A 57671-nucleotide genomic window follows, 5' to 3' on the forward strand; every position below is an offset into this window, starting at 1 on the left:
CGTCGCTGCCGCAGTCCCACCTGCTCTGACACTGACATCGCAGTTCCCGAGGACTAGCACTTCGCGACTTCTTCATCGCCCACATGCCCAGCGGCTGGCGTCGGTGATCATGGTCCGACGCATCGTCCTGGAGTACACCTGCTCGATCGGACAGGTCAGGACGCCATAGCGGGGAGTGCGGGGGCGCGAGTGAGCACCCCTGCTTTGCTTACCGCACGTCACGGCTCCGTTAATTCTACGGAGGCGACGCAACCGCTGGCGACGCTTTGTGGCCTGCATAACACGACTGCGCAACGTGGAAGTCCCGGCGAAGTCCCGGTTGGCGGACCGGCGCCGCCCCGCCCCGAAGTCGCCGCGAACGGCTCTCCTCCGGGTGCGGCGGCTTCGGCTGTTCCGTTGACACTCCTTGACGCACTGCGTGCATTTGACGCTTATTGACACACTGTGTGCATTCACGCATCCGCAGGGTATCGGCGACCGCGTCGAGAGAACGACGCCAGGTCGACACATAGCGACTAAGCCAGGTCTACACATAGCGACTAAAATGTAGAAATGGGGTATGCGCACATGACATAGGGCGGGTATTCGGGAAGCAGAGGTGATCTCAGTGGTCGATCTCTGGACCAGGAACGAGGACCCTCCGACTCGAGTCCGTGAGCGGTTCGACTCGGGCGAGCCTGTCGAGGGCAGTGTCAGGACGCCGATTCTGCGGTCCTGGCAGCGTTGCAAGGACCTCGGACTGCGACCGGACCGGTTCGACCTTCCCTATGTGGACGACCTCGATCTGGGGTCGCGTCTCTTCCGCGCGGCCGTGCCCGTGCTCGGGCGCCTGGAGTCGATGCTGGTGGACACCCGGCTGAGCATTCTCCTCACGGATGGGGAAGGGAGAGTGCTCTACCGGCGCGCTGGGGAACGGGCCCTCGACAGACACCTCGACGCGGTGCAGCTCGCCCCTGGCTTCACGTACTCGGAACGGCTCGCGGGCACCAACGGCATGGGCACCGCGCTTGCCGAAGGAAAACCCCGCAACGTCCATGGGCAGGAGCACTTCGCCGAGCGTCTGCAGCCGTTCGCATGCTTCGCCGCTCCTGTCCACGACCCGCTCAGCGGGCGCGTCGAAGGCGTCGTCGATCTCTCGTGCTGGTCGTCCGATGCGCATCCGACGATGGAGGCCATCGTTCGCGAAGCGGGTGCCGCCGTCGAACAAGGCATCCTGGACATGGGGTCACAGCGCGAACATGCCTTGTTCGAGACGTACATGCGGGCACGGCACAGGTCGCGGGGGGCCGTGGTGGCCATGGGCTCGTCTCTCGCCGACCCGGACCGGCCGGTCGGAAGCGGACTGCCCTGGCGTGATCAGGAGCGCCTGCGGGAGGCGGCCGCCGAGCTGGTCTCCCAGGGCGTCCTCGCCATCCGCGAGGTTCCTCTTTCCACTGGTCAGGTGGCCACTCTGCTCTGCCGGCCGGTCACCACACCGTCAGGGGTCAGCGGTGCCGCTGTGGAGGCGTACCTCCCGCACCCGCTGGGCCCCCGTGTCACCGCGCCGGCCGCCACCGTCCGGGAAACGCCCCGTTCCCTGCCGGCGATCGGAGCGCATGAGCTCCGGGAGAGCCGGCGTCCGGAAAGCCCCGCCGTCGCCGACGAAACACCCGGCAGGGCGGAACGGCTGGTCCTCCTCGGCGAACCCACGGTGGGGAAGATCGCCATCCGGACGCGGCGGCGCCTGCAGCTGCTGTGCGAGGCCGGCGTGCGCATCGGGACCACGTTGGATGTGTCACGGACCGCTGAGGAGCTGGCCGAGGTGGCCGTGCCGCAGCTTGCCGACTTCGCCACGGTGGATCTGCTCAAGTCGGTCCTGCGTTGGGAGGAGCACGGCGACACGAGCGGGGAGCTCCGCCGCCTGGCCATCGGCAGCATCCGGCCGGACTGCCCCTTCGCGCCGGTGGGGACGGAATTCCGCTTCGTCGGCTCCACTCCCCAGGCTCGCTCCCTGGCGACCGAAGAGTCGATCCTCGAACCGGATCTCACCGCGGTGCCCGGTTGGCTGGCACAGGACCCGGGACGCGGGGAGAAGCTTCTCCGGGAACAGGGCATCCATTCGCTGATCACGGTCCCCCTCCGTGCGTCCGGCACTGTCCTGGGCCAAGTCACGTTCTACCGCTCGGAGAGGCCCGACCCGTTCGAGAGCGGCGACCTCGCTCTGGCGGAGGAACTGGTCGCCCACGCCGCCGTATGTATCGACAACGCCCGCCGCTACACCCGCGAACACACGATGGCAGTGGCCCTGCAGCGCAGTCTTCTCCCGCACGGTCTGCCCGAGCAGGAGGCCGTCGAGGCCGCCTACCGCTATCTCCCCTCGCACGCCGGAGTCGGGGGCGACTGGTTCGACGTCATCCCCCTGTCCGGGGCCCGCGTCGCACTCGTCGTCGGCGACGTCGTCGGCCACGGCATCCAGGCCGCGGCCACGATGGGGCGCCTGCGCACCGCGATCCACAACTTCTCCGCCCTGGACCTGCCCCCCGACGAACTCCTCGCCCAACTCGACGACCTGGTCATACGGCTGGACGCGGACGCCGACACACCGTCAGGAGACGGCGGCCAGGACATCACCGGTACCAGCTGCCTGTACTCCGTCTACGATCCGAGCTCGGGCGTGTGCACCCTGGCCCGCGCCGGCCACCTGCCGCCCGCCCTCGTCACCCCCGACGGCGAGGTGTCCTTCCCCGAACTTCCCCCAGGCCCCCCGCTCGGCCTCGGCGGGATGCCCTTCGAAACGGCCGAGCTGCACCTGCCCTCGGACAGTCAGCTGGTGTTCTTCACCGACGGACTGCTGGAGAACCACGGCGACGACATCGGCATCGGGCTCGACCGGCTGCACCACGCGCTGGCCTCCCCCGGACGCCCGGCGGAGGAAACCTGCGACGTGGTCCTGAACTCCCTGTTGCCCGCGCGGTCGAAGGATGACATCACCCTGCTCGTCGCCCGCACCCGAACGCTCGGCCCGGAACGCGTCGCGTCCTGGGACGTGCCCTCCGACCCGGCCGTCGTATCCACCATGCGAGCCGCCATCACCCGGCAACTGAGCGACTGGCACCTGGATGAACTCGCCTTCGCCACCGAGCTGATGCTCAGCGAGCTGATTACCAACGCCATTCGTCACGCCACCGGCCCCATTCAGCTGCGCATGCTCCGCACCAACAGCCTCATCTGCGAGGTCTCCGACGGCAGCAGCACCTCACCCCACCTGCGCCGCGCGGCCACCACCGAAGAGGGAGGCCGCGGCCTGTTCCTCGTCGCCCAGATCGCCCAACGCTGGGGCACCCGGTACACCGCCAACGGCAAGGTCATCTGGACCGAACAGGACATCCCTTCGCACGGCTGATCGCACCACGCGGCTCGCGGGGCGATGCGGGCCCCGCTCTCAGGCGTGAGTGTGCAGCGGCTTGCCCGCCATGGCCAGCAGGGCCTCGCCCAGGGCTTCGTTCTGGGTGGGGTGGGCGTGGACGAGGGAAGCCAGGTCCGTGGCGGTCGCGCCTGTGCCTAGGATGACCTGAGCCTCGCCGATCAGCTCACCCACGCGCTCGCCGACCATGGTGACGCCAACGATCGCGCCGTTCGGCGCTTTGATCAGCTTGATCCCGCCGGAGGTCTGGAGGATCTGCGACTTGCCGTTGCCGGCCAGGTCGTAGGTGAGGGTCTCCACGGCGCCGTACTTTTCGGTCGCGGCCGTCTCGGTGAGGCCCACCGAGGCGACTTCCGGTCTGCAGTACGTCACACGGGGGATCGTGTCCTCGTCGATCGGGGCAGGGGCGAGGCCGGCGATGTCCTCGGCGACGAAGATGCCGTGCTGGAATCCGCGGTGGGCGAGCTGCGGGCCGGCCACGAGGTCGCCCACCGCGTGGACGTCCGGAAGGTTGGTGCGCAGCCGCTCGTCCGTGACAACGAAGCCGCGGTCGACCGTCACCCCGGCTTCCTGGTAGCCGTGTCCTGCCGAGTGGGGGCCGCGACCGACGGCGACCAGCAGCAGATCGGCCTCCAGGCGGTCACCGTTGTCCAGGATGACCGTCACGCCGTCGGTCACGCCGTCGCCGCCGCGCTCGACCCCCGAGACCCTGGCCTTCGTCCTGACCTTGATGCCGCGCTTGCGGAACGCCCGGGTCAGGCCCTTGGAGGCGAATTCGTCATCGCCCGGCAGCAGCCGCGGCAGCGCCTCGACGATGGTGACCTCCGCACCGAACGAGCGCCATACGCTGGCGAATTCCACGCCGATCACACCGCCTCCCAGGACGATGACCTTGTCCGGTACGACGTCGAGACTCAGTGCCTGGTCGCTGGTGATGACCGGGCCGCCGATCTCGATGCCGGGCAGTGTCTTCGCGTACGAACCGGTGGCCAGCACGACGTGGCGGCCGGTGTACCGCTGTCCGTCGACTTCCACCGTGCCGGGCCCGACCAGCCTGCCCGTGCCGTTCACCAGGGTCACCTTGTTGACGGCGGCAAGTCCCTGAAGTCCCTTGTGGAGCTTGGTGATGACGGAGTCCTTGTAGGCGTTGACCCCGGCGAGGTCGATGCCGGCCACCGAGGACTTCACACCGATGCGGTCGCCCTCGCGGGCCGTGTCGGCGACCTCGGCGGCGTGCAGCAGGGCCTTGGTCGGGATGCATCCCCGGTGCAGGCAGGTGCCGCCGAGCTTGTCCTTCTCCACCAGGATCACGGACAGTCCCAGCTGCGCGGCGCGGAACGCGCAGGCGTAACCGCCGGAGCCGCCGCCGAGGATGACGATGTCAGCGTGGTTCACAGGTACTCCAGTACTTCAGTGACGCGAGTCGTGCGTCATCGGTCTGCGACGCGGATTGCGCCTCAGTCGGCCTTCTTGCGGGATGCGACGGCCTGCGCGTGGAGCCGGCCGGCACGATAGGAGGAGCGGACCAGCGGCCCGGACATGACTCCCGCGAAGCCGACCGCCTCGGCCGTCTCCCGGTGCTGGACGAACTCCTCGGGCCTGACCCACCGGTGCACCGGCAGGTGCCGCGGCGAGGGCCTCAGGTACTGGGTGAGGGTGACGAGTTCGCATCCGGCGTCGTACAGGTCCCGCAGGGCCGGCTCGATCTCCTCCGGTTCCTCGCCCATGCCGAGGATGAGGTTCGACTTGGTCACCAGGCCGGCCTTCCGGGCAGCGGTGAGCACGTCGAGCGAGCGCTCGTAACGGAAGCCGGGGCGGATGCGTTTGAAGATCCGTGGCACGGTCTCCAGGTTGTGCGCCAGCACCTCCGGACGGGCGGAGAAGACCTCGGCGAGCCGGCCGGGGACGGCGCCGAAGTCCGGGATGAGCAGTTCCACCTTCGTACCGGCGCTGACCGTGTGGATCCGACGGACCGTCTCGGCGTACAGCCACGCACCGCCGTCGGGCAGGTCGTCCCTGGCCACGCCGGTCACCGTCGAGTAGCGCAGGCCCATCGAGGCCACCGACTCGGCCACTCGCCGCGGCTCGTCCCGGTCCAGCCCGGCCGGCTTGCCCGTGTCGATCTGACAGAAGTCACAGCGCCGGGTGCACTGGTCCCCGCCGATCAGGAAGGTGGCCTCCCGGTCCTCCCAGCACTCGAAGATGTTCGGGCAGGCTGCTTCCTGGCAGACCGTGTGCAGGTTTTCCCGCTGCACCAAGTTCTGCAGTTCGGTGTACTCCGGCCCCTGCCTGGCCCGCGCTCTGATCCACGGGGGCTTGTCCTCAATGGGCGACTCGCTGTTGCGGGCTTCGATCCGCAGCAGTCTGCGTCCCTCTGGTGCGACGGTCATCTCTCGGGCTCCCTTCGGGCTTCGGCCACCGCGGCGACCGGGCCGTCCGCCGCCGCGTCCGTGGTGAACTCCGCGGCCTCCAGCCGCTGCTTCACCTCGGTGGGACAGCGGGTGGCGTCACCGCGGCTCGGCTTGACGCCGGTGTGTTCCTGGCTGCTGTCCTCGGCCTTCGTTCACTGACGTGGGGAACAGGTACTGAGGGCCGATGCCGGCCTGTTCGATGCGGGCGACCGAAGCGCCCTCGGCGAGCACGTCGCCTACTGCCACCTGCTACTCCGGCTCCCGGCTTCCGGACCGGGCCGCGGCGTCCTTTCGGGCACGATCACTGGCCGGCACGCGTCAAAAATTCCGTCGGGTCGTCCATCGCCGCGCGGCGCAGGCGGCAGATCGCCGGCGCGGTGGAGTGCGGGAGCAGCGCGCTCGGTGCGTCGGGCCGGACCACCTCGACGTCCACCCCGTCGGCGAAGCGGTAGGGGCGGTGCTGCAGCAGGCCCGCCAGCTGCCGGCGCAGCCGGGACACCTCGGCCCGCACCGTGACCGTACGGCTCCCGTCGCCGAACAGATCGTCCGCCAGCTCCGCCGCCGTACGGCCCGAAGGGTGTTCGGCGAGGACGAACAGCAGCTCGGCGTGGCGGGGGCTGAGTCCGTGCGTCCAGGTGCCGCTCGGCCCCTCGACGGTGAGGGACGCCTGCCGCGGGCGCCGTACGTCGAGCACGATCCGGGTCGGTCCCGGGACGTCCTCCTCCCTCACCCGCAGCAGCCAGCCGCCGGGCAGCGGCTCCACGGCGCACCGGCCCAGCGACGGCAGCCATGCCTCGCCGTCGCGCACCGTGCCCGGCAGCAGCAGCCGGTCGATGGGAGCCACCCCGGAGACGGCGGCGACCCAGCCGTGCCGGTCGGTGACCACCGCACGGCCCGCGACCCGCGCCAGCACCGGGGCGGCGACCGCCCGCAGCTTCTCCAGGTCACCGAGGTGCGCGGTACGCAGCTGTGCCTCGGCCAGCTTGCTGACGGCGTCGACCAGCGCCAGCGTGCTGGGGTGCGCGGTCATGGCGGGGCCGCTCACATCGACGACGCCCAGCAGCCGGCCGTCCCTGGGGCCGCGGATGGGCGCCGCCGCGCAGGTCCAGGTGTGGTGGGTACGGACGAAGTGCTCCGCCGAGTGGATCTGCACCGGCCGGCGTGCCACCAGCGCGGTGCCGATGGCGTTGGTGCCGACCGCGCTCTCCGACCAGGAGGCGCCTTCGACAAAACCCAGGGTCTGTGCCTTCGCGAGCACTGCCTTGCTGCCGCCCCGCCACAGCACCCGGCCCTCGCTGTCGGCGATCACCAGGATGTGCCAGGCGGCGTCCGCGATGGACAGCAGGCCACCACGCAACGTCTCCAGCGCGTCGCCCAGGCCGCAGGCCCGGCGGTGTTGCTCGACCTCTTCGGGGCTGAGCGCACCGGCGTCCGATCCGGTGTCCGGGTCCACGCCGGTGCACACCACGCGCTCCCAGGACTGCAGAATCACCGGTCGGGGAGGCATCGGCGGCTGCTCACCGCTCAGCACCGCCTCGTGCGCCCGGGCCAGCATCCGGGCGTATTGCCGGGGGTCGGTGCCCTCGGGCGGCATCGCTGGGTCGAGGTGCACGTTCCGCACGTGTTTCTCCAGTCGTCCCTGACCAGTGCGACGGCTGACTGGGCCGCCGGATGCCTTCATGGTGCGCCGGGGGCGCGGTGAGGTAAACCCCCCGCCGAACAGCCGGTGGGGCGGATGGGGAGTCCGGGAGAGCACGGCACGCATCACCTCACAGGTCGGCTCACAGGTCGACGAGGACCTTCATCTTCGTTCCGGCGTGCAGGGCCGCGAAGCCCTCGTCGTGCAGCTGGTCCAGCGGGATGTGGCCGACCCAGCCCGTGGTGTCGTAGTGGCCCCGGGCCATCAGGTCGATGACCCGGCGGTAGTCGTCGGCCGTGTAGCACAACGATCCCTGGATACGGGATTCGGACAGCACCAGCTTGAGCAGCGAGGTGGTGAGCGGACGCTCGTACACCGCCACCGACACCAGCGGCCGGTGAGCGCCCACGCAGCTCAGCGCCGACTCCACACTCGCCTCGACGCCCGCGGCGTCGTACGCGGCCGCCGCGCCCCGGTCCTTGGTCCGTCGCATGATGTGCCGGGCCGGGTCGACCGCCCGCGGATCGATCACATCGGCCGCCCCGAGGCGCTCGATCGCCTCGCGCCGCGCGGCGGACGGCTCCACCACCGTGATGTCCTCGACGCCTTCGCCGCGCAGCGCGAACCACAGCCCGATGCCGATCGGGCCCGCTCCGAAGACGACCGCGTGGTCGCCGGGACCGACCCCGCCCAGGCGGGCCGCGTGGTAGGCGACGGCCATCGGCTCGACCATGGCTCCCAGCTCCGGGCTCACCTCGTCGGGCAGGCGGTGGAGCATGTACTCGGGCACCACGGTGTACTCCGCCATGCCGCCGTTCGACATCAGCCCGTGGAAGCCGATCTGCCGGCAGACGTTGTAGTGACCCTCCTGGCACGGTGCGCAGCTGCCGCAGCGGTAGATGGGCTCTACCGCTACCCGGTCGCCCGGGGCGACCGCACGGACCCCCTCGCCCGCCTCGACCACCGTCCCGGAGAACTCATGGCCCATGATCAGCGGGAGGGAGGCTCCGGTGAGCGGATGCGGTTCGGTCGGAAAGAAGATCGGTCCCGCGTAGTACTCGTGGAGGTCGGTCCCGCAGATCCCGTTGTGTGCCACCCGGAGCTTGGCGTGCCCCGGCGGGCAGTCCGGCTCCGGCACATCGCCGATCCTGACGTCTCCACGACCTCGGTACACTGCAGCGCGCATCGTCCCGTCCCTGGGTATCGGAGTATTCGGTCTTTTCTGCCGCCCGGCGGTGCGTCACCCGCCCCAGGCGGTGCGGTCACGCCGGCGCGGCGTCCAGCGTGATCCCGGTGCCGGTGAGCGCGGCGGAGACCGGGCACACCTGCTTGGCCTGCTCGGCCAGCCGCGCGAACACCTGCGTGTCGGCCCCGGGCACCGCGGCCCGTACGGTCAGCGCGATGCCGCTGATGGCGAAGCCGTCACCGGCCGGCCCGAAGCTCACCCGCGCACTGGTTTCGATGCGCTCAGGCGGGAAGCCGGCGTCGGTGAGCAGCGCGGAGAACTGCATGGAGTAGCAGGAGGAGTGGGCGGCGGCGATCAGCTCCTCGGGGCTGGTGAGCCCGTTCGCCTCGGCGGCGCGGCTCGGCCAGGAGACCGTGAACCCGCCCGCCTTGGAGGTGTCCAGGGTGACGGTCCCGGTGCCGGTGGCGAGGTCTCCGGTCCAGGTGGTGGTGGCTGTACGGTCGGTCATGGTGGGTCTTCCCTGTCGGGTGCTGCCATCGGTGTGAACTGCGGCGGTGAGTGGGCGGCTTCGGCGTGCGAGACGTGGGCGGCCGCCGCGTACGAAAGGCGGTGGAGCGCCGCGTACGAAGGGGTGACGGACCGCCGTGGAATGAGGGCGTCCAGGGGAAGAGTTGCGCATCCCACGGCGTGTCCGGGGCCGCCGGCGCGGCCGATGCGGGCGCGGACGGCGCGGCTGCGCCGGCGGCGGCTTCACGGGCGTCGCCGGCCTCCTCAGGCGCGGCCCGTGGCCTCTTCGACGGCCGAGACCACGGCGGCGGGCGACTCCATCTGCGGCATGTGTCCCGCGCCGTCCACCACGTGGACGGTCGCGTGCTGCTTCACGGACTCGGCGTTGGACAGGGGAATCACCTGGTCCTGCCGCCCCCATACGGCAACCGTGGGGACGTCCGCCCGGGCCAGCAGCGGTGCCACGTCGATGCCCGGCTTGTCGCCGTCCAGCAGCGTGCCGAGCAGTGTTTCCAGTGCACGGTCCACTCCGTCAAGACGCTTGTACTTCAGCAGGTCGTCGACGAGCTGGCGGTTGACCAGGGAGGAGTCGGCGAACAGCTTGAGCAGCTGCGGCTTGAGCTCGCGCCGCGAGGTGGCGGAGGCGAAGCCCCGCAGGTACTCGGCGTTCAGCTCCGGCCCGTATCCCGCGGGGGCCACCAGGGTCAGCGACCGCACCCGGTCCGGTGCCGCGGCGGCTGCCGCGGTGACCACCGCGCCGCCCATGGAGTGCCCGACCAGATGGGCCTGCCGTACGCCCAGCGCGTCCAGGAATCCGATGACGGTGCCGGCCAGCGTGTCGAGGCTGCCGTTGCCGACGTCCTTGGCGGAGTCACCGTGCCCCGGCAGATCCAGCGCGTGCACCGTACGGCCCTCGGAGAGCGGCTCCTGTACGAACAGCCAGGAGTTCTTGTCGCCGCCGTACCCGTGGACCAGGACGACCACGTCGTCCGCGCCGTCGCCCATGGTCGTGTACGAGATGGCGCGGCCCGCCACCTCCACGGTCTCCTGCCGCGGCCCGTCCTCGTCCTCGACGACGCCCCGGGCCAGCTGCTCCTCGGCCTCCTTCACGACCTCGTCGATCTCGGCGTCCGGTACGTCCTCCGGGGCCACGACCGCGATCGTGCAGCCGACCGGGGCATCCGCTCCCGCCTCGACGATCACCCGCCGCAGCACGCCCTCGTGGTCACTTTCCAGCGTGCCGGCGATCTTGTCGGTGTCGATCTCGGCGAGGTCGTCGCCCTTCTCGACCTCGTCCCCCACCTCCACGACCCACTCCATGATCTTGCCGCTCTTCATGGACAGGCCCCACTTGGGCATCGTCACACGCCCGATACGGTCTTCGTTCGTACGGTCGTCAGCCATGATCAACGCTCCCAGCCCGTCACGGTCTTGACCGCGTTGACCACCCGCTGCGCGTCCGGCACGTACAGGTCCTCCAGGACCGGGCTGAACGGTACGGGCGTATGCGGCGCGGTCACCATCTCGACGGGCGCGCGCAGCGACCCGAACGCCTCCTTGGCGATCAGTGCGGAAACGTCGGCGGCCATGGAGCAACGCGGCGTGGACTCGTCCACCACGACGAGCCGTCCGGTGTTCTCCACGCTCTCGATGATCGTGTCCGCGTCCAGCGGGCTGGTGGTGCGCGGGTCGATGACCTCACACCCGACCCCGGACTTCGCCAGCTCATCGGCGGCCTGTTCGGCGACGGACACCATCCGCCCGAAGGCCACGATCGTCACCTCGTCTCCTTCCCGCACCACATTGGCCTCACCGAACGGGATGGTGTAACTCTCCGCCGGCACCTCACCCGTCGTGTCGTACATCGCCTTGTGCTCGCAGAAGATCACCGGGTCGTCGTCCCGGATCGACTGGATCATCAGGCCCTTGGCCTCGTACGGCGACGACGGGATGACGACCTTCAGCCCCGGAATGTTGGTGAACAGCGGATACAGCGCCTGCGAGTGCTGGGCCGCGGCCCGCAGCCCCGCCCCGTACATCGCGCGGATGACGACCGGCGTGACGGCTTTCCCGCCGAACATGTACCGGAACTTCGCCGCCTGATTGAAGATCTGGTCGAAACACACGCCCATGAAGTCGATGAACATCAGCTCGGCCACCGGACGGAAGCCACGGGTCGCGGCACCGACCGCCGCGCCCACGAATGCCGACTCCGAGATCGGCGTGTCCAGCACCCGCCCCGGGAACTTGCCGTACAGGCCCTTCGTCACACCCAGCACACCGCCCCAGGCGTCCGGCTCCCCGGGCGCACCGGCGCCGCCGGCGTTGTCCTCGCCCATCACGATGACCGAGCTGTCCCGCTCCATCTCCTGCATCAGCGCCTCGTTGAGCGCCTCGCGATAACTGATCGTGCGTGCCACGGTTCTGCCTCCTTTTACGTGTCGGTGACGGAGCGGTCAGTACGAGATGTAGACGTCGGTCTCCAGGTCGGCCCGGGTCGGCTGCGGAGCCGCCTTGGCCTCCGCGACCGCCTCGTCGATCAGCCCGCCGACCTCGGCGTCCACCTGGTCCAGCTGGTCCGCGGTGAGCTGCCCGGACTCCGTCACCCGGCGGCGGAACTGCTTGAGACAGTCCAGCGTCTCCCTGGCCTCGGCCACCTCGGTGGACCGGTAGGTCTGCTGGTCGCCCTCGAAGTGTCCGTAGTAGCGGGTGAGTTTGACCTCGATGAGCGTCGGCCCGCCCCCGTTCCTGGCCCGTTCCACGGCCTGGGCGGCCGCCTCGTGCACGGCGAAGAAGTCGAAGCCGTCAACGATGACACCGGGCATGCCGAAGGCCGCGGCGCGGTTGGCGATGTCGCCGCCGCCGACGGACCAGGCGCTGGAGGTGGCCTCGGCGTAGCCGTTGTTCTCGGCGACGAAAATGGCGGGCAGGTTCCACACCGACGCCAGGTTCAGCGACTCCAGCGTGGTGCCCTGGTTGCTGCCGCCATCGCCGAAGAAGGCGACGCCGACGCCGCCGTCGCCACGCAGCTTGGCGGCGAGCGCGGTGCCGCAGATCAGCGGCGGGCCGCCGCCGACGATGCCGTTGGCGCCGAGCATGCCCTTGCTCAGGTCGGCGATGTGCATCGAGCCGCCCTTGCCGTGACAGGACCCGGAGGTACGGCCGTAGATCTCGGCCATCATCTCCTTCACGTCCACGTTCTTGGCGATGCAGTGGCCGTGCCCGCGGTGGGTGCTGGAGATGGAGTCGCGGTCGTCGTCGAGGTTCATGCACACCCCGGTGGCGGATGCCTCCTCGCCCGCATACAGGTGAACGAATCCGGGGATCTCGCCGGTCGCGAACTCGTCATGCAGCCGCTCTTCGAAGTCGCGGATCGTCCGCATCGTCCGGTAGGCCCTGAGCAGGGCCTTGTCGTCCAGCGCGGGTGCCGGCCGGCTGGTGAGTGTCTCAGTCATGCGGATCTCCTCGGCTGAGAGTGCGGGATGTCGGGTAGACCGGTGCATCGGTCCATCGGTGCGTCGAGGGGCCGTACGGAGGGGTACGGCGAGGTACGGCAGGTACGGCGAACAAGGCGTACGGTGAGCGGGCACGATGAGTCGGTACGGGGAAGAGCGCGCGGGGCGGGTGCGCCCGGCGCGGGACGCCGCTCTCCTGTGTCGGCGGCGTTATCGCGGTGCTACGTGCAGATGACCTCGGTGTGGCCAATCTGCTGGCTGCGGCGAGGGCCGACAAGAGTTGCAAAGAGTTGCGGCCGCAGGCGTAACCCGTGCGCAGCAGTGATGGCCGCTGCATCGCAGCAGGTCAGCGCACCGGCGGACGCCAAACCGATGCCCGCAAGGCGCTCGGCGTCGACGGAGGGACGCCGAGCGCCTGAGCGCCTGGTGGTGGGCGCCCCGCCCTCATTCGAGTGCTGCCGGCGCCGCCGAATGAGACTCGGTTCCCTCATCCGGGGCGGCGGCGTGCCCGGCAAGGAGGAGCCATGCTTGCCGATCATCACGAATACGACGTCGTCATCGCCGCTGTCGCCTCCGTGGGACTTGCCGTCGAGGCGGACGGGCGGGAAGGCTTCATCGGCCAGGTCAAGCACCCATCGTGGCGGGGCAGGACGGCCCCGGTCAGGGTCTGCTCTGTGAACTATCCGCTCCCGGGCCGGACGGTGGCCCTCATTCGGGTGTGTACGGATGGCCGTTGCCGGTGTTGGTGGAGGTGACGTCGATGGTTCGGGTGGTGCCGTTGCTGGAGATTTCGATGATGGGGATGGCTTTGTTCTTGGGGCTGCCGTTGTTCTGCAGCGAGATCCAGCCGCTGGCTCCGGGGACCGCGTTGGTGTCGTTGAGCGTGGTCAGCATCTGCAGGACGGCATCGCGCTTGATCTCTTGGTGGGAGTTCTCCAGGGGCACGGCTTTTCGGATCGTCGTGACGGCGGTGAGGACGGCGTCGTACCCCATGATGGCCTGGCCGTCGTCGAGACTGTCGTCCTTGAATGTGGTGGTGAAGGTGCCGCCCGCCTGGAACGGGACGATGGCGTTCTTGTCGAAGTACTGCGGGGCCTTGGTCCAGGCTCCGGGGTGGGCGAGACCGGTGAAGAGGAGCTTGATGTTCCCGTTCCGCAGCGCCTGCTTGACGTCACTGAAGCCCTCTGCCTGCGCGGCTTGTGACACATCGTCACCGGAGAGGACGGTGATCTGGTCCGACTTGCACTGGCGGTTGGCGAGGGGGGCCAGGAAGTCCGGCAGATCACGGCCTCGGCCCGCGAAGTAGACGATGCCGGGGCGCTTCAGGCAGAGATTGGGCATCTGGTTGCTGAAATAGGTGGCGAGCTGGGACTTGGAGGAGTCGTACTGCATCGGTTCCGAGGCGGCGAGCCGGTCCTTCGGGAGCACGGCGCCGAATCTGGCGGCCAGCGTCCGGGTGTAGAGATCCTGGCCGTTGGCGTCCTGGACGACGAGGACCTTGTCCTTGGCGTACTTCCTGGACTTGAGGAATTGCACGGCGGCCGCCGCCTCATCGGCGTTCGGCGCCGCGGCCCGTACCAGCCCACCGGTCTTCTCCAGCTCATCGGCGGTGATGACGGAGCCGAAGGCCGCGATGTCCAGCTTGCTCAGCTTGGTGATCATCTCATTGGTGCCGGTGAGGCTGGTACCGAGGCCGGCGGCCGCGACGATCCGGTCGGTGCCCCGGCGCGCCTTGATCTGGCTGAGGGTGTAACCGCGTTGCGCCTTCTTGTCCCCGGTGTCGCCGAGCAGCAGCCTGATCCGGGGAGTGTGACCGTGGCCGCGATGGTGGTTCACCTCGTACTGCGCGGTGTACGCGCCCTCCAGCTCATGGCGTATCGATTCGGTGGTGTTGCTGTCCCCTTTACCAGGGGCCATGTCGACCAGGTACACGACGCTGACGTACGGCGTGCCGTCCGGCTCGGCGGCTTCCCTGGTGACCCGCCGGTTCTCCTTCGCGATACTGCGGAACACGTTGCGCAGGTCCTTGGTGAACGGATAGCTGCCGTCGGTGAGACCGACACAGCGCGTTTCGCCGGCCGCCTCGATCTTCTTCACGCCCTTGGCGCAGTCGGTGGACTCGGGCCGCAGGAAGAAGGTGATGCCACCGCCGACCAGGAGCAGGGCGAGGATGCCGGCGGCCACGTACCGCCAGCGTGGCACGGGGGGATTGTCGTCGGGCCGGTCCTGTACGTGTGGCGTCGCCATCGTGCGGTTGCCTCCTGTCGGCCGGGGACGCGGTCTCGAAGCGGTCATGGCCGCGGTTCGTACCTTTCGGCCTCTCTGAAGAGGCCGGTGGCCCCGCTGCGGGACGGCGCGGCAAGTCTGCGGAACATCGCCGCGATCGTGGAGTTGAGCTCGGGCGAGTGCGCCACTCGGTTACGGGGATCGGCCGCCAGCCACAGGGCGGTCACGAGCAGGGTGAGCTCCCAGTGCTCTTCGAAGGCCCCGGGCGCCAGCCGGCGGGCGAGCTCCTGGACCCGGTCGGAGGGCGCCACGTCGTCCTGTTCCTCGCGCTGCCACGGTGCCACCGAGAGTGGCATGGGTGCGGCGGTGATGGCGTACAGCTCGTACAGCCACTGGTCGGTGCCGGAAAGCGCCGTGAACTGTCCGGCGAGATGGGCGACGACCTGGTCGAGGTCGTTGAGGGCGAGGGAGTGGTAAAGGGCATCGATCCGGTGCTGTTGGGTCTGCTGTTCACTGCGGTGCCAGTCCCGCAGGGCCTTGTGGACGGTGATCCAGCCCGAAGGACCTTCCGGCTCGTGCCGGGCCAGGGCCCGGAGCAGCACCAGCCGCAGCCAGGGATGGAGCACACCCATGGGCTTGTTCGCCTCCGGGTCCCGGCAGTGCTCCAGGTAGCCACTGCCCTGGCCGCCTCGTGTGTTGGCGTCCTCGGGGACCGGCGGAACCAGCCACAGACGGGCGTCGATGTCCCTGCGCAGCGTGTCCTTGGTGCTCTGGTCGTACTCCTCCAGCATGCCGGCGTCCACGGCGGACTCGAAGGCGCGCGCGGCAGAGCAGACCACCAACGCGGCCCGCTGGCCTTCGGACAGATCGCGCAGGAGGTACTGGCGAGCAGCCTCGCCCAGAGCCCTGGGGCCTTCCGGAGCCCTGGGACCTCCCGGAGCCGTGGGGTCTCCCGGCACCACGGGATCCTCCGGAGCCATGCGGTCTTCCGGCAGGGCGTGATCGAGGATGTGGCGCAGCTCGGCCGCCCCGCCGCCGCGCTCGACCACGATCGCGTACGTGGCGTCGAGCAGGTCCCGCACGCTCTTGGGGTGCCCGTAGGAGAGGCGGTGGATCAACGGGGTCGCGTGCACCACGGAAGACGGGGCCTTCTCGGCCAGCGTGGCGACCTCGGGTTCGGTGAGATCACGCAGCTGGACCGGGTACCAATGCCATTTGGTGGTGGACGCGGGGCGCGGAATGCTGTCCTGCCAGTCCGCGTACGATGCCTGCTCCGGGGGGCGGATGCGCAGCTCGGCCGGGCAGTCCGGGGCGTAAGGGCCGGGCACACTGCGGGCGTTGGCCGCGGTCGCGACGACGAGCAGCGGACCGTGTCCGCGGCCCTCGGCCGCGTTCACTTCACGGATGCGCACCAGGAGGTCGAGGAACGGACGGCCCTGCGGCGCATCGTTTCTGCCCGGCGTCGGCGCATCGATGTTGTCCAGCAGTACGACGCACTCCCTGTCGCGCGGATGCCGGGCGTAGTGATCGCGCAGATCCTCCAGGAAGGCCCCGCACAGCAGCCGGTCGACCTCCTCGGCGTCCTCCGGCGCATCGCTCCTGGCCTGCACGTTCAACTTCATGAGGGCGTCGACCGGCGGATTCGGTCCGTCCCCGTACCAGGTCAGCCCGGTACGCCACATCAGCCTAACGGGCAGCCTCGGAAGGCCGAACTGGACGAGTTTCAGTACAAGGTTGAGGCCGGGCAACTGCACCACGTTGAGGTCCTGGAGAAGACCGATGCCCTCGATGACCCCATTCGCCGTCTGGGACGCGCTCTCCTTCGCCTTGCGTAACGCCTGCTTGAGCTCGGCCCGTACGCGCGCCGCGTCCGCGCCGTCGAGGTCGATACCGGCGCTCACCGCGAGCAGTCCGAGAGCCAGCCGGGGGAAGTGGATCGCGGGCTGGACGGGCAAGCGGCAGGACAGGCCGAGTGCGAGCCGGGCCGCTACTTCGTGAGGTCTCTTGGGGGCGGCTGCGGAGGCGAAGTCGTAGAAGGCGTTGGGTCTGTTGGACGCCAGATAGCCAAGCCATCTGAGCGTGACGGTCTTGCCACTGCCTCGCCTGCCGAGAAGCGTGACGACCGGCAGCTCCCGGTCCCCCTGCCCGCGCGTCCGGCACTCATCGAACAGCCGGACGATGTCATTGACGCCCTGGGGGCGCTCCTCCCGTACGGCCAATCCGTCGCCCTCCCCCGTCGCCCTGCGCCTGGACCACCTATCAGCCTCGCCGCTCTGTGCCCTACGTCCTTACCCTCCCGCGCCTTGCGTCAATGCGCTCCCATCATGGTGCTGTGAAGTCATGGGCAGCCAGAGGAGGTTGATGCACTTGTGACCATCATCTTCCCGATTCGCCACCTGAGTGACCCACTCCCACGGGCGACACAGCGACAAACCAGGCAACGCGGGAAAAGGTATGCCGAGGGGTGGCGAGCCGAACGGAACCTGCTGCTCCTGCCGCTTGCTCATCTCTCGTTCGAGTGCTGCGTTGTGCCTGTGAGGGGGACGGACCAGTGTCAGCGACGGCCATTTCGGCTCGGGCCCGCTTCGGCAAGGAGGCGCGGCCCGCTGTCGCCCTTCTCCCGCCGGACCACCGCCCCGGCGCTCGCTGCGCCCACGCATGCCAGAGCCGCCCACTGCACAACGTTCAGGTGTTCGTCCAGGACCAGCACTCCCGCAAGGCCCGCGCTCGCGGGTTCCAGGCTGGTCAGCACGCCTACCGTGCGCGTCGGCAGGCGTCTCAGGGCCGCCAGCTCCAGCGAGTACGGGAGCACTGCCGAGAGCACCGCCACCGCGATGCCGGTCACCAGCACCCGAGGGGCGAGCAGCTCCGCCCCTCGGTCCGCTATACCCAGCGGCACCGTGAGCACGGCCGCCCAGGTCACCGCCAGTGCCAGCGGACCGCCTCCCGCGCTTCGGGATCCCGCCTTCCCGCTCAGCACGAGGTACGCGGCCATGGAGGCCCCCGCGGCCAGGGCGAGCAGCACTCCGGCGAGCGGGACGCCGCTGCCGCCCGGGGCGTGGAAGAGCCACACTCCGCATCCGGCCAACGCGGCGCATCCCCCGTCACGGAGGCGGCGCGAGGTGAGCAGTGCGAGGGTGACCGGTCCGAGGAGCTGGAGGGCGCTCGCCAGGCCCAGGGGCAGGAAGAGCAGCGCGGGGTAGATCAGGTTCATCCCCGCGATGGCCGTCCCGAAGCCGAGGACGAGGAGCAGGTCAGTACGGCTGCGCGGCAGCGACGGCCGGTACAGGAGGAGCAGGAGCACCGCGGCCAGGCCGAGGCGCAGCGCCACGGCTCCCGGCGCGCCGACCGCGCCGGCGAGCTGCTTGCCCAGCGCCTGCCCGAACTGAATGCTCAGGACGCTGCCGAGCATCAGAGCGGGGGCGGGAGGCTTCGTCATGGCCCCAGACTCAGCGACCGCGAGCATGCACGTCCAGCAAACATTTCCGCACGTATCCGTTTAGCCTTGCCTACATGATTGACCACCGGCTGCGCGTCCTGCGCGCCCTCGCCGAGCACGGCACGGTGACCGCGACGGCCGCCGCGCTGCACCTCACCCCCTCTGCCGTTTCCCAGCAGTTGCGCCTGCTGGGCCGCGATCTGGGAGTGCAGCTGCTGCGGCCGGAGGGCCGGCGCGTACGGCTGACACCGGCCGCGCTCACCCTGCTTCGGCACGCCGACGTCTTGCAGGCGCAGTGGGAGGTCGCCCAGGCAGAGCTCGCGCAGCAGAGCGAGACCCCCCGCGGCACGCTGCGGTTGTGCGGGGTCTCCTCCGCGCTGGCCGCGCTCGCCGCCCCGGCCCTCGCCCGGCTACGGAACTCACATCCGCAGGTGGAGCCGCGAATCCTCGAGGAGGAGAGCGCGGAATGCTACCGGCTCCTGCTTGCCGGCGATGCGGACGTGGCCCTGGTACTGCCCGGCCCCGACGCGCCGCCTGTCACCGACGCCCGTTTCGAGCAGACACCATTGCTGACCGACCGTCAGGACCTGCTTGTCCCCGAGGGGCACCGGCTCGCCCGGCCCGAGGGTGTCGAACTGGTCGAGGCCGCCGGAGAGTCCTGGATCGTCAAGGAGCGGAACAACGACACCTATCCGCTGGTGACGGCGGCGTGCGCGGCGGCCGGCTTCACCCCTCGCATCGCCCACGAGGTCAAAGAGTGGTACGCCGTCTCAGCCCTCGTCGCCGAGGGGTTCGGCGTCTGCCTCCTGCCCAGGATCGTGCCGCTCCCCGCGCACGCGGTCACGCGGGTCCCCCTGCGGGGTGAACCAGTGCCTGTACGCCGGTACTTGACCGCCATTCGGCGCGGCAGTGGCGAACATCCTCTCGTGGCAGCCGGACTGGACGCGCTGCGCGATGCGGCGTCGGGAGCCGCTGGTGGTCGCCCGGGAACGATCCCGCGCATCGAAGCACGGCTCGACGGACCGGACCGGCCCTAAGGGCCAGTCAGCGGGCGGGGACGAGGTCGGCTTCGATTGGGATTTCCGGCCTGTTGGTATTGGTCACTACGGCGAGTTCGTGGTGGCGGTGGTGGTTTCTCCACTGGCCGCCGACCAGCGGCACATGCGCGACGTTGGCGGTGGGCCCGCTGGTCCAGTCCAGGAGACCGGCGATGGTGGGAAGACGGGTGCGGCCGACCGCTTCGGCCACCGAGCGGGGGACAGTGGGGTCGTCGGCGGTCGTCAGGGCGTGGGCTGCGACCTCCAGCAGGGCGTGGGCGAGGCCGAGTGGTTGGATCCAGGGGTTACCGGTGTGCTGCTGGTAGGCGTGGGCCAGTTGTTCGGCGGTGTTGCCGTCCAGGGAGGACCGGAAGGGGTGCCGGGGTGACCAGTACATCAAGGTGGCCACGCGGGCTTCGTCCAGCTCGGCGGCTGCGTGGCCGCGCGGGTAGGCCAGCCAGCGTGAGCAGGTGATCAACCGGGGGCGTTGCCCGCGCTCGCCGGCCTGGCGGTAGAACAGTGCCAGGTCCTCGACGGTGGACGCGCTGGTGACGATCTCGGCGTTGTGGTCCCGGAAGTGGCCGAGGTGCGCTGTGAAGTCCTGTGCCGGTTCGCGATAGCCGCCCGGCTCGGTCAAGTGATGGCCGCGGGCGGACGCCACGGGTGCGAAGCCGTGTGTGGGATGGCGCAGCAATTGGCCTTGCAGGTCGTCGTTCCACAGGCAGCCGACGTGGTGCCGGGGGCCGAGGCGCTCCCACATCTCGGCGAAGACGGCTGCGATGTCGTCCAGGCCCCAGGCGAAGTGGTAGGTGAAGCGCCGCGGGCCGGTGCCTCGCGTGTGCACGTATGCCTGCCAGGGGAAGGTGGTGGATACGCACGCCACCCCGGCCTTTTCGCAGGCGTCGGCCACGGCGGGGAGCACCTTGGTGCCTGCCATGGTCACAATGATCTGTGCTTGCTCGTGGCGCACCAGTTCGGTCACGGCCTGCCGGGCGTGTGCGGGATCGGAACGGCTGTCGCGCCAGGCGAGCGTCACGGGGTGGCGGCGGGTACCGCGTGTCAGGTGGGACAGGCGCGGTGCCAGGTGGTTCAGGACAAAGGAGAGTGGATCGCCGAGTGCGGACAGCCGTCCGGTGCGGGGCACGACGGCGCCGATGCACAGTCTGTTCGCAGCGTTTTCCGTGGTCGCCATCCCGTCCCTCACTGTTGCGCGCAAGCCTCCTCGGCCGTGTCGGCCACCCGTGATCTTCCGCGCCGGTGACCACGGCCCGGATGCCGACACGCTTGCCGTCTGAGTGAATGCGCCCGTGCTCGGCGGGTGGGGTGCGCCGTGTGATCGCCTCGGCAGGAGCGCTACGGCGCGGTCGCCGTCTCGCGCCGTGTAAGGCCCGGCGAGGGAGACGGCCTTCGAGCAGTGGCTCCACCGCCTCCGGCGCGCACTCGAACGGAGCCCTGACTTCGCGGCCTGCACCATCACGCCGCCGCAAGCGCTCCTCCCCGACACATGGGGTGCTTCTGAAGCGTGGTTTATGAAACGTTTTACCACTCGGGAAACCAGCCGCACCCGGCCAGGCCGTCAAGCAGGATTACCGGGGGTCTTGACGGCCACGACGCCGCGAACTAGCTTTCCTGAAGCGTGGATGAATCGTTTCAGTACATGGCGCCAGCCAGCCGGCCCTCGTTCCGGGGCTTCCCGCACATCCAGAGGTGAACATGCCTGACATCGCTGCCGTGAAGGCCGCACTCGCCAGCCAGCGGATCGAGACGCCCTCGTGGGGCTACGGCAACTCCGGTACCCGATTCAAGGTGTTCGCGCAGGCCGGTGTGCCCCGGACGCCGTGGGAGAAGATCGACGACGCGGCGAAGGTGCACGAGCTCACCGGAGTCGCGCCCAAGGTGTCACTGCACATCCCGTGGGACCGGGTGGACGATTACGCGGACCTGGCGGCGTACGCGAAGGAGCGCGGCCTGGAGCTGGGGGCGATCAACTCCAACACGTTCCAGGACGACGACTACAAGTTGGGCAGCGTCTGCCACCCGGACGCGAAGGTGCGCCGCAAGGCCGTGGACCACCTGCTGGAGTGCGTCGGCATCATGGACGCCACGGGCTCCCGCGATCTGAAACTGTGGTTCGCCGATGGCACCAACTATCCCGGCCAGGACGACGTGGTCGCCCGCCAGGACCGGCTCGCCGAGGCGCTGGCCGAGGTGTACGAGCGGCTCGGCGACGACCAGCGGATGCTGCTGGAGTACAAGTTTTTCGAGCCCGCCTTCTACACCACCGACGTCCCGGACTGGGGCACCGCCTACGCCCACTGCCTGAAGCTGGGCGAGAAGGCGCAGGTGGTGGTGGACACCGGACACCACGCGCCGGGCACCAACATCGAGTTCATCGTCGCGCTGCTGCTGCGGGAGGGAAAGCTCGGCGGCTTCGACTTCAACTCCCGCTTCTACGCGGACGACGACCTGATGGTCGGCTCCGCGGACCCGTTCCAGCTGTTCCGGATCCTGTGCGAGGTCGTCAAGAACGGCGGACTGGAGCCGGCGACCAACGTGGCGTTCATGCTGGATCAGTGCCACAACGTCGAGGCGAAGGTCCCGGCGGTCATCCGCTCGGTCATGAACGTCCAGGAGGCCACCGCCAAGGCCCTGCTGGTCGACCGCGACGCGCTGCGCGACGCTCAGCAGACCGGTGACGTCCTCGCCGCCAACGCGGTGCTGATGGACGCCTACAACACCGACGTGCGCCCCCTGCTGCGCGAGGTCCGCGAGGAGATGGGGCTCACCCCCGACCCCGTCGCCGCCTACCGCGCCGGCGGCCGGCAGGAGCGGATCGCCGCCGAGCGCGTCGGCGGCGATCCGGCCGGCTGGGGGGCGTAACCGCTCGTACGCCTCTTCGCAGGCCAAGTACGCCGGTGCGCCTCGTGGGCCGAGTACGCCTCGCCCGTTCCCGAACATCCCGCACGCCGCAGTCCTCGCCCCGAAGGAAGATCCCATGGCCTCCGCCGCCCGTTCCGACGCCCCCCATCCCGAAGTCGCCGCGCTGCTGGAGCGCTCGCACCGGCTCGGCGCCGACCCGCGCAACACCAACTACGCCGGCGGCAACGCCTCGGCCCAGGGCACCGTCACCGACCCGGTCACCGGTGGCGATGTCGAGCTGATGTGGGTCAAGGGCTCCGGCGGGGACCTGAGCACGCTCACCGAGCAGGGCCTGGCCGTGCTGCGCCTGGACCGGCTGCGTGCCCTGAAGGACGTCTACCCGGGCGTGGACCGCGAGGACGAGATGGTCCCGGCGTTCGACTACTGTCTGCACGGCAAGGGCGGCGCGGCCCCGTCCATCGACACCGCCATGCACGGTCTGGTGGACGCCGCCCATGTCGACCACCTGCATCCGGACTCCGGTATCGCCCTGGCCTGCGCGGCCGATGGCGAGAAGCTGACGAAGGAGTGCTTCGGCGACAGCGTGGTGTGGGTGCCCTGGCGCCGCCCCGGCTTCCAGCTCGGCCTGGACATCGCGGCGGTCAAGGCGGCCAGCCCGCAGGCGATCGGCTGCATCCTGGGCGGCCACGGCATCACCGCCTGGGGCGCCACCTCGGAGGAGTGCGAGGCGAACTCGCTGCACATCATCCGGACCGCCGAGGCGTTCCTGGCCGAGCGGGGCAAGGAGCAGCCGTTCGGGTCGCCGCTGAAGGGGTACGAGGCGCTGCCGGCGGCGGAGCGCCGGGAGCGCGCCGCCGCCCTGGCCCCGGTGATCCGCTCCCTCGCGTCCCAGGACCGGCCGCAGGTGGGCCACTTCACCGACTCCGAGGTGGTGCTGGACTTCCTGGCCCACGACCAGCACCCGCGTCTCGCCGCTCTCGGCACCTCGTGCCCGGACCACTTCCTCCGTACCAAGGTCCGCCCGCTGGTCCTCGACCTGCCCGCGACCGCTCCGCTGGAGGAGGCCGTCACCCGGCTGAAGGAGCTCCACGAGGAGTACCGGGCCGAGTACGCCGCCTACTACCGGCGGCATGCCACCGCCGACTCCCCGGCGATGCGCGGCGCCGACCCCGCGATCGTCCTCATCCCCGGCGTGGGCATGTTCTCCTACGGCAAGGACAAGCAGACGGCGCGCGTGGCCGGTGAGTTCTACGTCAACGCCATCAACGTGATGCGCGGTGCCGAGGCCGTCTCGTCCTACTCCCCCATCGAGGAAGCGGAGAAGTTCCGCATCGAGTACTGGGCACTGGAGGAGGCCAAGCTCCAGCGGATGCCCGAGCCCAAGCCGCTCGCCACCCGCATCGCGCTGGTGACGGGCGCGGGCAGCGGCATCGGCAAGGCCATCGCACACCGGCTGGTGGCCGAGGGCGCGTGCGTGGTCGTCGCCGATCTGAACGCCAAGAACGCGAGCGCCGTCGCCGAGGAACTGGGCGGCCCCGACAAGGCCGTCGCGGCGACCGTGGACGTCACCTCCGAGAACCAGATCGCCGAGGCGTTCAAGGCAGCGGTACTGGCCTTCGGCGGCGTCGACCTCGTGGTCAACAACGCCGGCATCTCCATCTCCAAGCCGCTGCTGGAGACCACCGCCCGCGACTGGGACCTGCAGCACGACATCATGGCCCGCGGCTCCTTCCTCGTCTCCCGCGAGGCCGCCCGCATCATGCGGGCCCAGGGCCTGGGCGGCGACATCGTCTACATCGCCTCCAAGAACGCCGTGTTCGCGGGCCCCCACAACATCGCCTACTCCGCCACCAAGGCCGACCAGGCCCACCAGGTACGCCTCCTGGCCGCCGAGCTCGGCGAGCACGGCATCCGGGTCAACGGCGTCAATCCCGACGGCGTGGTCCGCGGCTCCGGCATCTTCGCCGGCGGCTGGGGCGCCCAGCGCGCGGCCACGTACGGCATCGAGGAGGAAAAGCTCGGCGAGTTCTACGCCCAGCGCACTCTCCTCAAGCGCGAGGTGCTCCCCGAGCACGTGGCCAACGCCGTATTCGCCCTCACCGGCGGCGACCTGACCCACACCACCGGGCTGCACATCCCCGTTGACGCCGGCGTCGCCGCGGCCTTCCTGCGCTGACGCCGTCCCCTCTCCTGCCCCCCCCGGCCCCGGAATCCATCGCGCCACGGGGCAGCAGGCAGGTCACACCCCGTTCCACACCGCCGTTCCGCGCCGCCTTCCCACACCGCCGTTCCACCCTGCCGTTCCGCGCCGCCGACCCCTTGCCGAGGTTCCCCATGACGACCACCGCACCGTCCTCCGCCGACCGTTCCGCGTTCGCCGCGGCGGACCTCGGTGCGACCAGCGGGCGGGTGATCCTCGGCCGGGTCGGGCCGCACCACCTCGACCTGACCGAGCTGCACCGCTTCGCCAATACCCCCGTCCGGCTGCCCGACGGCCTGCACTGGGACATCCTGGCGCTCCACCAAGGCGTCCTGGAAGGTCTGCGGGAGGCCGGGCGAGCGGGCGGCATCGCCTCGCTCGGCATCGACACCTGGGCGGTGGACCACGGGCTCCTGGACGCCGAGGGCCTGCTGCTCGGCAATCCGTACCACTACCGGGACGGTCGCACCGAGGGCGCGGCCGAGCGGGTCTGGAAGGAGATCGGGCCGCAGGAGCTGTACGGCATCACGGGCCTTCAGCACCTTCCCTTCAACACGGTCCACCAGCTCGCGGCCGCCCGGAACACCGCACAGCTGACGGCCGCGCGTACGCTGCTGCTCATTCCCGACCTGCTCACCCACTGGCTCACCGGCAGCATCGGTGCCGAGATCACCAACGCCTCCACCACCGGACTGTACGACGCCCGCGCCGGCGGCTGGTCCGAAGACATTCTGGCCCGCCTCGGCATCGACCGGGGGCTGCTGCCGCCGCTGCGCCGCCCCGGCGACCCGGCCGGCACTCTTCTGCCGTACGTCGCCGAGTGCACCGGGCTGCCCGCCGACACCCCGGTGACCACCGTGGCCTCGCACGACACGGCTTCGGCAGTGGCCGCCGTGCCCGCCACCGAGCGCGGTTTCGCCTACATCTCCTGCGGAACCTGGTCCCTGGCCGGACTGGAGCTGGACGCGCCGGTGCTCACCGAGGCGTCGCGGGCGGCGAACTTCACCAACGAGCGCGGCGTCGACGGCACCGTCCGCTACCTGCGCAACATCATGGGCATGTGGCTGCTGGAGGAGTGCCGGCGGACGTGGGACGGCCGGGGCCTGTCGGCAGACCTCCCCGCCCTGCTCGCCGACGCGACCCGTGCCACGCCGTTCGTCTCGGTCATCGACCCCGACGCGCCCGAGTTCCTGGCGCCCGGCGACATGCCTGCCCGGATCCGGGACTTCTGCGCCCGCACCGGGCAGCCCGTCCCCGGGGACCAGGGCGCCATTGTCCGCTGCATCCTGGAGAGCCTCGCCCTGGCCCACCGCGCCACCCTGCGCCGGGCCGCGGAACTCGCCGGCCGGGAGATCACCCACGTCCACCTGGTGGGCGGCGGCAGCAGGAACGACCTGCTGTGCCAGTTCACCGCCGACGCCACCGGACTGCCGGTGATCGCCGGCCCCACCGAGGCGACCGCGCTCGGCAACATCCTCGTCCAGGCGCGCGCCCATGGGCTCGTGGGAGACCTCGCCGCGATGCGGCGGCTCGTGGCCGAAACCCAGCAGCTGCGGCACTACGTCCCGAGCGGCAACCAGCGGCACTGGGACGCGGCCGCCAACCGCATCGGCCTCGGCCTCAGCTGAACTCCACCGCCGCTCACCTCATCGTCTTCATTCGGCCCCGAAACATACGATGAGCAGGCACTTCGGCGGAGAGGACGGAGAACGCGGAACGCCTGGTCGGCATCAAGGACGTGGCGCGGGAGGCCGGTGTGTCCAGGACGACGTCACCGAAACGGAACGGCCGGTGAAGGTGGCGCAGTTGGTGGCCGGTCGCGCGGTCGGCCACCACTCGCACAGCCGGGTTCAGCGGCTTTTGCAGGCGCAGGTGCGCGCGGTGCCTCCCTCGGCCGCCTTGCCCAGGTGGGTGGCGGCCGCCTGCAGCAGTGCGGCGGCGGCGAGTTGGACGAGGGGATGTCCGAGCGCCTGACGCACCGTCGCGCCTTTCAGTCTCATCGCTCCTGCTCCTTTGACCATGGAGTTTCCTCCCTGCTGGTGGGGCGTCGTCAGTGGGTGTGGGCGCCTGCCGGTTCCTCCTCGTGCGCGGTGTCGCTCTTCACGGGACGCCCATCGCCCGCGTGGACCGTGAAGGCGGCCGTGCGCACCTTGCCCTCGTGCTGGAAGTCCAGGAAGAGGCGGTACACGCCCTTGCTGGGAGCGGTCGCGGTGAACGACACCTCCGGTCCGGGCTTCGTCTTCCCATCGCCCGGCTCGCCGTTGGGGTGGACATGCAGGTACGCCAGATCGCCGGAGCGCAGGGCGACGAGGTGACCGTACGCGCCCAGGTACGGCTGCAGGTCCTTCACCGGCTTGCCGTCCTTGGTCACGTGCAGTGTCAGCTCGCTCGGCCGGCCGGGGGTCAGCTTGCCGTCGAGGTGGACTTCGTAGCCGTCGACGGTGGCCGACGCGGCGGGCCGCGGCAGTTCGGCAGGCGCGTAGGAACCGGTCACCGCGAGGTCCGAGCCGATGGTCAGTCCTTCCTTCTCGCCCTTCGGCGTGAAGTCGGCGAAGACGCGGTAACCGCCGGCCTTGGGGAGTTCGGCGGGCGTTGACCAGGTGCCGTCGGCGGCGCGGGCCGGGTGGAGGTGCCGGTAGACGGTCAGATCGCGCGAGGCGACGATGAGGTGCAGTTCCTTGCCGTGCTCCCGCTGGTACGCGGTCACCTGCCGGCCGGTGCTGTCCTTGATCACGGCGAAGCGCAGCTCGGCGGCGGACTTGGCCTTGATCTCCGGGGTCTTCAACGCGAGCGTGTAGCCCCGCTCGGCGACCTGCAGTCCGCCAGGCGTCGCCGCGGCGGCACCACCATGACCGCTGTGGGCGCCCGCGCCGCTCTCCTTCGCCTTGCTCCCCGCGTGCCCTTCGTGATGCGCGGTACCGGCCTCCGATACGACCGGGTCCGCCGCGCTCCCCACCCCGTACGCGACACCGAATGTCGTGGCCAGCGCGGCCGCGAACACTCCGACCTTCAGACCGGTGTGCATGGCGCACTCCCTTCTCCTGGGCCACCCGGCGGGCGGCCAACACCGGCCACCATACCCCCCGGGGGTACAGCGTCAACCCTGATCCGCCCCTTGCGGCGCATACGGGGAGGGGGTATACATGGAGCCGCACCGCCGATACCCCCTCGGGGTATGCGGCAGAGATCCGTATCCGTCCTCCAGGAGGAAGCCCATGTCGTCCTGCTGCACCCCCGATGGCAGCTGCAACACCAACAGCACCGAGAAGACCGAGGCCACGGCGACCGCGACCGCCACCACGACCCCCGGCGCCAACACCGTGGTCTACAAGGTCAACGGCATCGGCAGCGCGCACTGCCAGGGCATTGTCGCCAAGGCCGTCGGCGGGCTCGACAGCGTCGACAAAGTCGAGGTGGAGATCGGTACCGGTCTGGTCACCGTCACCACCACGGGCGAGCCCGACGACGCCCTCATCGCCTCGACGGTCGACGAGGCCGGCTACGAGTTCACCGGCCGCGCCTGACCGAAGGACGGGCCGGGCGGGGCCGCCCCCGAGGCCCCGCCCGCCTCTCCCTCCGTACATCCGTAAGCTGCGAGGAGCAGACATGACCACCACCAGCCCCGGCGCCGCCGAGGTCGAGCTCGCCATCGGCGGCATGACCTGCGCCTCCTGCGCGGCCCGGATCGAGAAGAAGCTCAACCGCATGGACGGGGTCGAGGCCACCGTCAACTACGCCACCGAGAAGGCGAAGGTCACGTACCAGGGCACGGACGTCTCCGTGCAGGACCTGATCGCCACCGTCGAGGCCACCGGCTACACCGCGCACGAGCCCGCACCGCCACGTACCGACAGTGCTCCCGCGGGGAGTGAACAGGGAGCGGACGAGCCCGACGAGCTGCGGCCGCTGCGTCAGCGCCTGATCACCGCCGCCGCGCTCGCCGTCCCCGTGATCGCGATGGCGATGGTCCCGGCCCTGCAGATCGAGTACTGGCAGTGGCTCTCACTCACCCTGGCGGCACCCGTCGTCACGTACGCCGCCTGGCCCTTCCACCGCGCCGCCTGGACCAACGCCAAGCACGGCGCGGCCACCATGGACACCCTGATCTCGGTCGGCACGACGGCCGCGTTCCTGTGGTCACTGTGGGCGCTGTTCTTCGGCACCGCCGGCACGCCCGGCATGACGCACCCCTTCGAGCTGACCATCGCCCGCACCGACGGCGCCGGCAACATCTACCTGGAGGCCGCCGCGGGCGTCACCGCCTTCATCCTGGCCGGGCGCTACTTCGAGGCCCGCTCCAAGCGCAAGGCCGGCGCCGCCCTCAAGGCCCTGCTGGAACTGGGCGCCAAGGAAGTCACCGTACTGCGCGACGGCCGCGAAGTAACCGTGCCCACCGCCGAGTTGCAGGTCGGCGACCGCTTCCTGGTCCGCCCCGGCGAGAAGATCGCCACGGACGGCACCGTCGTCGAGGGGGCGTCCGCCGTGGACGCCTCGATGCTCACGGGTGAGTCCGTTCCCGTGGAGGTCGCGGTCGGCGACAGCGTCACTGGTGCGACGCTCAATGTCGGTGGACGGCTCGTGGTGGAGGCCACCCGGGTCGGTGCCGACACCCAGCTCGCCCGGATGGCGAAGCTGGTGGAGGACGCGCAGAACGGCAAGGCCGCCGCCCAGCGCCTCGCCGACAAGATCTCCGCCGTCTTCGTGCCCGTCGTCATCGCCCTTGCGCTGGCCACGCTCGGCTTCTGGCTGGGCAACGGCGCCGGCCTGACGGCCGCGTTCACCGCCGCGGTGGCCGTACTGATCATCGCCTGCCCCTGCGCCCTGGGCCTTGCCACCCCGACCGCACTGATGGTCGGCACCGGCCGCGGCGCCCAGCTCGGCATCCTCATCAAGGGCCCGGAAGTGCTGGAGAGCACCCGCAAGGTCGACACGATCGTCCTGGACAAGACCGGCACCGTCACCACCGGGCGCATGACCCTGCTGGCCGTGCACACCGCAGCCGACACCGACGAGTCCGAAGTACTACGGCTGGCCGGCGCGTTGGAGCACTCCTCCGAGCACCCGATCGCCCAGGCCGTCGCCGCCGGAGCGAGCGCCAAGGTCGGCACCCTCCCCACCCCCGAGGACTTCGCCAACATCGCCGGACTCGGCGTCCAGGGCGTCGTCGACGGCCACGCCGTCCTCGTCGGCCGCGAAAAGCTGCTGGCCGAGTGGGCCATCGAACTGCCGGTGGAACTGGCGCGCGCCAAAGCGGATGCCGAGGCGGCCGGGCGTACCGCCATCACCGTGGCCTGGGACGGCGAGGCCCGCGCGGTCCTTGAGGTCGCCGACGCGGTGAAGGAGACCAGCCCGGAAGCCATCCGGCGGCTGCGCGCCCTCGGCCTCACCCCCATCCTCCTCACCGGCGACAACGAGGCCGTGGCCAAGACGGTCGCCGCGGAGGTCGGCATCGACGAGGTGATCGCCGAGGTACTCCCCCAGGACAAGGTGGATGTCGTCAAGCGCCTCCAGGAGGAGGGCAAGTCGGTGGCAATGGTGGGTGACGGCGTCAACGACGCCGCGGCCCTCGCCCAGGCCGACCTCGGCCTGGCCATGGGCACCGGCACGGACGCCGCCATCGAAGCCGGCGACCTGACCCTCGTACGCGGTGACCTGCGTGCCGCGGCCGACGCCATCCGCCTCTCCCGCAAGACGCTCGGCACCATCAAGTCCAACCTCTTCTGGGCCTTCGCCTACAACGTCGCGGCCCTCCCCCTCGCCGCTTCCGGCCTGCTGAACCCGATGATCGCGGGTGCGGCGATGGCCTTCTCCTCGGTCTTCGTCGTCGGCAACAGCCTGCGGCTGCGGGGATTCCAAGCAGCGGACCACTGATACGGAGGCCACGATGCCCGGGTACCAGGAACAAAGGGACGGCGTCATCAGGCGCCTGCGGCTCATCGAAGGTCAAGTGCGCGGCGTGCAGCGGATGGTCGAGGAGGACACCTACTGCATCGACGTCCTCACCCAGATCTCCGCGACCAACGCGGCGCTGCGGTCCGTGGCCCTGGTCATGCTTGACGAGCACCTCAACTGCTGTGTCACCGAGGCCATCGTGGAAGGTGGCGACCAGGCGAAGACCAAGGTCGGGGAAGCGTCGAAGGCCATCGCACGCCTCGTCCGGGCGTGACCGGCACCCTCCATACCCGCTCCGGGTATGGAGGGTGTTGTCGTGCCCGGTGGCTCCGGCAGCGCCATACGATGTGGCACACCTTGAGCATTTTTGAGCAGTCCCGACATCAGTCCATCGCGGCGAAGCCCTGGGAGGGGATGCGGTCATGCGACAGCTGGGCGATCTGGAAGCCGAGATCATGGACCGCCTGTGGCGGTGGGAACGGCCCACTACGGTGCGCGAGGTCGTCGACGACATCAATCGCACCCGGTCCGTGGCCTATACGACGGTGATGACGGTGGCGGAAATCCTCTACCGCAAGGGCTGGCTCCGGCGGCAGAAGGTCGGGCGGGCCTGGGCGTACGAACCAATGCGCGGGCGGGAGGACTACACCGCGGCGCTCATGCGGGACGCGCTGGGCCGCAGCGAGGACCGGCAGGCCGCCCTGCTGCGCTTCGTCGAGGACATGTCCCAGGAGGATTTCGCTGCCTTGGACGCGGCCCTGCGCACCGTCGGCCGCGAAGGTGCGGAAGAGTCCTGCGAGGCCGGTGGTGGTCGTTCATGAACCATCACGTCCTGCCTCCGCTGTTGGTCATCCTGCTCACCGGCGTGGTGTTCCCCGGGCCGGTGGCCCGCTCCCGCTGGGCCCGCGAGGCGCCGAGGACGGCGGTCGCCGGCTGGCTCACGCTCTGCGCGGCGTTCGTCCTGGCGGTCGCCGGCGGCGTGCTCCAGCTGCTGCTGCCGTACGACAGCAGTCACGCACTGGCCGACCGGACGGTGGCCTGCCTGCCGTGGACTGCCGGGAGTTGCCGCTTCTCCGACGTCGTCTCCTTGGACGCTCTCTCGGCCATGGATCATGTGGCGGCGGGGGCGGCGGCCATGGTGATTGCCCTGCCGGCGGCGGCCCTCTGCCATGGGCTGGCACGCGCTCGGCGGAGCCGCGTCCAGCACTCCGAGATCCTGCGTGTGGTGGGCAGCACGGACGCCGCACTGCGCGCGGTCGTCATCGATCACGACACCCCCGCCGTCTACTGTCTGCCCGGCCGTGCCGCCCGGATCGTGGTGAGCTCGGGAGCCCGGAAAACACTCACGGCGGCGCAGTTGTCCGCGGCACTGGAACACGAGCGGGCACACATCTCCGGCCGTCATCACGTACTGGTGTCGGCCGCCGAGACATTCGGCCGGCTATTCCCACGACTGCCACTGGGACGTTGGGTGCGTACCGAAGTACCCCTGCTGTTGGAAATGGCCGCGGACGACCGTGCATTGCGCCGGTGTTCCCGGGATGCACTGGCCACCGCGCTCTACGCCATGGCCACGGGCCGGCAGACGCCTCCGGCGACCTTCGCGGCAGGTGGGCCGTCTGCCGCGCTGCGCATGCGACGCATTCTCACGCCCCACCGCCACGGCCACCCCGCACTACGGGGCCTGCTGGCGGGCGCGCTCGCGGTGGCCGCCGCCACGCCCCTCGTGCTGGCCTGTTGCTCCCAGTTCTGACGGCTCGCATCTACGTATTTACTTCGTAGATTCGTAATTGCGGCTTCTGGGCCCGCAACAGTAATTCACCGCTATTGTTGGGCCGGTTGGGGCAGCTGTTGAGACCCCGGGGAGGGACAGGGCATATGAGCCCGGTGACAGTGCGGCCAGCAACTCCGGCCGACGCGGCCGCGATATCCCAGCTACTGGGTCAGGTGATACGCGACAGCTATTCGGGAATTCTCGACACGTCGGCAGTACAGCAACTGGTGGGAACGCACTGCTCACTCAGCCGTCTCCACGCCGAAATCGGAATTCCCGGCGGCGCCCCCGGGTGGCTCGGCTGGCTGGTGGCCGCGGATGCCTCCGGGCGCGTCGTCGGAGCCGCCGCCGGCGGGGTGCCGATGCCGGGCGAGGGCGAGCTGTACGCGTTGGGTACGGCCCCGGACCAGCGGCACCGGAAGATCGGCGGCACCCTGCTCGCCGAAGTCACCGACCGGATGCGTGACCACGGCGCGCTCCGGCAAGGGTTCTCCTTGCCCTGTGAGCAGGACCCGGCGCTTCCGTTCTTCACCCGGGTCGGGTTCGAGAGGTCGGGGACCCGGCTCACCCGCTTCGTCTGACCCTCCATCGCTCCCCTCGCGGACCGGCTTGGCGCATCCACGCCATAGCGTGGACGCGCAACGGTTTCGGCTGGTCCGGCGGCATCCGGCCAGGTCACGATTTCCTTCGGCGGCGAGGTTCCGGCGGCACGGAGCCCCGCCCGGCAGGCAGGGACCGAGACCGAGCTTCCTGGAGGAGCGATGCACACCCCGTCGAGCATGCAGGTGCCCGCTGCGCCCGGTCCGGTCCTGCCTCCCCGTCATCCCTCGGCGTTCCCGGCACACCTGCCGGGGCTGGAGTCCACCGCGGTCCACGACGAGCAGGACGTCTGGCTCCAGGACGCGCTCTTCGGCCCGTTCAGCGCAGACATCGTCGAGTATCTGCGGATCGCCAGGACGACCGCCGGCCCGGTACTCGACCTGGGCTCCGGAGCCGGGCGGCTGGCCGTCCCCTTCGCGCGCCACGGCTTCCCGGTGGAGGCCGTGGACCGCGACCGCCGCAGCCTGCGCCGACTGCGGTCCTGGGCGGCCAGGATCGGGCCGCACGTGGAACGCCTGGTCACCACGAGCCACGCCGACATGAGCCGGCTCCGGCTGCGCCACCGCTACCAACTCGCCCTGCTGGCGGGCGCCATGATCACTGCCGTACCGCCGCGGGAGCGTCCCGGCATGCTGCGCGAGATCGCCGCGCACCTCGGCACCGGCGGAGCCCTCGCCCTTGACTACACCGAACACGACCCGTCCGGCCTCGCTGCGGCCCCCCACCGCACCTGGTCCTTTCCGGTCCCCCGGGTCGATGGCGTCACGGAATGGGTCGTCGCCCGGCAGGTGTTCGATCTCAACGCGCAACTCGAACACATCACTTACTATTGCGACCGCACCGAAAAGTCGCGTATCCGCAGGTCCGTACTGACGGCGGACAAGTGGATCGTCGACCGGGGACGCTTGGCCGAGGAGCTGGCCGCCGCTGGGCTGTGCATCACGGACCGCCGGCAACAGCAGCTCGACGAGCGGACTCGTAGCGTGCTCCTCGTCTGCCGTTCGAAAAGTGACTAGGATCACACCGGTGTTCGAGGGCGGAGAACCATCGTTACAGCTGTGACAAAGTGTGACGAGTGTGACCGACAGAAGGACATGGGGGGCCTTTAGCGTGGTCAAAGCCGGTGGCAAGGCGCGTACGCAATCCACTGACCTGGCACTCGCTCTCTACCAGGAGCTGCGGTCGCGTGGCGCGTCCAGCTTCGATGCGGTGGTCTCCGATATGGCCCTCGGCCCGGAAGAACGCGAGCGATGTCGCAACGAATTGCTCGACCTCGGCCTGATCGTCCACACAGGAACCGCCCACGACAACCAGCTCGCGCTGGCCTCGGGCAAGCGGGCGGAGTCCGACACCGACGCGGTGGCGGTCATCGATCCCGAGATCGCCTTACTGCGCCTGCTGGAGAAGGAACGGCTCCGCCTGCGTGAGCATCTCCACCAGGCCGACGAGGCGTACAGCACCCTGGAAACCCTCGCCGGCAGCTTCCTCCGCGCCGGCTCCCTCGTCGGTTCCGAAGTCGAGGTCGAGGTCCTCACCGACTACCGGCGCATCCAGCAGGTGCTGGAGGACATCACCGACGTGATCCAGCACGACCTCGCCTCGATGCATCCGAGCGCGCTCCAACGGGAGGTCCCGGAGCGCCCGCTGAGCCGCGACCGGCGTCAGATCGCGAACGGCGTGCGGGTGCGGACGATCTTCAACCAGCGCTTCGCCTCCGTACCCGACATGGCGGAGCACTTCCGGCAGAAGGTGGAGCTGGGCGTCGAACTCCGCCTGTCCCCCGTCGTGCCCATGAACATGATCATCGCGGACCATCAGTTCGCCGTGCTGCCGGTCGATCCCGAGGACAGTTCGGCGGGCGCCATCCTCGCCCGCGGGCCCGCGCTGGTCCGCTCGTACCTCGCGCTGTACGAGCACTGCTGGCACACCGCCGTCCCCTTCGGCGAACAACTCGCGCCCGAACGCGGCGGCGACGGGCTCTCCGAGCAACAGCGCGCCGCGCTGCGCATGTTGGCATCGGGCATGAAGGACGAGAAGATCGCCCGCAGCCTCGGAGTGTCCCTGCGCACCGTGAGCCGGCTGCTGTCCGAGCTGATGCAGGAGCTCGGAGCGTCCAGCCGTTTCGAGGCCGGAGTGCGCGCCACGCGCCTCGGCTGGCTCGACTGAACGAGAACGTCCGGCCGTCACACCGCTCCCTGCGCGCGCCCACCGTCCTCCCGGCCCCCTTCTGGTGGTCCGTCCTGCCCGCACGCCCCAAGCCTTCTGGCGCGGCAAGAGGTACGATGCGAGCAAAGTTTTGGTCTCACCAGATGGCGGAGCGATGGTGCGAGAGACGGCGGCGAGCGAACGGGACGCGGTGATCCAGCGGCTCCGCGACGTCGGCCTGCGCGTGACGGGCCCGCGGCTCGAGGTGCTGCAAGTACTGTCCGACGGCAGCCACCTGGACGTGGAAGCCATCACGGCCGCGGCCCGCGACCGGCTGGGCACACTCACCAGCCAGGCGGTCTACGACATGCTGCGGCATTTCCTGGACACCGGGCTCGTCACGAAGTTCGAACGGCCGGGCTTTCCCGCCGTTTTCGAGATCGCGGAGAAGCGGCACCATCACGCGCTCTGCACCGGCTGCGGCCGGGTGGAGAATGTTGAGTACGAGGATCCGGTTCCGCCGGAAAAGGGTCTGCGTGGTTGGCGGATGAACGACACCGAGATCATCATGAAAGGGCTCTGCCCCGATTGCCGGAAGGCATGAAAAGGCTCCGGCCCGCTCGGGAAGAAGCGGACCGGAGCCTTTCGCGCGATCTGCGCGCCGTTACGCGGCCGGCTGCACGGGCCAGGTGTTGTCGTCCGTGCCGTACACCGAGGCCGACGTGACCGGCTGGACCGGCCAGGTGTTGTCCTCCCCGCCCAGCGAGGCGGCCAGCGTCACGGGCGCGGGCTGCACCGGCCAGGTGTTGTCCTCGCCGCCTGCGGTGATGCGGACAGCCACCTCGCCCAGCGCCGGAACGACCGCCGGCGCGGCGACGGCGGAACACAGCAGGGCCGCCAGGGCGAACTGCCGGAGGGCGGCGCGCAGGCCGGTCGCGGGGACGTGAACTCGGGTGGCAACGGACATGATTCCTCCAGGTGACGAAAATGAATTACGTGGATCTCCCCTCACCCGTGCCGCCGGGTGCCGCGGGGAAGACACTTAGATAATTACCTGTCGCCACCCTGGGAACCAGGGTCCTCGTGCGTCGCATCCGCGCCATGGCAAAAGTGCGTCAGACTTTCTCTCGCGCCTTATTGCCGACTGGCCGAATTCCGTACCGAACGGCCGTCTCTGGGATGCACCATTCTTTTGGTGAGACAAAGAGACCTGCTAGGCTCGAACCGCGGCGCTCCCTCTCCTCCAGGTGGGGAGTGCCCACTGGGGCAGGGGCGTTGCCGCCGCCTCTGCCCCGCCGGTCACCGGTCCGGCTCAGCGCATTCCCGTACGCCTCCAACGTCGCGGCCGGCACCGCTGAGACCGCCGATGACGGGGACGAGAAGCCGGCCGCGCAGCCCTGGGCCAGCGCGCAGCGGCCACCCGCCCTACTTGGCCGGAGAGCCAGTAGTGCGAGTGGCTGAGGTCGTACGGCGGCGTGCCGTCGCGCGCGGCGTCGCGCAGCAAGGCCAGGGAGAACTCCGCCAGGCGTCCCGGCACTCCTCCTTCGGGAGCGGACGCCGCGGCCCCGCTTGCAGGTGCCGCACACGCGAGTACGCGGACCACCGGATGTCCGTGGTCCGCGTACCGTCGTCAGAAACCGAAGACGGATCCCGAAGGCGGGTCCAGGCGCGTGCCGGCCGCCGGGGCGGCGAGCGCGTCCTCGTCCACCGGGCCGCCGGGAGCAATGCGCAGTGCCGCCGCGAGCCGGTCGGCTCCTTCCGGCATCACCGGACGCGCCCACGCGGTCAGCGCCGCGGCGACGCTCAGCTCCGCCACGAGGGGCGCCAGATGCCGCCCGTCACGGTGCGGCCGCCGCCGTTCATGGGCGTTGACGTGCCCGAAGTCGTCCGTGGACCGCACGATCTCATCGAGCATCGCCACGGCCCTGCGCGGATCGAAGGAGTCGAGGCTGTATGCCTCGCGCAGCTCCGCCACTCCCCGGTTCATCCGCCGGACGTGGGTGTCCCATCCGGTTCCCCCGGGCAGTACCTGCGGCACCAGTCCGGAACTCTCCTCCCGGATCGCGGCGAACAGCCGTGAGAGCCAGCCGTTCCAGGTGCCGTCGAGCACCTGCCGGGCCTGTGCGAGGCGGTCGCGGTCGAAGACGGTGTCCCTGCCGACCGGGCGCGCCTCCAGTACGTGGCGGCGCAGCGTGTCGGAGCCGAATTCGGTGAGCAGGTCCAGCGCCCACACCTCGTCGGCGCCGGCCTGGATGCGGAATCCCTCGTTGACGTGGAAGTCCTGCGGCAGTTTCACGCCCTGGGCCAGTAACAGCGCGGGCAGCAGCACGGCGTGGCAGAAGGCGTGGCCGAATCCGCAGAAGTGCACTGTGCGCTCCGGCCAGGGCTCGTCCCTCGACGCGTGGCCGAACAGCTGCATGGCCGCGGATTCGAAGCAGGCGTCGATGCGGTGGTCGGCGAAGTCGTCGACCGGGACCGCGATGCCCCAGTCTCCGGGGTGTCCGACGGACACGTCGGGGAGTCCGTCCTCGATCAGGCTCTCGCACAGTGCGGCGAGCCGCGGAGGCAGGTCCAGGGTGTTCCAGTAGTCGGCGAGCGTCTCCCGGAACGGTTCCAACGGCAGGTACAGCCGCCGGCAGCGGCGGAGCGACGCAGCCGTTCCGCACCGGCCACAGGACGGTTCGAGCAGGTCGCCGCAGTCGTTCGGCCAGGCACACGTGCGGCAGACGCCGCCCGCCCCCGGCACCCCGCAGCGCGGACAGCCTCCCGTGACGCGCGCACCGTACAGCCAGCGGTCGCACGGCTCGCAGTACGGCAGCAGCCGGGCTCGCGGGGCGATGACCCCTTCGGCGTGCAGCCGGCGGAACAGGTCCTGGATCCACCGGACATAACCGCGGTCGCCGAGCGGCTGGACGACGTGGTCGAAGGTGATGCCGGAGCGCCGCCAGTCGGCGGTGATCGCTGCGTGGTAGCCCTCGGCGACCTCCGCCGCCTTGCGGCCGGTACGCAGCGCCCGTTCCTCCACCGACACCGCGTGGTCGGCGGTGCCGGTGGTGAACAGGACCGGGCGGCCGTCGGCGCGCAGGAAGCGGGCGAGGACGTCGGCGGCGACATACGGGCCGGCCAGATGCCCGATGTGGAGTTCGCCGTGCGGGGCGGGTGGGGTCGCCGTGATCCAGAGAGGCGTGGGCACGGATGGACCTCCTTGACGCGTGGTACGCGGAATTGGTGCGGGTGACGTCGGAAATGCGGTGCCGGTCTCAGCGGGGTTCGAAGTGGAACGACCGGATGAAGCAGTCCCTCGGCTGTTCCACCGCGTAGACGATGCATTCGAAGAGGGCCTGCGTGGTGAGTTTCTCGTCCTGCTGCGAGGGGTTCGCGCCGCCCATTCCCTCCCACTCCACGGACTTCGGGTCCGAGGTCGAGAAGTCGGGCGGATAGAGGGAGAAGACCCGTACCCCCGAAGGGCCGAGGCGTCGCGAGAGGATGTCGGCGAATCCGGCCTGCGCGCTCTTGGCCGCGTAAAACGCCTCGTGCGCCGGTGCTGCCGCGTTCCCCGGTCCATAAGCGGCGCTCACCGCCACCATGTTGATGATGTCGGGCCGCTGGGACGCCCGCAGGAGCGGCAGGAAGTGCTTCACCATCAGGACGCTGCCGCCGGCCGTCGACTCGATCGTTTCGACGATCTGGTCGTCGGTGGCCGCTTCGAACTCCATCCCGTCGAGCCAGCGGGCGCCATTGTTGACGAGCAGGTCCACCCGGTCGGTACGCTCCCCGACCTGGCGGGCGAAGTCCCGGATGTCGGCGGGCCTGCTCAAGTCGCAGCCGAATGCGTGGATGCGTTCGCGGGCCGCACCGACCACCTCTGTACGGGTGCGTTCCGCCGCCTCGACGGTCCGGGCCGAGACATATACCTCGGCGCCCAGATGAGCGAATCCGATGGCGAGTGCCCGCCCGAAATGGCGCGAGGCGCCGGTGACCACGACGTGCAGATTCTCGAATGTCATTCTCGTCGGCTCTCCCGGCTGGGGACACAAAGGGATCCGGACTCCCCCGGAATGCGCAGGAATTCGGGGAGTCTCCGGTCACCAGCCTGGCAGAGGATTCAGCACGAAAGGGCCGTGAAGGGCTGCGCGTTCACGCCGTGACGTGGATACGCCACGGCAGCGGCACCCCGCGCTCGACGACGCGGGCACGCTTGCCGTGCACGCTCACGTCACGCAGCCAGGACCCGGCCGTGGCCGCCGAGGTGGCGACGGCCCCGCCCGGGGTCAACAGGCGCATGGGCCGCCGGCCGGAAGCCCCGGGCGCCCCGCCACCCGCCCGCGTCAGCAGCTCCGGCAGCGTCCCCGGGACCGCCGCGGCCGCGGTGACGCACAGGGCACCGGTCAGTGCGAGGCTCGGATGCCATGCGGGCACCGTGACCGCCCGCACGGCCAGTGCCCCCGCACGGTCCACGGCGAGCGCGGCGACCTTCGGCACGGCACCGTCCGGACGATGGCCGAGGGCCGCCGCGGCGGCCGCCCGGACCTCGCGGAGCCGGGCGAGCACGGCGTCATCGGCCGTGAACAGCTCCCGCCCGGACCGCAGACCGAGGTCGGCCGCGTTCACGAGGACGTACGGATTGCCGAACCGTACGAGCGTCACCCGCAGCCCGCAGAGCAGGTCGAGCGGCCTGCCGGTGGGCAGCAGGGCGGCCAGCGGGCCGGGCCGCTCAAGACGCACCGTGTACGTCCCCCCGGGCTCCGGCTCGCACACCACGGTGTCTCCCGTGGTCACCGCGCGTACCCGCACCGGCCCGGTCAGCCCGCGTGCGGCCACGCACGCCAGGAGCGAGTGCCCGCACCCGGTGCGGAAGTCGAAGCCGCCGGGCAGACACTGCACGAAGCGGTAGTCCAGGTCGTACGCCGGGTCGGCGGAGGTTCCGTACAGTCCGAGCTTGCGGATGTGCCCGCGCCCGGACCGCTCCAGCCACGCCCGTACAGCGGCGAGGTCGGACCGGGAGGCGAGCATGCCGGGCGGGAGCCGGTCCCGGTCGAGCACGAGGGTCGGCCCCGGCGCGCCCTCCGCGCGGACGACGTCCGCGATCACGCGGCGCATCCGGCGGGGATCCGCATGCCCTGGACGACCTCCGTCCACAGTTCGTGCACGGCGATGCCCCAGAGGGCGAGCGCGTCGGTGTCGGAGGGGCGGGCCAGCTGCCGGGCCAGCAGCGCCTGCACCCGGTCGGCGCGGACCCTGCCGCCTCGTCGCAGCCGCGCGGGCGAGAGCAGCTCGCAGACGGTGTCCAGCAGGGGGCTCCCGGTGGTGAGCATGGCGGCCACCGGCAGGGTGAACGGCTGCTTGGGGCGGCGCAGGACGGCGGCCGGGAGCAGCCCGCGGCCCGCTTCGTACAGCGCCCGCTTCCCGTTCCGCGCGGACACCGGGAGGCTTCGGGCGTACGCGGTCACCGACGGCTGGCAGAACGGCATGCGGGCCTCGACCGCCCAGGCCATGCTCAGGTGGTCGACGCGGCGCAGGTGGTAGGCCGGCAGTCGGCGCCCCGTCTCGAAGCGGGTGAGCGTGGCGAGCCGGTCCGCGTCTTCTCTCGCGTGCGCGCGCAGCTCGGCGGTGATCCGGTCCGCCGCCGAGCCCCGCTCCGCGAGGTACGCGCGGTAGGCCGGGGTGTAGAGCCGTTCGCGCAGCAGCCGCGGTGCGGCGCCGAGCGCATCGACGTACGGAGAGATCCAGTCGGTGCCTGCCGGGGCGGCCAGCGCGGCGCGCATCCGGTCGTAACCGCCGAAGAGCTCGTCCGCGCCGTCACCGGTGAGCGCCACGGTGAAGCCGGCCTCGCGCACCGCGCGGAACAGGGCGTAGGTGCTCAGTGCGATGGGGTCGGCGTTCGGCTGGCCCATGTGGCGGACCGTACGGGTGAGCAGTGAGCCGAACTCGGCGGGGTCGACGGCGATGTGGTGGTGTTCGGTGCGGGACCGGCGGGCGACGGCCCGGGCGTGTTCGTGTTCGGCGGCCGGCCAGCGTCCCCGGTAGGAGAGGTGGAAGGTGTGCAGCGGTCCGCCGCCGGCTTCCCGCACTTCTTCGGCGGCGAGCGCCGTCACGAGCCCGGAGTCCAGGCCGCCGCTGGTGATGGCACACAGCGGACTCCCGGTCCGTGCCAGCCGCCGCACCTCGTGGCGCAGCACGTCCTGGGCCTCGCCATGGGCGGCCGCCGCATGCGGCGCCCGCTGCCGCAGCCGGAGCGGCTCACCGCTCCGGATCACTGCCGTGGCGCCGGGCGGCAGTACCCGGACGCCTTCCAGCGCGGTGTGCGTCCCGAGCGCGGTACGCGTCGCCAGCACCGTGTCCAGGGCGTCGTCACGGGGCACCGCCGGTACACCGTCGAAGGCGAGCAGCGCCGGTATCTCCGAGGCGAACCGGACGGCACCGCCCTCGGACCAGTGGTAGTGCAGAGGTTTCATGCCCATGTCGTCGACGGCCAGGACGAGTTGGGGCCGCGACCGCAGGTCGAGCACGGCGATGGCGAACATGCCGTCCAGGTGCTCGGCGAACGCCGGCCCGTACTCCGCGTAGAGCGCGGGAAGCAGGCTGCCGTCGCAGGCATCCGGGAAGCGGTGCCCGCGGGCGGTGAGGCGGCGGCGCAGCTCCGCGTGGTTGTAGATCTCACCGTTCAGTACGGCCAGCACTCCGGGCACTGCCGCGAGGCGGTAGGGCTGGGCGCCCCCGGCCGGGTCGGTGATCGCCAGCCGGTCGCAGCCGAGTGACCAGCCCGGCCCGCGCGCCGCACCACGCTGGTCGGGGCCGCCGTGCCGCTGCCGCGCCGAGACCGCCGCGAGTTCGGGCCGGGTGGCCCCGACCGCGAAGGAGCCAAAGATCCTGCACATGCCGGTCGCCTCCGGATGCTCAAGCGGGCCCACGACAGGCCCGGCCGAACCAGCTCTTCTTGCTCAATCAATGATTTGAAGCTACCAATTTTTTGTCTGGCGCGTAAGTGCCATGACGCGAACGCGCCATCGCCCCCGCCTTGTCGGCCACCCGCCCGCTCACCAGGCTGGCCGCATGGGTGATTTCACTACCGACTCCCCCGACCGCTCCGCGCCCGAGAGTCTGCTGGTCGTGGCCGCGCACCCGGACGACATCGAGTTCTGCGTGAGCGGCACCGTGATGCAGTGGATTTCCCACGGCACCCGCGTGACGTACTGCATCGTCACGGACGGCGGCGCGGGAGGATACGACGAGCAGCTGCCGCGCCAGGCCATGGCGCATCTGCGCCGTGCCGAACAGACCCACTCGGCGAAGCTCAGCGGAGTCCACGACATCCGCTTCCTCGGCTACCCGGACGGCTTCGTCGAGCCGAGCGTCGACCTGCGCCGCGACCTGTGCAGGGTGATACGCGAGGTACGGCCGCAGCGGGCCATCATCCCCAGCCCCGAGATCAACTGGCAGCGGGTCGCCGACCTGCACCCCGACCACCGAGCGGTCGGCGATGCGGCGCTCCGCGCGATCTACCCGGAGGCCCGCAACCCCTTCGCGCACCAGGAACTCCTCAAGGAGGAGGGTCTTGAGCCATGGGTCGTCACCGAACTGTGGCTGATGACGGGCCCCTCCCCCAATCAGTACGTCGACGTCACCCCGGTCTTCGACCGCAAGGTCGACGCCCTGCGCATCCACACCTCCCAGACCGCACACTTCGACGACCTGGCCGGCCTGCTGCGTGACTGGCTCTCCGAACACGCACGGGCGGGCGGCCTGCCACCAGGCCGCCTCGCCGAAGCCTTCCAGATCGTCAATACGGAGTGACACGGGGGGAGTGACGAGGGGAGTGACGGTACGGATGACGGTGCGTCAGCGGTAAATGAGCAGCTCCTCTTCGCTGGCGCCGGACAGCTCGTACCGTGTGCCGACGAGCGGCCGGCCCGAGTAGACACGGATCAGGGACGGTGTGTCGCCGTGGAAGGACGCGGCAGGCCGCCCCTCGGTCTCGTTGCCGAGCTCCAGCGGTACGGCCGAGCCGTCGAGGTAGGCATGCAGGCGCGGCGTCTCCCGCCGCCTGCTGGCCATGGCGAGAAGCGGCAGGGCCACCTCGGTCGCGGCCCCGGCGTAGGCCCCCGGAACGCCGAATGCCTCGCGCACGTCTCCCGCGTGCACCCACTCCCCCAACGCCACGGCGTCCAGCGTCCCGTCCTCGTACTTCGCGATCGCCGGACCGGCCTCGGTGAAGCCGCGCTCCAGCTCGTCCAGGATCCGGGCGAGCGGCCAGTCCGCGCGCTCGGCGACATCAGCGGCGTTCGCCTCCGGCAGGAAGACGCCCTCCTCGAGGCGTCCCTCGACGATCCGTACGAGCGCCGCCGCACAGTGCGCGAGGACGTCCCGTACGGTCCATCCGGGGCACGCCGTACGGAGGGCGAACCGGTCCTCCGGCGTTGCGCGCAGCAACGGCATCAGCGCGTCACGTTCGGTGCGCAGCAACCGTCCTGGCAGTTCCGGATCACGCTCGTAACCGGTCATGTCCCTCCTCTCAGTAGCGGTAGTGGTCGGGCTTGTACGGACCCTCGACCTCGACGCCGATGTAGGCGGCCTGCTCGGGACGGAGCTCGGTGAGCTTGACGCCCAGCGAGTCCAGGTGGAGCCGGGCGACCTTCTCGTCCAGGTGCTTGGGCAGCACGTACACATCGGTCGGGTACTGCTCGGGCTTGGTGAACAGCTCGATCTGGGCCAGCGTCTGGTCCGCGAAGGAGTTGGACATCACGAACGAGGGGTGACCGGTGGCGTTGCCCAGGTTCAGCAGACGGCCCTCGGACAGCACGATCAGGACCTTGCCGTCGGGGAAGGTCCAGGTGTGCACCTGCGGCTTGACCTCGTCCTTGACGATGCCCTCGATCGCCGCCAGGCCGGCCATGTCGATCTCGTTGTCGAAGTGGCCGATGTTGCCCACGATCGCCTGGTGCTTCATCTTGGCCATGTCCGAGGCCATGATGATGTCCTTGTTGCCGGTCGTGGTGATGAAGATGTCGGCCGTCTCGACGACCTCGTCCAGCGTGGTGACCTGGTAGCCGTCCATCGCCGCCTGCAGCGCGCAGATCGGGTCGATCTCGGTGACGATCACCCGGGCGCCCTGGCCGCGCAGCGACTCCGCACAGCCCTTGCCCACGTCGCCGTAGCCGCAGACCACGGCGGTCTTGCCACCGATGAGCACGTCGGTGGCGCGGTTGATGCCGTCGATCAGGGAGTGCCGGCAGCCGTACTTGTTGTCGAACTTCGACTTCGTCACGGCGTCGTTGACGTTGATCGCCGGGAAGAGGAGGGTGCCGTCGCGGTGCATCTCGTACAGCCGGTGCACACCGGTCGTGGTCTCCTCGGTGACACCACGGATCTCCGAGGCCAGCTTCGCCCAGTCGATGGAGCTGTTTTCCAACAGGGCGCGTACAACGGCGAGTTCCTCATTGTCGGCCGCGGGCAGCTCGCCCGTCTTCTGGTACTCGACGCCCTTGTGGACCAGGAGGGTGGCGTCACCGCCGTCGTCCAGGATCATGTTGGGGCCGGTCCCGCCGGGCCAGCTGAGCGCCTGCTCCGTACACCACCAGTACTCCTCCAGGGTCTCGCCCTTCCAGGCGAAGACCGGGATGCCGGCCGCGGCCACGGCAGCCGCCGCCTGGTCCTGGGTGGAGAAGATGTTGCAGGACGCCCAGCGGACCTCGGCGCCGAGGGCGACCAGGGTCTCGATGAGGACGGCGGTCTGCACGGTCATGTGCAGCGAGCCGGTGATCCGGGCGCCGGCCAGCGGCTGCGCGGCGGCGTACTCCTTGCGGATCGCCATCAGACCGGGCATCTCGTGCTCGGCGAGGGTGATCTCCTTGCGGCCGAAGGCGGCCAGGGACAGGTCGGCGACCTTGTGGTCAGGCACGGACACGGACACTCCTTGAGGTCAGGATGGCGCGGTGGATGTCGAGGGCCGCGGTGGAGCGGTTGAGGGTGATGTAGTGCAGTCCGGGGGCGCCCTCGGCGAGGAGCCGTTCGGCCATGGCGGTGGCGTATTCGACGCCGATGCGGTGGGCGGTGGCCGGGTCGTCGCGAGCCGCCTCCAGCCGGTGGGCGAGGTCCTCGGGGAAAGCGGCGTTGCTGAGTTCGGCGAAGCGGCGGATCTAGCGGACGTCGGTGGCCGGCATGATCTCGGGAATGATCGGGGTGTCACAGCCCGCCGCCACCACCCGGTCACGCAGCCGCAGATAGTCCTCGACGTCGAAGAACATCTGGGTGATGGCGTAGTCGGCGCCGGCCCGGCACTTGGCGACGAAGTGCCGGATGTCGCTCTCCCAGTCCGGCGAACGCGGGTGTTTCTCGGGGAACGCCGCCACGCCAATGGTGAAATCGCCCAACGAGCGGACCAGTTCGACGAGTTCGTAGGCGTGCGTCAGGCCGTGCGGGTGCGGATGCCATACGCCTCTGGGGTCGCCCGGCGGATCGCCGCGCAGGACCAGCACGTCGCGGATGCCGGCGTCCGCGTACTGGCCGATGACGGCCCGCAGTTCGGCGACCGAGTGCCCGATGGCGGTCAGATGCGCGACCGGGCGGAGGGTCGTCTCGTCCGCGATACGCCGGGTCACCTCGATCGTACGGTCCCGCGACGAGCCGCCGGCGCCGTACGTCACGGACACGAAGTCCGGGCTCAACGCCTCCGCGCGCCGGATCGCCTGCCACAACAACCGCTCGCCCGCCGGCGTCTTCGGCGGGAAGAACTCGAAGGAGAAGGTCGTCACGCGCGGCCTCCGGCGTTGAAGTAGCTCGCCTCGGGGTGGTGGACGACGAGGGCATCGGTGGACTGCTCGGGGTGCAGCTGGAACTCCTCGGAGAGCGTCACGCCGATCCGCTCCGGCCGGAGCAGTTCGGCGATCTTCGCGCGGTCCTCCAGGTCCGGGCAGGCCGGGTAACCGAGCGAGTAGCGGCAGCCCTGGTACTCGGTGCGGAACATGCCGTCCATGGCGGACGGATCGCTGCCGTCGATGCCGAGTTCCGAGCGGACGCGGGCATGCCAGTACTCGGCGAGGGCCTCGGCGAGCTGGACGGAGAGGCCATGCAGCTCCAGGTAGTCACGGTAGGAGTCGGCCGCGAACAGCTTGGCCGTCTCCTCGCCGATCTTCGAGCCGACCGTGACGACCTGCAGCCCGACGACATCGGTCTCGCCGGACTCCTCCGGGCGGAAGAAGTCCGCGAGGCACAGCCGGCGGCCGCGGCGCTGGCGCGGGAAGGTGAAGCGGGTGCGCTCGGCACCGTTCGCGTCGAGGATGATCAGGTCGTCACCCTTGGACACGCACGGGAAGTAGCCGTGGACGACAGCCGCTTCCAGCAGGTTCTCCGTCCGCAGCCGGTCGAGCCACATGCGCAGCCGCGGCCGGCCCTCGCTCTCGACCGTGCCGCCCTTGAGTCCCCACTGGCCCTTGAAGAGGGCGCCCTCGTCCAGCCAGGAGGCGTACTCCTTGAGCTGGATGCCCTTGATGATGCGGGTGCCCCAGAACGGCGGGGCGGGTACGGGGGTGTCCGTGGCGACGTCCGAGCGGCCGGCCTCCTCCGGTTCCGCCGGGGGAAGCTCCCGTAGCGGTACGCGGCGCTGCTTGAGCTCGGGCAGGGTGGCGCCCGGCACGCCGCGCTTGACCGCGATCAGGGCGTCCATCAGGCGCAGACCCTCGAAGGCGTCACGGGCGTAGCGGACCTCGCCCTCGTAGATCTCGTGCAGGTCCTGCTCGACGTAGGCGCGGGTGAGGGCGGCGCCGCCCAAAATCACCGGGAACTGCTCTGAAAGACCTCGGGTGTTGAGCTCCTCCAGGTTCTCCTTCATGATCACCGTGGACTTCACCAGCAGCCCGGACATGCCGATCACATCGGCCTTGTGCTCCTCGGCGGCCTCCAGGATCGCGGAGACCGGCTGCTTGATGCCGAGGTTGACGACGTTGTAGCCGTTGTTGGAGAGAATGATGTCGACGAGGTTCTTGCCGATGTCGTGGACGTCGCCACGGACGGTGGCCAGCACGATGGTGCCCTTGCCCTCGTCGCCCTCCACCTTCTCCATGTGCGGCTCCAGATAGGCCACCGCGGTCTTCATCACCTCGGCCGACTGCAGCACGAACGGCAGCTGCATCTGGCCCGAGCCGAACAGCTCGCCGACCACCTTCATGCCCGCCAGCAGGGTGTCGTTGACGATGTCCAGGGCCGGACGGGTCTCAAGGGCGGTGTCCAGGTCGGCTTCCAGGCCGTTCTTCTCGCCGTCGATGATCCGGCGCTGCAGGCGCTCGTCCAGCGGCAGGGCCGCCAGCTCCTCGGCCGCACCCGCCTTCAGCGACTTGGCGGTGGCGCCCTCGAACAGCTCCATCAGCTTCTGCAGCGGGTCATAGCCCTCTTCGCGGCGGTCGTAGATCAGGTCCAGGGCGACCTTGACCTGCTCCTCGTCCAGCCGCGCGATCGGCAGAATCTTCGACGCGTGCACGATCGCCGAGTCCAGCCCCGCCTTGACACACTCGTCCAGAAACACCGAGTTCAGCACGATGCGCGCGGCCGGGTTCAGACCGAAGGAGATGTTCGACAGGCCCAGCGTGGTCTGCACCTCCGGGTGGCGCCGCTTCAGCTCCCGGATCGCCTCGATCGTGGCGATGCCGTCCTTGCGGGACTCCTCCTGACCGGTGCAGATGGTGAAGGTCAGGGTGTCGATGAGGATGTCCGACTCCCGCACGCCCCAGTGCTCTGTCAGGTCATCGATGAGCCGCTCAGCGATCTCGACCTTCTTCTCCAGTGTCCTGGCCTGGCCCTCCTCATCGATGGTCAGCGCGATCAGCGCCGCGCCGTGCTCGACTGCCAGCTTTGTGACCCGGGCGAAGCGGGACTCCGGGCCGTCCCCGTCCTCGTAGTTCACCGAGTTGATGACCGCGCGGCCGCCCAGCTTCTCCAGGCCGGCCTCGATGACGGGCACCTCGGTGGAGTCCAGCACGATCGGCAGGGTCGAGGCGGTGGCGAACCGCCCGGCCAGCTCCTGCATGTCCGCCACGCCGTCCCGGCCCACGTAGTCCACGCACAGGTCGAGCATGTGCGCGCCCTCGCGGATCTGGTCCCGGGCCATCTCCACACAGTCGTCCCAGCGGCCCTCCAGCATCGCCTCGCGGAACTTCTTCGAGCCGTTGGCATTCGTCCGCTCACCGATCGCCAGGTACGAGGTGTCCTGGCGGAACGGGACATGCGCGTACAAGGACGCCGCTCCCGGTTCCCTACGTGGCACCCGGCTCGCCGGCGCAACGCCACGTACGCGCTCCACCACCTGCCGCAGGTGCTCCGGCGTAGTGCCACAACACCCGCCCACCAACGACACCCCGTACTGCCGGACGAACTCCTCCTGGGCATCGGCCAGTTCTTCCGGGCTCAGCGGGTAGTGCGCACCGTCCTTGCCCAGCACCGGCAGGCCCGCGTTGGGCATGCAGGACAACAGCACTCCCGCATGCCGGGCCAGGTGGCGCAGGTGCTCGCTCATCTCGGCAGGACCGGTGGCGCAGTTCAGGCCGATCACGTCGATGCCCAGCGGCTCCAGGGCCGTGAGCGCCGCGCCGATCTCCGAACCCAGCAGCATCGTGCCGGTGGTCTCCACGGTGACCGAAACGATCAGTGGGAGATCGGCGCCCACCGACTCCAGGGCCCGCCGCGCCCCCAGCACCGCCGCCTTGGCCTGCAGCAGATCCTGCGCCGTCTCCACCAGCAGCGCGTCCGCACCGCCATGGATAAGACCTGCTGCGTTCTGTTCGTACGCGTCGCGCAGCACCTCGTACCGTGCGTGCCCCAGCGTCGGGAGCTTGGTGCCCGGACCCATCGACCCGAGCACCCAGCGGGCCCGCCCGTCCGCTGCGGCGAAGGCGTCCGCGGCCTCGCGGGCGATGCGCGCGCCGGCCTCGGACAGCTCATGGACCCGCTCGGGGATGTCGTACTCCCCCAGCGCCGCGTGGTTCGCGCCGAAGGTGTTGGTCTCCACGCAGTCCACCCCGACCGCGAAGTACTCCTCGTGCACCGCCCGCACGACGTCCGGCCGGGTGAGGTTCAGGATCTCGTTGCAGCCTTCGTGTCCCTGGTAGTCCTCCAGGCTGGGGTCCTGGGCCTGGAGCATGGTGCCCATCGCTCCGTCGGCCACCACGACCCTGGACCGCAGCGCCTGCCGGAGTGCCGCCCCCCGTTCGACTGTCATGTCAGCTCCCCCAGGTGCACGACCAGGTGGGCGATGCAGCCCACGCCGTACGTGTTGCGGATGCGCGCGATGAGGGAGTCCCGGTAGAGGCGGTACTCCTGTGTGCCGACGTAGTCCAGTGCGGTGGCCGCGACGGCGCAGCCGAGCTGGGCGGCGCACTTCTCCGGCACGCCCCACGCCATGCCGGCCAGGAAGCCGGCGCGGAAGGCGTCGCCCACCCCCGTCGGGTCGACGACACCCGCGACCTCCACGGCCGGTACCGCGAGCGGGGGCCGGTCTTCCCGGTGGATGCGGACGCCCGCCGCCCCGTGCGTGGTGACCCAGCAGCCGACGCGGTGCAGGACCTCCGCCTCGGTGAGGCCGGACCGTTCCAGCAGCAGGGCGGCCTCGTACTCGTTGGTGAACAGCCAGCGCGCGCCGTCCACGAGCTCGCGTACCGCCGCCCGGTCCAGCCGGGCCAGCTGCTGGGAGGGGTCGGCCGCGAAGGGGATGCCGAGGGAGCGGCACGCCCGCGTGTGCCGCACCATCGCTTCCGGATCGTCCGGGGAGATCATGACCAGGCCGAGGCGCCCGACCCGTTCGAGGACCGCTCCCAGGTCGATGTGGCGGGCCTCGGTCATCGCGCCGGCGTAGAAGGTCGCGATCTGGTTCTGCATCCGGTCCGTGGTGCAGACGAACCGGGCCGTGTGCAGCTCCTCGCTGACCCGGACGGAGTCCGTGTCCACGCCGTGCTGCTTGAGCCATACGCGGTACGGCTCGAAGTCGGCCCCGACGGCTCCGACCAGCACCGGGCGCAGCCCGAGCAGGCCGAGCCCGAAGGAGATGTTGGCCGCCACGCCGCCCTTGCGGACATCGAGCCGGTCCGCGAGGAAGGAGAGGGAGACCCGGTCGAGCTGGTCGGACAGCAGCTGGTCGGTGAAGTTCCCGGGGAAGGTCATCAAATGGTCGGTGGCGATCGACCCGGTGATCGCGATCCGCATGTCAGGCTCCAGTCCACATGTCAGGTTCCGGTCCGCGTGTCGGGCTCCGGTCCGCGCGTCAGGCGCCCGCGGCCGCGCGCAGGGCCGCCGCACGGTCGGTGCGCTCCCAGGTGAAGCCCGGGAGTTCGCGGCCGAAGTGCCCGTAGGCGGCGGTCTGCGCGTAGACGGGACGGAGCAGGTCCAGGTCGCGGACGATCGCGGCGGGGCGGAGGTCGAAGACCTCCGTGATGGCCTCCTCGATCCGGGCCTGGGAGACGATCGCGGTCCCGAAGGTCTCGACGAAGAGGCCGACCGGCTCGGCCTTGCCGATCGCGTAGGCGACCTGGACCTCACAGCGTGTGGCCAGGCCGGCCGCCACCACGTTCTTCGCGACCCAGCGCATGGCGTACGCCGCGGAGCGGTCGACCTTGGACGGATCCTTGCCGGAGAAGGCGCCGCCGCCGTGCCGGGCCATGCCGCCGTACGTATCGATGATGATCTTCCGGCCGGTCAGGCCCGCGTCACCCATCGGGCCGCCGATCTCGAACCGGCCGGTCGGGTTGACCAGCAGCCGGTAGCCGTCGGTCGCCAGCTTGATGCCGTCGTCGGCGAGCTGCCCGAGTACGTGCTCGACCACGTGCTCGCGGATGTCGGGGGTCAGGAGCGAGTCGAGGTCGATGTCACCGGCGTGCTGCGAGGAGACGACCACGGTGTCCAGCCGCGCGGGGCGGCTGCCCTGGTACTCGATGGTGACCTGGGTCTTGCCGTCGGGCCGCAGGTAGGGGACGGTGCCGTCCTTGCGGACGTCGGTGAGGCGCTTGGCCAGGCGGTGCGCGAGGTGGATCGGGAGCGGCATCAGCTCCGGGGTCTCGTCGCAGGCGTACCCGAACATCAGGCCCTGGTCGCCGGCGCCCTGCTTGTCCAGCTCGTCGCCTGCGGCGGAGCCCTCGACCCGCTTCTCGTACGCGGTGTCCACGCCCTGGGCGATGTCCGGGGACTGCGCGCCGAGGGAGACCGAGACTCCGCAGGAGGCGCCGTCGAAACCCTTGGCGGACGAGTCGTAGCCGATGTCGAGCACCGCTTCACGGACGAGCCGTTCGATGGGCGCGTACGCGGTGGTGGTGACCTCGCCGGCGATGTGCACCTGGCCGGTGGTGATCAGGGTTTCCACCGCGACCCGGGCCGCCGGGTCCTGGGCGAGCAGGGCGTCCAGGACGGTGTCGCTGATCCGGTCAGCGATCTTGTCAGGATGGCCCTCGGTCACGGATTCCGAGGTGAAGAGCCGTCTGCTCATCGTCAGTCCACCTCCGCACAGAAGAAGTTCGTCTCGATGGCGTCGAGCGTGCGGATGGCGTCGACCTCCAGGGTCTCCATCTCGATGGCCTTCCCGCACTGCTGCTCCAGCAGGAAGACGAACTCGACGAAGGAGAGGGAGTCGATGAGGCGGTTCTCGATCAGGTCGAGGTCGCCGGGGATGTCCTCGCGCTCCGGGTGGCGCTTGAGGATCCAGTCCTTGACCTGCTGCAGACCGTCGTTCATGGAGTGCTCCTTACGGTGCCGATGATTCGGTGGAGGGGTGAGTGCGGGATGGGGGCTGGTCGCCGATGATCGGGGCGGCCACGGCCACCGCGTAGTCCACGTCGTGGCTGATGCTCACGGTGATCTCGGTGATGCCGGCCTGTGCGGCGTACTCGGCTGCTCTGCGCCTGAGCCGGACCACCGGCCAGCCGCCGTCCGCACGCCGCACGACGATGTCCCGCCAGGGAAGCAGCACATTGCGGACGCGCAGCGTCTTGAACGCCGCCTCCTTGGCGGCGATGCGGCCGCACAGGCCGAGCAGGTCGAGGCCGGTGGACGTACGGCAGTCGTCCAGCTCACCGGCGTCGAGCATCCGGCCGAAGAATTCCTCGCCGTGTTCGGTGAGAAGCCTGCGGACGCGGGTGACGGACACGATGTCCATGCCGAGATTCGCCCAGCCCAGGCCGCCCGCCGGTGGGGCGGTGGGACGGGCCGGCACCTCAGGTCACCGGCCCGCCGGACAGCGCGGCGACCGGAGCCGCGGCGTTCGCCCGCCGGACCGCCTCGGTCGCCGCCTCCCAGCTGCCGTGGCGGCGGGTGAGAGCGGACAGCCAGCGCTCCAGGCCGAAGGCCACGCAGCTGGTGAAGGCGGGACCGCCGGCGTCGGCGAGGGTGATGTCGCACCGGTCGCCGAAGAAGTTGCGGTGCGTGTTGACCGAGGCGATGGCCAGGTCCTCGTACAGGAACTCGTGCTTGACGGGCGAGAGGCGCTGCATCAGCGCCTTGGTGCTGCCCTTGTCGTAGAAGGGGTCGCAGGCGGCTTCCTTGCGCAGCGGCAGGTCGAGAGCCTCGGCGAAGGCGGCGATGCGCTCGGTGAAGCTGCACAGGTGCGCCTCGGCGTGGTCGCGGCTGCCGATGGCGACGATCTCCCGCATCCGGAAGGCGAGCTGGCGGCGCAGTCCTTCGTAGTACTGCTCCTGCCGGAAACACCAGCCCACGATGGTGACGAGCGAGTCACCGGCCACCTGCTGTCCCTGGTGGTCCAGGAAGACGGCGTAACAGGAGGCGGAGGGCAGGCCGAGTTCCGCGGGCTGGAGCGCCTGGCAGGGGAAACAGCCGGTGTCCGCGCAGAAGGGCGAGGCGTCGCGTCGTGCCAGGTCGAGTGGCGCGGCGACGACGGCCTGCTGCGGGAAGTTGTCGTAGTAGTCGAGCCGGGCGAGATCCGCGGCCGGAAGGAGCGGGGGCATGGTCATCGACCGGGCGCCGGCCGCCACGCCCCAGCTCTCGAAGGTGTCGTCGAGCAGTCGGAGCAGGGCGGTGCCCTCGGGGCCGAGGGACGGCAGGCCCGTCTGCGGCTGGGCAGGTGGTGCTGTGGTCACGGTCCACCTCGCAATGGTGGGTAGGAGGGTGCGCGGGGTCAGATCGCCGGCAGGGTGTCGTCCGAGAAGATGCCGGTCTTGCGGAAGAAGGCGAGCGGCTTGCGGATGGCCTTGCGCTCGTGCTCGCGTCGCGCCTCGTCGGCGATGAGCGCGTTGCGCAGGCCCAGCGGGTCGGCGACGCCCGCGTCGCGGTAGACGTGCGGGTTGTAGAGCGAGTTGACGCTGAAGACGACGTAGCGCTTGAGGTACGCCTCGACCTCGGCCAGCCGCTCCGCGCTGAGGGATTCCCGCATCCGGGTGTACAGCAGCGAGACGAGCTCGCGGCCGAAGGCGATGTGCCGGGATTCGTCCTGGTGGTGGATGCGGTTGACGTGGCGGATGGTGTCGCACAGCGAAGCGTCCTGTGCCATCCGCGAGTTGTAGTGGTCGACCAGCTCCTCGAAGAACAGGATCCGGGCGAAGACGAGGAAGTTCTCGGCCTCGGGCTCCCATGCGGAGTCCGCCCGGAGCGCGGTCGAACCGTAGATCTTGCCGCCGTAGCGGCGGCAGAACTCGGCGAAGAACCACATGTGTTCGTTCTCCTCGCCGATGAAGTGGTGGAAGAAGTCCGAGGGCACCTCGAAGCCGGGCATGTGGATGCGCCCGACGACCTCGATCAGCAGCTCCCGGATGCCGTGCACGTTGAGGCTGTAGAAGTTCACCGATTCCCACTTCGAGAGCCGGCGGATGGTGTCCTCGCCCAGCTCGTCGAAGTACGGAGTGCCGTACGGGGTGAGCAGCTCGGGGCTCATCCACATGCGGTCCTCGTCGAGCCGCTCGGGCCAGTCGAACTGCTGGTACGGGTTGTAGTAGTCCTCGACGGACTTCTCGCTCAGCCTGGCGAGGACTTCCAGGAAGCGGTCGGACGTGGGCAGGGCGGAGCCGGCCATAACGGTTCTCCTTGGTTCGGTGGTGGCAGGACGGTCCGGGCGCTCAGGGCCTGACCTCGTAGACCGCGTTGACCGGCGTCTCCGTCGCGCGCCGCCAGCGGCCGAAGCCGGCCTCGGTGGCGATGGCGCGGAATGCCTGCTCACCGGAGTGGTTTCCGAGGGCGTGCGGGCCGCGCTGGGCGACGGCGACGGGCAGGCACATCACGGCGGAGAGCGCCATGAACATGCGCGCGGCCGGGGTGCCGGCGTCGACGTCGTCGGGCGAGACGTTCGACTCGACGAGCATCCACGTACCGTCGGCGTCGAGGGACTTGCGCACGTGCTGCGCCGCCGCGACCGGGTCCCCCATGTCGTGCAGGCAGTTGAAGAAGGTGACGAGGTCGTATCCGGTGCCCGGGTAGTCGTCGGCGGAGGCCACGTCGAAGACGACCCGGTCGGAGAGGCCGGCGTCCTCGGCGAGCTGCCGGGCGAGGGTGATGGCCTCTTCGGAGTAGTCGAAGCCGTGGACCGTGGCGTTCGGGAACGCCTCGGCGATCAGCAGGGTGGTGTGCCCGACGCCGCAGCCGACGTCCGCGACCGTGCCGCCCGCCGCCAGCTTCCCGGAGACGTCGTGCAGCGACGGCACCCAGTCGGAGATGAGGCGGTGCTGGTAGGTCGGCTCGAAGAAGCTGCCCATGCCGGTGTCCAGGGCCGGGTCGTGCTCGGCCCAGCCGACGCCGTCGCCGGTGCGGTAGGCGTCGACGAGCAGGTCCTCGGTGGCGTACAGCGCCTTGAGGGCCGTGAAGAAACCGGCCGCGTAGGTCACGGCGTCGGGGTCGGCCAGTACGGCCACGTGCCCTGCCGGCAGGATGTACGTGTCGGTACTGTCCTGCCGCTGGACGTACTCCGCGCTGAGCTGGGCGTGCAGCCACTCCACGGCGTACCGCTCGCTGATCCCGGTGCGCTCGGCGAGCTGGGCCGGGGTGAGCGGTCCGTGCTCGGCGAGCGCGCGGTACAGGCCGAGCCGCTGCCCGAGGGAGACGGTCAGCCCGCGCACGGCGGCGGCCGCGTCTCCGATGATCCGCTGGTGGAAGTCGGTGGCGTTGGTCGCCGGGGTGGTCGTCACCGTGGTCATGACGGGTTCTCCTCGCCGGTGGGCAGGTCGCAGGTGAACAGGAAGGACCGGGGGACGCGCGGCCTCTCGCGCGGCGGCACCGGGTAGGGCCAGCGGCCGAAGTCCGCGCCTTCCTCCCCGGGCTGCTTGACCTCGCGTACCGACCATCCGCACTCGGTGAGGAGCCGCTCGGGCTCCTCCGTGCCGAACAGCCAGGGGTTTCCGTCGTCTTCAAGGACCTTGAGGTACGACCTGGACAGCGGGTTCTCCAGCGTGGCGGCGCTGATGGCGTCGCCGAGGAGGACCGATCCGGGGGCGCTCTGCCCGGCCAGGGTGGTGATGAGGCCGCGGACGGCCGCCTCGGGAAGGAAGAACAGCAGCCCTTCCACGACCCAGAGGGTGGGCTGCTCCGACTGCCAGCCCGCCTCCTTGAGGGACCCGGTCCAGTCCTGGGTGAGGTCGACGGCGACGGCGCGCCGCTCCCGGCCGGCCGGAGCGGGCTCCTCGGCGAGCATGGCCGCCTTGGCCTCCAGCAGCGCGGGACGGTCGAGTTCGTAGACGGTGACACCGGCAGGCCAGTCCAGCCGGTAGAAGCGGGTGTCCATGCCGGCGGCGAGGAAGACCACCTGGCGGATGCCCTCGGCGGCGACGGCGCGGCCAATGGCGCGGTCCAGGTAGGTGGTGCGGATGGCGAGGAACGGTACGGTTCCGGCGCTCGCGTAGCGCTCCAGCAGCTCGAAGCCGATGTCGTCGGCGACGGTGCGGGCGTACGGGTCGGCGAACAGCCGGTCCTCGCGTTCGGTCTCCAGCGCCCGCGCTGCGGCGGTCCACTGGGCGGTGCGGGATACGGCCTCCACGAAGGCCCCCTTCACTTAGGACGGTGTGGGAGGACGGCCGTGCTCAGCTGATCCGTGCGCAGGGAACCGGGTCCTCCACCGCGGGCGTCGGCACGGGGGTGCGGGCGGAGGAGTCGGCAGGGCGCCGCCGGAAGATGCTGTGCAGGATCATGCTGAACACGACCGTCCCGTCAGGGGCCACCAGCTCGCAGCGGGGCTGCACGATGCCGGTGGCGGGGTTGCCCAGAGAGGGGCGCGAACCGAGGACCACGATGCGGGCGGTGAGGGTCTCACCGGGCCGGACCGGACGGTGGTAGCGGACCTCGTCGATGCCGGGCGAGCCGGCGCAGGCGCTGTAGGCGAGCAGTCCGTCGACGTAACGCCGCATGAACAGCGCCGAGGTGTGGAATCCGCTGGCGATCAGCCCGCCGAAGGGCGACTGCTTCGCGAGCTCGGGGTCGGTGTGGAACGGCTGCGGGTCGAACCGCCGCGCGAACTCCAGCACCTCCTCCTCCGTCACGGTGACGGTGCCGAGTTCATGAACGTCACCCTCGCGGAAGTCCTCGAAATAGCGCATGACGCGCCTCCCCCTTGAGCTGAAGAGAAGTTCTCTGAGCCACCCCCAATCTACGAATCGACCATTTATTTTGTCAATCCAAATCTACGCCTCAATCGCCCAACGCTCGCCGCGCTGCGCCCCGTTGACGCTCCTGGTCGTCGATGTGGTCCGTGACGTGCACGTCGCCCAGCGCCTGGTCGATGTCGGCCCAGAGGTCGTCCGCGTGCTCGATGCCCACCGACATCCGCACCGTTCCCGCACCAATACCGGCCGCCTCGAGCGCTGCCGCGTCCAGCTCCCGGTGAGAGGTGGAGGCCGGATGGGTCACGAGGGTCTCCACACCGCCCAGTGAGAGCGCCAGCTGGGCCAGCCGCACCCGCTCGACGAACGCCCGCCCCGCCGCGCGCCCCGCGGCAAGCTCGAACGAGACCATGCCGCCGCCGCCCGCCAGCACCTTGCGCGCCACGGCGTACGAGGGATGACCGGCCAGCCAGGGCCAGTGGACGGCGGTCACCGCGGGATGGCCGGCCAGCCGGCCCGCCAGGAACTCGGCGTTCGCGCAGTGCTGCCGCATCCGCAGCGGCAGCGTGGGCAGCCCGCGCAAGGTCAGCCAGGCGGCGAACGGGTCCGGCGCCGCGCCCAGTTCGACCGTACGCGGCCAGACCTCCCGCCGGAGCCCGTCCTCGGCGAACACCGCCACCCCGCCCAGCACGTCGGAGTGGCCGGCGAGGTACTTCGTCGAGGAATGCACGACGACGTCCGCGCCGTGCTCGATCGGACGGCAGAGCACGGGCGAAGCGAGCGAGTTGTCCACCACACTCACCACACCGCTCCCCCGCGCCGCGGCGAGCAGCCCGTCGAGATCGGGGACCCGTCCGGTCGGGTTGGCGATGGTCTCCAGGAACAGCAGCCGCGTGCGCGGCCGGATCAGACGCGTGAACTCGTCCACGTCCTGCCCCGCCACGTGATCGACGTCGACTCCGTACCTGTTCGCCAGGTCCGACAGCACCGCGTACGTACCGCCGTACAGGCACTGTTGCGCGATGACGTGGTCACCGGGTCTGAGCAGCGCCAGCAGCACACCGCTGATCGCTCCCATGCCGGAGGCGAAGGCGATCGCCGCCGCGCCTCCTTCGAGGTCGGCGACGGTGCGCTCCAGCGCGCGCACCGTGGGGTTGCCGCGCCGGCTGTAGACGTACTGGCCGTCCGGCCCTGCCATCGCCTCCGCCAGCGCGTCGGCCGAGTCGAAGGCGAAGGCGGAGGACTGGACGAGCGGCACGCTGAGCGGCCGGCCGGCACCGCCGAGCGGTTCCTTGCTGACATGCACTGCCCGGGTGCGGAGGTCCGCGGGGCGGGTACCCCCGGGGTGTATCTCTCCGGCAGTGGTACGGCGAGCTG

General features: G+C 70.2%; 47 protein-coding genes and 1 pseudogene. 15 read left to right on the forward strand and 33 right to left on the reverse strand.

Annotated features, from left to right (window positions below):
• The first annotated feature begins 769 nt into the window (after nt 1-769).
• Complete coding sequence (locus tag ACIGXO_RS04340) at nt 770-3382, forward strand: SpoIIE family protein phosphatase (protein WP_399780017.1); 2613 nt, start codon at nt 770-772, stop codon at nt 3380-3382.
• Between the two features lie 39 nt (nt 3383-3421).
• Here the strand turns inward: ACIGXO_RS04340 and lpdA are convergent, their stop codons facing one another.
• The 11 genes from lpdA to ACIGXO_RS04395 form a co-directional block, all read right to left on the reverse strand.
• Complete coding sequence (gene lpdA / locus ACIGXO_RS04345; protein WP_399780020.1) at nt 3422-4798, reverse strand: dihydrolipoyl dehydrogenase; 1377 nt, start codon at nt 4796-4798, stop codon at nt 3422-3424.
• A gap of 62 nt (nt 4799-4860) precedes the next feature.
• Nucleotides 4861-5793 carry a lipoyl synthase gene (lipA, locus tag ACIGXO_RS04350; protein WP_399780022.1) on the reverse strand — a complete coding sequence of 311 codons (933 nt, stop codon included), beginning with the start codon at nt 5791-5793 and terminating at the stop codon, nt 4861-4863.
• Nucleotides 5794-6115: 322 nt separating this feature from the next.
• Nucleotides 6116-7435 (reverse strand): GAF domain-containing protein, encoded by a 1320-nt coding sequence (locus ACIGXO_RS04355; RefSeq protein WP_399780025.1) that lies wholly within the window; start codon nt 7433-7435, stop codon nt 6116-6118.
• Between the two features lie 160 nt (nt 7436-7595).
• Entirely contained in the window at nt 7596-8591 is a 996-nt protein-coding gene (locus ACIGXO_RS04360) for a 2,3-butanediol dehydrogenase (protein WP_399780028.1), read from the reverse strand.
• 124 nt (nt 8592-8715) lie between these two features.
• The gene (locus ACIGXO_RS04365) at nt 8716-9147 is read right to left on the reverse strand and encodes an OsmC family peroxiredoxin (RefSeq protein WP_399780030.1); all 432 of its coding nucleotides are present in this window, start codon (nt 9145-9147) and stop codon (nt 8716-8718) included.
• 263 nt (nt 9148-9410) lie between these two features.
• Nucleotides 9411-10550: an acetoin dehydrogenase dihydrolipoyllysine-residue acetyltransferase subunit gene (locus ACIGXO_RS04370; protein ID WP_399780033.1), complete on the reverse strand. Its 1140-nt coding sequence runs from the start codon at nt 10548-10550 to the stop codon at nt 9411-9413.
• A 2-nt stretch (nt 10551-10552) separates the two neighbouring features.
• On the reverse strand, nt 10553-11566 hold the full coding sequence (locus ACIGXO_RS04375; RefSeq protein WP_399780035.1) for an alpha-ketoacid dehydrogenase subunit beta: 1014 nt from the start codon (nt 11564-11566) through the stop codon (nt 10553-10555).
• Nucleotides 11567-11602: 36 nt separating this feature from the next.
• Nucleotides 11603-12601: a thiamine pyrophosphate-dependent dehydrogenase E1 component subunit alpha gene (locus ACIGXO_RS04380; protein ID WP_399780038.1), complete on the reverse strand. Its 999-nt coding sequence runs from the start codon at nt 12599-12601 to the stop codon at nt 11603-11605.
• 708 nt (nt 12602-13309) lie between these two features.
• Nucleotides 13310-14848 (reverse strand): ABC transporter substrate-binding protein, encoded by a 1539-nt coding sequence (locus tag ACIGXO_RS04385; protein WP_399780041.1) that lies wholly within the window; start codon nt 14846-14848, stop codon nt 13310-13312.
• Nucleotides 14849-14892: 44 nt separating this feature from the next.
• A complete protein-coding gene (locus ACIGXO_RS04390; protein WP_399780044.1) occupies nt 14893-17046 on the reverse strand; it encodes a hypothetical protein in 2154 nt (717 codons plus the stop codon).
• A 335-nt stretch (nt 17047-17381) separates the two neighbouring features.
• Nucleotides 17382-18266 (reverse strand): EamA family transporter, encoded by an 885-nt coding sequence (locus tag ACIGXO_RS04395; RefSeq protein ID WP_399780047.1) that lies wholly within the window; start codon nt 18264-18266, stop codon nt 17382-17384.
• A 74-nt stretch (nt 18267-18340) separates the two neighbouring features.
• On the opposite strand from ACIGXO_RS04395, the gene ACIGXO_RS04400 reads away from it, so the two are divergent.
• Nucleotides 18341-19303 (forward strand): LysR family transcriptional regulator, encoded by a 963-nt coding sequence (locus ACIGXO_RS04400; protein WP_399780050.1) that lies wholly within the window; start codon nt 18341-18343, stop codon nt 19301-19303.
• A 7-nt stretch (nt 19304-19310) separates the two neighbouring features.
• Here ACIGXO_RS04400 and ACIGXO_RS04405 read toward each other — a convergent pair whose 3' ends face one another.
• Nucleotides 19311-20495, reverse strand: coding sequence for an ABC transporter substrate-binding protein (locus tag ACIGXO_RS04405; RefSeq protein ID WP_399780053.1), 1185 nt, complete (start codon nt 20493-20495; stop codon nt 19311-19313).
• A 521-nt stretch (nt 20496-21016) separates the two neighbouring features.
• Between ACIGXO_RS04405 and rhaI the strand changes: the two genes are divergently transcribed.
• From rhaI to ACIGXO_RS04420, 3 genes are all read left to right on the forward strand, one after another.
• On the forward strand, nt 21017-22183 hold the full coding sequence (gene rhaI / locus ACIGXO_RS04410; RefSeq protein ID WP_399780055.1) for an L-rhamnose isomerase: 1167 nt from the start codon (nt 21017-21019) through the stop codon (nt 22181-22183).
• A 115-nt stretch (nt 22184-22298) separates the two neighbouring features.
• Nucleotides 22299-24359, forward strand: a complete 2061-nt coding sequence (locus tag ACIGXO_RS04415) for a bifunctional aldolase/short-chain dehydrogenase (RefSeq protein WP_399780058.1) — start codon at nt 22299-22301, stop codon at nt 24357-24359.
• A gap of 158 nt (nt 24360-24517) precedes the next feature.
• Complete coding sequence (locus ACIGXO_RS04420; protein ID WP_399780062.1) at nt 24518-26011, forward strand: rhamnulokinase family protein; 1494 nt, start codon at nt 24518-24520, stop codon at nt 26009-26011.
• A gap of 222 nt (nt 26012-26233) precedes the next feature.
• Here the strand turns inward: ACIGXO_RS04420 and ACIGXO_RS04425 are convergent, their stop codons facing one another.
• Both ACIGXO_RS04425 and ACIGXO_RS04430 read right to left on the reverse strand, forming a co-directional pair.
• Complete coding sequence (locus ACIGXO_RS04425) at nt 26234-26383, reverse strand: hypothetical protein (RefSeq protein ID WP_399780065.1); 150 nt, start codon at nt 26381-26383, stop codon at nt 26234-26236.
• Between the two features lie 50 nt (nt 26384-26433).
• Nucleotides 26434-27408, reverse strand: coding sequence for a hypothetical protein (locus ACIGXO_RS04430; RefSeq protein ID WP_399780068.1), 975 nt, complete (start codon nt 27406-27408; stop codon nt 26434-26436).
• Between the two features lie 190 nt (nt 27409-27598).
• Between ACIGXO_RS04430 and ACIGXO_RS04435 the strand changes: the two genes are divergently transcribed.
• The 9 genes from ACIGXO_RS04435 (at nt 27599) to ACIGXO_RS04475 (ending at nt 35398) form a co-directional block, all read left to right on the forward strand.
• Nucleotides 27599-27907 (forward strand): heavy-metal-associated domain-containing protein, encoded by a 309-nt coding sequence (locus ACIGXO_RS04435; RefSeq protein WP_399780070.1) that lies wholly within the window; start codon nt 27599-27601, stop codon nt 27905-27907.
• A gap of 82 nt (nt 27908-27989) precedes the next feature.
• Nucleotides 27990-30254 carry a heavy metal translocating P-type ATPase gene (locus ACIGXO_RS04440; RefSeq protein WP_399780072.1) on the forward strand — a complete coding sequence of 755 codons (2265 nt, stop codon included), beginning with the start codon at nt 27990-27992 and terminating at the stop codon, nt 30252-30254.
• Nucleotides 30255-30267: 13 nt separating this feature from the next.
• Nucleotides 30268-30549, forward strand: coding sequence for a metal-sensitive transcriptional regulator (locus ACIGXO_RS04445; protein WP_399780075.1), 282 nt, complete (start codon nt 30268-30270; stop codon nt 30547-30549).
• Nucleotides 30550-30697: 148 nt separating this feature from the next.
• Nucleotides 30698-31096, forward strand: coding sequence for a BlaI/MecI/CopY family transcriptional regulator (locus ACIGXO_RS04450; protein WP_399780077.1), 399 nt, complete (start codon nt 30698-30700; stop codon nt 31094-31096).
• Nucleotides 31093-32028, forward strand: coding sequence for a M56 family metallopeptidase (locus ACIGXO_RS04455; RefSeq protein ID WP_399780080.1), 936 nt, complete (start codon nt 31093-31095; stop codon nt 32026-32028). The genes ACIGXO_RS04450 and ACIGXO_RS04455 overlap by 4 nt, the downstream gene beginning before the upstream one ends.
• A gap of 125 nt (nt 32029-32153) precedes the next feature.
• The gene (locus ACIGXO_RS04460) at nt 32154-32630 is read left to right on the forward strand and encodes a GNAT family N-acetyltransferase (protein ID WP_399780084.1); all 477 of its coding nucleotides are present in this window, start codon (nt 32154-32156) and stop codon (nt 32628-32630) included.
• Between the two features lie 180 nt (nt 32631-32810).
• The gene (locus tag ACIGXO_RS04465) at nt 32811-33665 is read left to right on the forward strand and encodes an SAM-dependent methyltransferase (RefSeq protein ID WP_399780088.1); all 855 of its coding nucleotides are present in this window, start codon (nt 32811-32813) and stop codon (nt 33663-33665) included.
• A 94-nt stretch (nt 33666-33759) separates the two neighbouring features.
• Complete coding sequence (locus ACIGXO_RS04470; protein WP_399780091.1) at nt 33760-34815, forward strand: LuxR C-terminal-related transcriptional regulator; 1056 nt, start codon at nt 33760-33762, stop codon at nt 34813-34815.
• A 154-nt stretch (nt 34816-34969) separates the two neighbouring features.
• Nucleotides 34970-35398 carry a Fur family transcriptional regulator gene (locus ACIGXO_RS04475; protein WP_399780094.1) on the forward strand — a complete coding sequence of 143 codons (429 nt, stop codon included), beginning with the start codon at nt 34970-34972 and terminating at the stop codon, nt 35396-35398.
• A 60-nt stretch (nt 35399-35458) separates the two neighbouring features.
• Here ACIGXO_RS04475 and ACIGXO_RS04480 read toward each other — a convergent pair whose 3' ends face one another.
• From ACIGXO_RS04480 to asnB, 5 genes are all read right to left on the reverse strand, one after another.
• Nucleotides 35459-35761, reverse strand: coding sequence for a hypothetical protein (locus ACIGXO_RS04480; protein ID WP_399780097.1), 303 nt, complete (start codon nt 35759-35761; stop codon nt 35459-35461).
• Between the two features lie 663 nt (nt 35762-36424).
• Nucleotides 36425-37987, reverse strand: a complete 1563-nt coding sequence (locus ACIGXO_RS04485; protein WP_399780100.1) for a class I tRNA ligase family protein — start codon at nt 37985-37987, stop codon at nt 36425-36427.
• 67 nt (nt 37988-38054) lie between these two features.
• On the reverse strand, nt 38055-38801 hold the full coding sequence (locus tag ACIGXO_RS04490; protein ID WP_399780103.1) for an SDR family NAD(P)-dependent oxidoreductase: 747 nt from the start codon (nt 38799-38801) through the stop codon (nt 38055-38057).
• A 130-nt stretch (nt 38802-38931) separates the two neighbouring features.
• Nucleotides 38932-39894, reverse strand: a complete 963-nt coding sequence (locus tag ACIGXO_RS04495) for a PrpF domain-containing protein (protein WP_399780106.1) — start codon at nt 39892-39894, stop codon at nt 38932-38934.
• Nucleotides 39882-41672 (reverse strand): asparagine synthase (glutamine-hydrolyzing), encoded by a 1791-nt coding sequence (gene asnB / locus ACIGXO_RS04500; protein WP_399780109.1) that lies wholly within the window; start codon nt 41670-41672, stop codon nt 39882-39884. The genes ACIGXO_RS04495 and asnB overlap by 13 nt, the downstream gene beginning before the upstream one ends.
• 175 nt (nt 41673-41847) lie before the next feature.
• On the opposite strand from asnB, the gene ACIGXO_RS04505 reads away from it, so the two are divergent.
• Nucleotides 41848-42588, forward strand: coding sequence for a PIG-L deacetylase family protein (locus tag ACIGXO_RS04505; protein WP_399780112.1), 741 nt, complete (start codon nt 41848-41850; stop codon nt 42586-42588).
• A 45-nt stretch (nt 42589-42633) separates the two neighbouring features.
• Here the strand turns inward: ACIGXO_RS04505 and ACIGXO_RS04510 are convergent, their stop codons facing one another.
• From ACIGXO_RS04510 to ACIGXO_RS04575, 14 genes and pseudogenes are all read right to left on the reverse strand, one after another.
• A complete protein-coding gene (locus ACIGXO_RS04510) occupies nt 42634-43296 on the reverse strand; it encodes a maleylpyruvate isomerase family mycothiol-dependent enzyme (protein ID WP_399780115.1) in 663 nt (220 codons plus the stop codon).
• Between the two features lie 10 nt (nt 43297-43306).
• A complete protein-coding gene (gene ahcY, locus ACIGXO_RS04515; RefSeq protein WP_399780118.1) occupies nt 43307-44704 on the reverse strand; it encodes an adenosylhomocysteinase in 1398 nt (465 codons plus the stop codon).
• Nucleotides 44685-45545, reverse strand: a pseudogene (gene metF / locus ACIGXO_RS04520) (methylenetetrahydrofolate reductase [NAD(P)H]). The gene ahcY and the pseudogene metF overlap by 20 nt, the downstream one beginning before the upstream one ends.
• A complete protein-coding gene (metH, locus tag ACIGXO_RS04525; RefSeq protein WP_399780121.1) occupies nt 45542-49000 on the reverse strand; it encodes a methionine synthase in 3459 nt (1152 codons plus the stop codon). Before metH ends, metF begins: the two are co-directional and overlap by 4 nt.
• Nucleotides 48997-49980 (reverse strand): carbohydrate kinase family protein, encoded by a 984-nt coding sequence (locus ACIGXO_RS04530; protein WP_399780124.1) that lies wholly within the window; start codon nt 49978-49980, stop codon nt 48997-48999. Before ACIGXO_RS04530 ends, metH begins: the two co-directional genes overlap by 4 nt.
• Nucleotides 49981-50038: 58 nt before the next feature.
• Nucleotides 50039-51253, reverse strand: a complete 1215-nt coding sequence (metK, locus tag ACIGXO_RS04535) for a methionine adenosyltransferase (protein ID WP_399780127.1) — start codon at nt 51251-51253, stop codon at nt 50039-50041.
• A 2-nt stretch (nt 51254-51255) separates the two neighbouring features.
• The gene (locus tag ACIGXO_RS04540; RefSeq protein WP_399780130.1) at nt 51256-51498 is read right to left on the reverse strand and encodes an acyl carrier protein; all 243 of its coding nucleotides are present in this window, start codon (nt 51496-51498) and stop codon (nt 51256-51258) included.
• Between the two features lie 10 nt (nt 51499-51508).
• Nucleotides 51509-51976, reverse strand: a complete 468-nt coding sequence (locus tag ACIGXO_RS04545; RefSeq protein WP_399780133.1) for a holo-ACP synthase — start codon at nt 51974-51976, stop codon at nt 51509-51511.
• A 1-nt stretch (nt 51977) separates the two neighbouring features.
• Nucleotides 51978-52856, reverse strand: a complete 879-nt coding sequence (locus tag ACIGXO_RS04550; RefSeq protein WP_399780136.1) for a hypothetical protein — start codon at nt 52854-52856, stop codon at nt 51978-51980.
• Between the two features lie 38 nt (nt 52857-52894).
• Nucleotides 52895-53785 carry a diiron oxygenase gene (locus tag ACIGXO_RS04555; protein WP_399780138.1) on the reverse strand — a complete coding sequence of 297 codons (891 nt, stop codon included), beginning with the start codon at nt 53783-53785 and terminating at the stop codon, nt 52895-52897.
• A gap of 43 nt (nt 53786-53828) precedes the next feature.
• The gene (locus tag ACIGXO_RS04560) at nt 53829-54899 is read right to left on the reverse strand and encodes a methyltransferase domain-containing protein (protein WP_399780141.1); all 1071 of its coding nucleotides are present in this window, start codon (nt 54897-54899) and stop codon (nt 53829-53831) included.
• On the reverse strand, nt 54896-55735 hold the full coding sequence (locus tag ACIGXO_RS04565; RefSeq protein WP_399780144.1) for a class I SAM-dependent methyltransferase: 840 nt from the start codon (nt 55733-55735) through the stop codon (nt 54896-54898). The genes ACIGXO_RS04560 and ACIGXO_RS04565 overlap by 4 nt, the downstream gene beginning before the upstream one ends.
• 43 nt (nt 55736-55778) lie before the next feature.
• Nucleotides 55779-56291: a MaoC family dehydratase gene (locus tag ACIGXO_RS04570; protein ID WP_399780147.1), complete on the reverse strand. Its 513-nt coding sequence runs from the start codon at nt 56289-56291 to the stop codon at nt 55779-55781.
• Nucleotides 56292-56382: 91 nt separating this feature from the next.
• Nucleotides 56383-57600 carry a trans-sulfuration enzyme family protein gene (locus ACIGXO_RS04575; RefSeq protein ID WP_399780150.1) on the reverse strand — a complete coding sequence of 406 codons (1218 nt, stop codon included), beginning with the start codon at nt 57598-57600 and terminating at the stop codon, nt 56383-56385.
• Between the last annotated feature and the right edge of the window lie 71 nt (nt 57601-57671).

Origin of the sequence: Streptomyces sp. NPDC053542 (genome assembly GCF_044544685.1) — a bacterium.
Classification (GTDB): Bacteria; Actinomycetota; Actinomycetes; order Streptomycetales; family Streptomycetaceae; genus Streptomyces.

Excerpts from the sequence above, each read along its gene's own strand:
- lipA (WP_399780022.1), bottom strand. The coding sequence starts at position 5,793 with ATGACCGTCGCACCAGAGGGACGCAGACTGCTGCGGATCGAAGCCCGC.
- ACIGXO_RS04365 (WP_399780030.1), bottom strand. The coding sequence starts at position 9,147 with ATGACCGACCGTACAGCCACCACCACCTGGACCGGAGACCTCGCCACC.
- ACIGXO_RS04370 (WP_399780033.1), bottom strand. The coding sequence starts at position 10,550 with ATGGCTGACGACCGTACGAACGAAGACCGTATCGGGCGTGTGACGATG.
- ACIGXO_RS04380 (WP_399780038.1), bottom strand. The coding sequence starts at position 12,601 with ATGACTGAGACACTCACCAGCCGGCCGGCACCCGCGCTGGACGACAAG.
- ACIGXO_RS04385 (WP_399780041.1), bottom strand. The coding sequence starts at position 14,848 with ATGGCGACGCCACACGTACAGGACCGGCCCGACGACAATCCCCCCGTG.
- ACIGXO_RS04395 (WP_399780047.1), bottom strand. The coding sequence starts at position 18,266 with ATGACGAAGCCTCCCGCCCCCGCTCTGATGCTCGGCAGCGTCCTGAGC.
- ACIGXO_RS04400 (WP_399780050.1), top strand. The coding sequence starts at position 18,341 with ATGATTGACCACCGGCTGCGCGTCCTGCGCGCCCTCGCCGAGCACGGC.
- ACIGXO_RS04405 (WP_399780053.1), bottom strand. The coding sequence starts at position 20,495 with ATGGCGACCACGGAAAACGCTGCGAACAGACTGTGCATCGGCGCCGTC.
- rhaI (WP_399780055.1), top strand. The coding sequence starts at position 21,017 with ATGCCTGACATCGCTGCCGTGAAGGCCGCACTCGCCAGCCAGCGGATC.
- ACIGXO_RS04415 (WP_399780058.1), top strand. The coding sequence starts at position 22,299 with ATGGCCTCCGCCGCCCGTTCCGACGCCCCCCATCCCGAAGTCGCCGCG.
- ACIGXO_RS04420 (WP_399780062.1), top strand. The coding sequence starts at position 24,518 with ATGACGACCACCGCACCGTCCTCCGCCGACCGTTCCGCGTTCGCCGCG.
- ACIGXO_RS04425 (WP_399780065.1), bottom strand. The coding sequence starts at position 26,383 with ATGAGACTGAAAGGCGCGACGGTGCGTCAGGCGCTCGGACATCCCCTC.
- ACIGXO_RS04430 (WP_399780068.1), bottom strand. The coding sequence starts at position 27,408 with ATGCACACCGGTCTGAAGGTCGGAGTGTTCGCGGCCGCGCTGGCCACG.
- ACIGXO_RS04435 (WP_399780070.1), top strand. The coding sequence starts at position 27,599 with ATGTCGTCCTGCTGCACCCCCGATGGCAGCTGCAACACCAACAGCACC.
- ACIGXO_RS04440 (WP_399780072.1), top strand. The coding sequence starts at position 27,990 with ATGACCACCACCAGCCCCGGCGCCGCCGAGGTCGAGCTCGCCATCGGC.
- ACIGXO_RS04445 (WP_399780075.1), top strand. The coding sequence starts at position 30,268 with ATGCCCGGGTACCAGGAACAAAGGGACGGCGTCATCAGGCGCCTGCGG.
- ACIGXO_RS04450 (WP_399780077.1), top strand. The coding sequence starts at position 30,698 with ATGCGACAGCTGGGCGATCTGGAAGCCGAGATCATGGACCGCCTGTGG.
- ACIGXO_RS04455 (WP_399780080.1), top strand. The coding sequence starts at position 31,093 with ATGAACCATCACGTCCTGCCTCCGCTGTTGGTCATCCTGCTCACCGGC.
- ACIGXO_RS04460 (WP_399780084.1), top strand. The coding sequence starts at position 32,154 with ATGAGCCCGGTGACAGTGCGGCCAGCAACTCCGGCCGACGCGGCCGCG.
- ACIGXO_RS04465 (WP_399780088.1), top strand. The coding sequence starts at position 32,811 with ATGCACACCCCGTCGAGCATGCAGGTGCCCGCTGCGCCCGGTCCGGTC.
- ACIGXO_RS04475 (WP_399780094.1), top strand. The coding sequence starts at position 34,970 with ATGGTGCGAGAGACGGCGGCGAGCGAACGGGACGCGGTGATCCAGCGG.
- ACIGXO_RS04480 (WP_399780097.1), bottom strand. The coding sequence starts at position 35,761 with ATGTCCGTTGCCACCCGAGTTCACGTCCCCGCGACCGGCCTGCGCGCC.
- ACIGXO_RS04490 (WP_399780103.1), bottom strand. The coding sequence starts at position 38,801 with ATGACATTCGAGAATCTGCACGTCGTGGTCACCGGCGCCTCGCGCCAT.
- ACIGXO_RS04495 (WP_399780106.1), bottom strand. The coding sequence starts at position 39,894 with ATGCGCCGCGTGATCGCGGACGTCGTCCGCGCGGAGGGCGCGCCGGGG.
- asnB (WP_399780109.1), bottom strand. The coding sequence starts at position 41,672 with ATGTGCAGGATCTTTGGCTCCTTCGCGGTCGGGGCCACCCGGCCCGAA.
- ACIGXO_RS04505 (WP_399780112.1), top strand. The coding sequence starts at position 41,848 with ATGGGTGATTTCACTACCGACTCCCCCGACCGCTCCGCGCCCGAGAGT.
- ACIGXO_RS04510 (WP_399780115.1), bottom strand. The coding sequence starts at position 43,296 with ATGACCGGTTACGAGCGTGATCCGGAACTGCCAGGACGGTTGCTGCGC.
- metH (WP_399780121.1), bottom strand. The coding sequence starts at position 49,000 with ATGACAGTCGAACGGGGGGCGGCACTCCGGCAGGCGCTGCGGTCCAGG.
- ACIGXO_RS04530 (WP_399780124.1), bottom strand. The coding sequence starts at position 49,980 with ATGCGGATCGCGATCACCGGGTCGATCGCCACCGACCATTTGATGACC.
- metK (WP_399780127.1), bottom strand. The coding sequence starts at position 51,253 with ATGAGCAGACGGCTCTTCACCTCGGAATCCGTGACCGAGGGCCATCCT.
- ACIGXO_RS04540 (WP_399780130.1), bottom strand. The coding sequence starts at position 51,498 with ATGAACGACGGTCTGCAGCAGGTCAAGGACTGGATCCTCAAGCGCCAC.
- ACIGXO_RS04555 (WP_399780138.1), bottom strand. The coding sequence starts at position 53,785 with ATGGCCGGCTCCGCCCTGCCCACGTCCGACCGCTTCCTGGAAGTCCTC.
- ACIGXO_RS04560 (WP_399780141.1), bottom strand. The coding sequence starts at position 54,899 with ATGACCACGGTGACGACCACCCCGGCGACCAACGCCACCGACTTCCAC.
- ACIGXO_RS04570 (WP_399780147.1), bottom strand. The coding sequence starts at position 56,291 with ATGCGCTATTTCGAGGACTTCCGCGAGGGTGACGTTCATGAACTCGGC.